Here is a 54,951-nt window from a genome sequence, read left to right as displayed (position 1 = left end):
ACCTGCTCGCCTGTTTTGGTCGAAAGTACAGCCTCCCATTGGGCTGTCGTCGCATCCATGCTCTCCCCGCGCAAGTCGATCAGATTGGTGCCATGAGCCGTGGCTACACCCGTTTTCAATGTAATCGCAAGCAACAACAGACTGATATCGGAATAGCCAAGCACCCATTTGGCGGGAAAGGCTTCAAAATCGAGCTGATCGAGAATTTCAATCAACAGTTCGCCACCCCATGGAGGGATGATCAGATCGATGTTTTCGTCGCTAAGCATGGCATTAAATTCTGCTGCGCGGATGGCTGCATCAGCCGATCTTGCTTTTTGCTGCGTCCATGCTGTGTCTTTGCAAACGGTTGAATAGCCCCGTTCCTCCGCTCGTTTGCAGGCAAGTGTAAGCAGTTCATGCAATTCAGCCGGCACCCCGGACGATGGAGCCGTTACGCCGATTGTGCTGCCTTTTTTCAAGACCGGATATGTAATCACAATGTTCCCCCCTCGCCTTTTTTCCATTTTATCGTAAAATCAGACAAAAAGCAGATGGATATGGATGACGCGCTTTGCTCCCTGACCATTTGAAAAGCCGACTGCTATCCATGTTGGAACAACACCCAGTGAAAGAAAAACGATCTCGAAAAACGGATTTTCTCCAATACATATGCGTGTATCGAAACCAGCTAGGCTGTGCAGAAAAAAGGGTTACTCCACTTTTGATGGAGTAGCCCTTTACACGTGCGCTATAGTGACCCATGCTGGACGATCTTTCTCCGCCGGATGATTCCCGTTCAGCCAGATCAGATGCCACAGCAAAAAAATAGCTGCCGAGACTTTCTCGACAGCCGGGACAGCACGAAGCCGTCAACCATTTATATAAAACGGGAGGGAAGTAGAGGAGTTTCAACAAACATTACAAACGTGATTCCAGTTGGCGAATCGAATCGTTACTGCTTGCTCGTATCAGTTGATGTAGACTGATCGGCTGATCCGCTGTTTTCCGTTCCTGTCGTTCCAGCAGCGCCTGCGTCAGACTTGCTGTCTGAGCTGTTGCTGTCAGCCGCTGGTGCGTCAGATGACGTGCTTGTGCTATCCGAGCCGCCTGTTGTCGCATCAGAACTGTTGCTCGATGCATCAGACGTCGATTTGTCCTCCGAAACCGAGTTGTCACTCGATTGTCCATCACCTGTAGCTGGTGTCGTTTGACTGGTGCCTTCTTGTTGTGTCGCTGGTTCAGGCGTCCCTGTTGTGCTGGAGCAGGCAACCAGGCTTCCAGACAGGAGTAATGCGACAGCTGCAATGGAAATCCATTTTTTATTCATGCTCATTCTCCTTTCATCCTTGGCTTCGTGACCTTCTCGCCGTCACAAGAACATCGTAACGGGCAAAGATAACCATTCTGTAAGGAGAATAGGAAAAAACCATGATCTAATTATGAAAAAAGTATGACCATGACCGCAAGCAGCGTCATGGTCCCTGTTTGACGAGCGATACGGGCGATACCGGCATGATCGGCAACAAAATAGTAAAGGTGCTGCCTTCCCCCGGCACACTTTCCACGCGACACACGCCATCGTGCAGCTCTACCAGCTCTTTGACGATGGCAAGTCCAAGCCCTGTACCTTTATTGTTTTTGGAGCGACCGCGATCCACCTTGAAAAATCGCTCCCAAATCCGGTCGAGATCGTCCGCAGCAATCCCCATCCCCGTATCCTGCACCTGGATGCGCATCCATTGCTCCTGCAGCCCGGCGGTCATCCGGATTTCGCCAGCCGTAGTGAATTTCAGCGCATTTTTCACGAGGTTCTTCAAAATTTGCGCGACCCGATCCTTGTCCGCGTAGATGCGCGGCAGCTCCGCTTCGGCCTCGACTACCAGTTGAAGCCCTTTTTCTTCCGCCTCTTGCCGGAATGAAAAAGCTACGCGGTTCATGACCTCTGCCACATCGACCGGGAACTTGGCGAGATTGACCTCGTTGTTCTCCAGCTTCATCAAATCCATCAAGTCGTCGACCAGACGATTCACCTGCATCGTCTCCGAGTACATGACGGCGTAATACTTTTGCCGCGCTTCCTCATCTTCTACCAGTCCGTCCTGCAATGCCTCCAAAAATCCTTGCATCGCCGTCAGCGGCGTGCGCAGCTCATGCGACACATTGGCGAGAAAGTCGTTGCGCACCTGTTCCAGATGGTGCCGCTCCTGTTCGACCTTTTCCAGCTTTTCCGCCATCGTGTTGATCGTGTGAGCCAAATCGCCGATTTCATCGTGCGTATCGACCTGGACGCGCTCTGCGTAATTGCCCCTGCCGATCTCCGCAGCCGTCCGCTCAATCGTGCGCAACGGGCGGGAAATCGACCAGGACAAGTAGGAAACCATCGCCGTAGACAGCACAACGCCGAACAGCGTAGCCCATAAAATCGACTCGCGCATTTGCCCGAACGTTTTCTCGATCCCTTCGATTGGAGCATGCAGGATGATTCCCCCGTACACCTGCTCCCCCTCGCCCCACGGCACAGAGACTGAGAGCATCGGGTCCTCCAGTCCTTCGATTTTCAATTCCGTGACCGCATTTTTGCCTTTCAGCACGTTGTCTGCGATGGAGACAGCGACCGACTTTCCGGTGAAAACTTCGTCCTTCATCGAAGTCGCGACAATTTTCCCCTCTTTGTTGAACAGCCATATCCGGGTGTCAAACGATTCGTCGAGCATCGCCAGCTTGTCCAGCAACTCCTTGTTCACCCGATTGCTGTCGTGAATCGCGACGTTGACCTTTTTCGCCATCCGCAGCAATTCTTCTTCCTTGGAATTGTAAATGTACTCCCTCGCAAAAAAGGAGAGCAGGATGCCGGAAATGCCCAGTCCGACAAGCACAGTAGCCAAAAAGCTGAACAGCAGACGGCGGAAAATGCTTTTGGAAGTGCCCAGCATCAGCTCTCCACCCCAAACTTGTAGCCGATCCCCCAGACTGTGTGGATGCACTCATACGGGAGATTTTCCAGCCGTTGTCTGATCTTTTTGATATGAACGTCGATGGTGCGGACGTCTCCGAAATAATCGAAGCCCCACACTTGTTCGAGAAGTTGCTCGCGCGACCATACGCTGCCTGGCGATTTGACCAGCTGCACGAGCAAATCAAATTCCTTCGGGCGAAAGCTGACCTTTTCTCCCGCGACGATGACCTCCCGCTTGTCCAGGTCAATCGTCAACTGCTCAAAGCTGAAAATGCGCGGCGCATCCTCCTCGACCTTCGGCTTTGGCTGCAGGCGGCGCATGATCGCCCTGATTCGCGCCACCAGTTCGCGCGGACTGAACGGCTTGGTCACATAGTCGTCCGCTCCCAGCTCCAGACCGAGCACACGGTCAAATTCCTCATCTTTTGCCGTCAGCATAATAATCGGCGTATCCCATTTTTTGCGAATTTCCCGACACGCCTCAAAACCGTCCATTTGCGGCATCATGACATCCAGAATCAAAACATCGGGTTGTTCCGTCTCTACAAGGGCAAGAGCTTCCCGTCCATCCTTGGCGACGACAAGCTCGAACTGTTGTTTTTCAAAATAAAGGCGAATGATTTCGCGTACATTTGGATCGTCATCAGCTACGAGGACCTTCATTTGGGCCATGGCTAACAACCTCCTTTCCTTTGAACGGCATAGGAAAAAAGTGCCGTTGCAGACGCTACAGCTTTTTCCCATGGTAACACAGATCATCCTCGTTGTGGACGGATAGAAGTCCTAACTGTCCGGGAATAGCAGGAAGTGAACAAGCGACAAAAAACGCGCCAGACCCTTTTGCAAGGCGGCGCGTCGTCTTTTCTTCATCTGATCGATCGGCAAAGCAAAGCCTACACCTTGCCCAGTTTTTGCTCCAACACTTTTTGTCCGTCTTTGCGACCGGGACGCAAGCTGCCCCATAGATAGCCGATCAGCCCTCCGGCGATGGCAGGAAGCAGCCAGCCGATCCCTTCCTTGTGCAGCGGCAAATGCTCCAAAATCGGCGCGAGCGCCGCGATCTTGATGCCAGCCTGCGCAAATCCATCCAACAAACTGACCACCGTTGTGGCAATAATCGCCCCCTGGTAAACAGCGGCGTAGCCTTTGAATGATTTGTGGAAAAACGATACGAGCATCAAGACAATCGCCAGCGGATAAATCGCCATGAGTACCGGAACGGATATCGCGATCAGCTGCGTCAGCCCTACATTAGCAACAGCCGCGCTGAACACACTCAAAATGATTGCCATTGTCTTGTAGGAAACACCCGGGATATGCTGGGAGAAAAAGCGGCTGCATGCCGTCACCAGCCCGACAGAAGTCGTCAGGCAAGCGAGTGATACCGCGCCGCCGAGCAACAGATTGCCGAGCGGACCAAACAGATGCTGGACAGCGCCCGTCAAAATTTGTCCGCCATTATCGGACTGTCCCAATGAATAGCTGGTCGCCCCCATGTATCCCAGCGCTAGGTAGACAAGCCCCAAGCCGATCGCTGCAATGACAGCCGCCTTGATCGTCGACCATGTCAGCTTTTTCGGGTCAGTGATGCCCTTTTCCCTTACCGCAGCAGTGACGACGATACCGAATACCATCGCGGCCAACGCATCCAGCGTAAGATAACCTTCGACAAACCCTTTGAAAAAGGCGGTATGCTGGTAATCTCCCGTCGCCACTCCTACCTCGCCCATCGGTTGAAGGAGCGATTTGAAAAACATGATGCCAATAATGATCAGCAAAGCAGGAGTCAGAACTTTCCCAATTCGGTCTACAAGCTTGCTCGGATTCAATGCCAGCCAAAACGTGATCGCAAAATAAACAATCGTGGTCACAAGCAGCGGAAGCGGGCTTCCTTTTGCCGATTCAGACAAAAACGGCAGAACGCCCATTTCGTAAGTAACCGTACCTGTTCGCGGGATGGCCATGAATGGCCCGATCGACAAATACACAATAAACGTAAAGACGGTTGCAAACAGAGGATGAACTCTCCCTGCCAACGCTTGCAGATTGCCGCCGCCCAATCCTACGGCGATCACCCCGAGGAGCGGCAAGCCCACCCCGGTCACAATAAAGCCGAGCATGGCAATCCATACATTTTCACCCGCTGCCTGTCCAAGCGCTGGCGGGAAAATCATGTTTCCGGCTCCAAAAAACAAAGCAAACAGCATAAGTCCTACAGTAATGGTTTCTCTCTTTGTTAAATCTCTCATGTTACTCCCCACCATATTGTTGGTTTTTATAAAATTTTTATTAGTATAACTTAATTTTTCTTCATTTATCAACTGTAATTTGTTGAAAAGTAAAGAATTTTTCGTCAAAGGTGACAATTATTCCTCCCAGACCTCTTTGCGCTTGACGGCGCCTACCGCTTCCCAAATGTATAGAGAATATATGCTTCGCCACGGTTCCCAGCGTTCTCCCATGCGGCGAATTTCTTTCTCATCCGGCTTTGTATCTAGTTTATATACAAGCGAAATCCCGTTGCGCAGTCCGATATCGGCGGCGGGCAGCAAATTGGGACGGCCCATTCCGAACATCAAGAGACACTCCACTGTCCAGCGGCCAATTCCGCGCAAGGCAGTCAGATGAGCCACAACTTCCTCGTCTTCCATCGCCCACAGCCGCTCCAGCTCCACGGTTCCATCGACAATCGCACGCGCGTAGTCGATGATATACTCCGCTTTGCGCTGGCTGAACTGCAAGGGACGCAAATCTTCCACAGCGAGCCTGGCGACTGCTTCCGCGGTAGGAAAAGCGAGAAACTTCACCCCGCGCTCGTCCACGACCTCATCGCCTGCCAATGCCAGCAACCGTTGCGTCAAATTCGCCGCGAAGGTCAGATTGATTTGTTGACCGATAATCGTTTTGACCATCGACTGGAACAGATCGGAGTCGTGCATCAAGCGCAGGCCGCGAAACCGTTTGACAAGAACAGCCAGTTCAGCTTCTTCCTGCATTTGTTCATAAATCGGCAAAAGGTCGAGGTCAGCGCAAAAAACGTGACGGATCGTGCGCACCAGCTCGTCTCGTTCCTCTGCTGACAAAGCCGAAGTCGTCCCGACCTGCAAGACTGGCTGATCGATACTTCCCACAAATTGCAAGCTGGTCAAAACCGGGCGTGACCCGACCCGAAAAACGCGCCTGAGCAGATTGTTTTCTGCTTGTACTTCCAGTTGGGGATCAGGATGAGTTTGCAGCCGTTGAAAAAGTCGTTCGAAGGAGTACGGAGGCATAAGCGGGATCTGGAATGCGTGCACGAAAATAACCCCTTTCACTCAAAGGCAGATTCTTGGCTTCATCCTAACACAAAACACCCCTGAAAAGCTCCAGGGGTGTGGTTCACGCGTTGTATGCGGTTTACTTCGAGAACATTCCTTTGAGCACGAACTTCACGTTTGCCGGGCTTTCTGCCAGACGACGCATGAAGTAGCCGTACCAGTCATTTCCGTATGGCACGTATACGCGCATTTTGTAGCCTTCGCGAGCCAGGTCGATCTGGGATTGCGTGCGGATACCGTACAGCATTTGGAACTCAAACTGTGTACGCGGAATGTTGTATTCTTTTTCCAGTTGTTTGACATAAGCGATAATGTTGTCGTCGTGTGTGGCTACGGCAGCATATCCGCCATTCAGCAGGTGTTGCTTGATGATTTTTTTGTAGTTCTCATCTACATCCGGCTTGTTCGGGTAAGCGACTTCCGCGGACTCTTTGTAAGCGCCTTTTACCAGACGGAAGTTCACCTTTTTGTCTTTCAGGCTGTCGATATCATCGGAAGCCTTGTACAGGTAAGCTTGAATAACCGTTCCGACATTGTCGTATTCTTCCAGCAGCTCATTCAGGATTTCCATCGTCACATGGTTGTGTGCGTAATCTTCCATGTCGATCCGCACGAACAAGTTGCCGTTTTTCTTCGCTGCATCGAGGATGCGTCTCATGTTTGTCATGCACAGCTCGCGGCTGATATCCAGACCGAGCGAAGTCATTTTCAGCGACAGGTTGCAATCGACACCGGATTGGTGAATCGCTTCCAATGTTTTGATGCAGTAGTCAGCTGACTCGTTTGCTTCTTCCAGGCTGAAAACAAATTCACCCAAGTGGTCGAGTGTGCAAACAAGACCTTGCTGGTTCAACTTGCGTACAGCAGCGATTGCTTCTGCAATCGTGACACCGGATACAAAACGGCTGGCCCCGAAGCGCAGACCCCATTTTTTCGCAGCCGCATTCATCGCTTTATTTTTGGATAAGAATAAGAAAAAATCCTTCATAGCTTGTTCCATCGTTGACTGTCTCCTCCTCAACGTACTCTGCATCATTTGTACTAGCATAAACCGTGCCAACACAGCCTGGTTCCGTGATATCTTGACTTTGCCAATCATGATGGAGCACGACTGCTGTACATACACTTCAACACATATGTACATTTCGTGTCTATTCTTGTACACTTCTGATTAGTTACAATTACTGACGGGTAAGGGCTAAGCAGATGACCAGTCCCTTTTACCTGTTAGTGTGGATAGGAAGTGACGATTTGAAACCTCTATTCTCACTGGATAGTGTTGTCTCGGACTTGGCAATTCCAGTCAATCCTCTTGATATTAAAATACGCGAAGGCGAAAAGGAGGGTGTATGGCGCGACGGCGAGCGTGATGTAGCGGTGATTTGTGTTCCCGCGACCGCGACGCTTGCCCAGTGTCTGGAACATATCCGCCTGGCACTCGCCACTACTCCCACGCCCACATTGGTCACGGTCGATAGGGAACGACGGGCAACAGGCATTGTTTTGCCGAATCAATTGCTGGCCGCCTTTGTCAATTTGACGCAAAACCAGTCTGTCCTGCTCAGCACCTTGATGGACACGATGAGCGAAGCCATTACGATCGTCGACTCCAACAATATCGTCCAGTATTGGAACCGGGCCGCTGAAACCATTTACGAGATCGACCGGGATCAAGTGCTTGGCACCTCGCTTGACGAGCACTTTGCCAGCGAGTCCATCCGCCTTTTGGACGCCTTGCGCCAGGGCACGTCTGTTCAACGGGTGTACCATATTCCTCGCCCGGACAGCCACGTCCTGATCAATGCCGCACCGATTCGCCAGGATGGGCAGATCATCGGGGCGATCTCAATTGAACAGGATATTACCGAGCTTGTCCGGCTGAATGAGGAGCTGGCGCACACGACCGCCCACCTGCACAACTTGCAGCAGGAAATGAGCCGATTTCAGGCGGCGGATGATCCTTTTTACGTGATTAAAGGGCATTCCGCTTCCATTCAGGCCGCCATCAGCTCTGCGAAAAAGGTCGCCCAAACCGACGCCACCGTGCTGATTTACGGCGAAAGCGGCGTGGGCAAAGAGCTGTTTGCCAAAGCGATTCACCAAGCCAGCAGACGGCGGGAGAAGCCTTTTGTCGCCATCAACTGCGGAGCGATTCCGGCAGCGCTGTTTGAAAGCGAGCTGTTCGGCTACCAGGGGGGCGCTTTTACCGGAGCGGAGAAAAAAGGCAAGCCAGGCAAGCTGGAGCTGGCCCATGGCGGCACGCTTTTCCTCGACGAAATCGGGGAGCTTCCGCTGGAGCTGCAAGTCAAGCTGCTCCGCGCCCTGCAAGAGCGGCAATTTTACCGCGTAGGGGGAACCGAGCCGATCACCGTCAACACCCGCATCGTAGCAGCAACCAACCGCCAACTGGAACAGATGGTGTCAGACGGCCGTTTTCGCGAAGACTTGTATTATCGGCTCAACGTCTTTTCGCTGGAAATTCCCCCGCTGCGCGCCAGACGCGAAGATTTGCCGGAGCTTGTCCAAATCTTCATCCACGAGTATTCTGTCGTGCATGAGCAAGCCGTGCCGCGCATCGCGTCAGAGGTGATGCAGGCTTTGTTCGACTATAGCTGGCCAGGCAATATTCGGCAGTTGCGGAATGTCATTGAACGTCTGTCGATCCTGCAAGAAAACGGCGTCATCTCCCCGGAGCATTTGCCAAGCGCGATTCGCTCCCAGCATGAAGAGATTCCTCCCGCTGCTTTTGCGTCCATAAACAGTACGTACAGCGCCCCGGCAGCAACGCGTCCTGTGCACGTCCCGGCAAATCCGTTGGCGATGCATCATCCCCCCGGACAGACGGAAAAAGAGCGCGTGATCGCGGCTCTGGAACGCACGTACGGAAACAAAAAGGCGGCAGCCGAGCTGCTCGGCATCTCACGGGGCACCCTTTACAATAAGATGAAGAAATACGGTCTTGATGAGGAGTCGTTCAGATGGAATTGATCTCATGGCAGGATGACCAGCTTGCAGTTCGTTACGGCGGGGAAAGCGTTGTTCTTTTGCCAAAAGAATACACCTTGCTGAAATACATGTACAGCTGGAAAAACCGGACCTTCAGCCGGGAAAATTTGCTCGACGCCGTATGGCCGCTGGAAAATCCGACAGACCGGACGATTGACGACCACATTTATCGGCTGCGCAAAAAGCTGCAAAAATGGTCCCATCTATTCACCATCGACACAGTGCGAGGGGTAGGCTACCGCCTGACATGGAAGCAGCATCAGCCGCCGCCCCAGCTCCATGCTTTGAACGAAAATTTTTCCGATCACATCCGGCAAATGCTGTCCACCTACCATGGAATGGGGATGGGCGCAGCCCTACAGACTCTCGCAGCCAATCAAGAAATTCTCGGATTTCAGCTGGACCCTTTTTACGCCATGTACATCCGCTTTGTCGTCGGGGATTTTGCCTGGTTTATCGAGGATACGGATTCACCGATGAGCGAAAAGCTGTTTTATTTGTTTCACCTCTACCACATGACGGAAATGGATCGGCGCAAAACGATCCATGTGTTTCAGGAGGTAGTGAAAAGACAAGCGGAGATGCCGGAAATATTTCGCGACGAAATACAAATCAACGCCGTCGCCCTCTACATCCAGGCGGGTGAAGAACAGCTTGCCAGAGAGCAGGCGGTCCGCGCGCGAAAAATCGTGGAACAAATGGATTCGGAAAGCTTCACGCTTTTTTTGTTGGCTGAGGAAGCGTGGCTGGAGCTTTTGTCCGATTCAGTTGAGATAGCCGAGAGCAAGCTGGCGAGAGCTTCTGTCATTTTGCAAAAGGTTCCGATGCAACGGGAGCTGGGCAGCTTCAAAGTGCTGCAAGGCTTCTGCCAATATCACCGTCAAGAGACAGCTCAAGCGAGGCGGCTGGTCGATGAAGGTATCGAAGTCATCCGGTCCACCCAATTTGTCCCGCACCTGATTTACGCCGTACACAACATTCTGCTGTTTTTCCGCCGCTTCCCCTGCGATGCCAAATGGGAGAGCCGCTATCAGAAAATGTGGGACGATTTATCCTCGCAATACCAATTCGAGCAGTTGAAAAAGTCGATCATCCACAAACTGTCCGTCCGCTTTTGATAATCCTCTGACAAATCCCTTTTATCATCAAATCAGCACGATGCGATGGAGGGATTTTTTTGTTACAGAAAAACAAGGCGTTTCGGACACTGCTTACTGCGTACGGTCTTTCCACGCTGGGAGACTGGTTCGATTTTATTGCTGTCGCCATTTTTTTGGGCTACGTCTGGGAGGCCGATCCGATGACGATGGCTCTCTTGCCGATTGCGTATGCTGCTCCCGGTATTGTGCTCGGACAATTTGCTGGAGTGCTGGCTGATCGGGTGCACAAAGTCCGGATGATCATGACGGCCAACATGGTTCAGGCCAGCCTCACCTTGCTTTTGCTCGCCATGCCTGACCCGCTGTCGTTTCTGCTCGTCATCGCCCTGCGCTCCTGCGCTTCCGTCTTCAACGATCCTGCCCACCAGACATTGACGCGGCAAATTGTTTCTCCTGAACATCTGCTGCGGGCAGCTTCCTTGAACGGAGGCATTTATCAAACCGCCAAGCTGATCGGGCCGTTGATCGGCGGGACGATCGCCGCAATCCTGACACCCGCGATTTGTCTCATGATCAACGCCGCCAGCTATGTCGTCTCTACCTTGCTCATGCTGACGATTCGCAATGTGGAGAGACGCCTTCCCAAATCCGCCTCGGACTCGGGAGAAAAAGCCGTTTCGCTTCGCGTCGCCTGGCAGGAAGGCTGGGCTGTCTTTTTGCAAAATCGGGTCTTGCTCGTAAGCGCGCTTTTTTCGCTGCTCGCCATGATGGCGATTCAATTGGCAGACGCGCAGCTTCCTGTCATCTTCCGCGAAAAGGTGCCGAATCGTCCGGAGATCGTCGGCTACTCGGTCAGTGTCATCGGACTCGGTGCGCTTTTGACGATCACATGGCTGCATCGGCGGGGCCAGATTCGCTCGTACGGCTGGGTGCTTGGCGGCGGCGTTCTGCTGATTGGCATCTGCTTTTCCTGGATCGGCCTCTTCCAGCCAGGGTCGGCCATCTACTGGCTGCTGCTGGCTTCGTTGCTCGCCGGCATCGGGACAGGGTTGACTTCCGTAGGGCTGAACTACCTCATTCAAAAAGAAACGCCCATACACGCGCTCGGACGCGTACGGGGCATTATTGATTCGCTTTCCAGCGTGACATTTATCGTCGCACCGCTCATGGGCGGCGGTTTGATGACCTGGCTCGGTCCGGCGAAAAGCTTTTTATGGATAGGCTTGCTCGTCGCAGCTGTCGGGGGAATTGCCATTGTGCTGCAACGCTGGATTTGGGGAAATCGGGCAGCAAATTCTTCTCCTGCCTCTTCTCGACAAGCGGGATAACTTCGTTTAGGCCCTGACCGTCTAGCTTTCGCTGGCAGCCCGGGCCGTTCTTTTTTACCGGAAACAGCCATGTCCCGGCGTAAACGGACTAATGACCGTCGTCAGCAAAATAATCATCGCAAACCCGTTCGTATCTTGCCGTTGATCCTTTGCCAGCAACAACAGGTTCAAAGAGGTCGGCATCCCGAATATCAGGATCATCACCGCTCTCTCTACTGGATTCTCGCTCATCCACATGGCGAGCGGCCAGGCGATCAGGACAGACAAGACCAGCCAAACCGAAGTAACCGACATTCGCCAAAGTAGCAGCGAGCACATTCCATTTTAGCATGTCATCCCGCCAGCCCAGTCGTCCGGCCACCAGCCTCAACAGCCCGTATACGAGCAGCGTCGTCATGAAAAAATGCAGAACAATGACAGCCAGCGATTGCACTGACACTTCCGAGTGAACAAATGACTGAAAGATCAGGGATCGGAATGAGGTAGTAACGAATGGAAAGCCGTTGTCAATTGCAAAAAAAAATTGGTCCCGCTGACCAATTCACGAAATGAGTTATTCGATTTTCACTTTTCGGCGCTCCTCAATCTGCCTGTGCAAAATGTATTTGCGCAAATTGTGGAAATGTCGCGCGTTGATCCCTTTGATCGTGCAGCCGTAAAAATAATGCGGCGCTTCAATCCGCTCATGAATAATTTGCAACTCGGAGATTACGACCCCATCCGGTCTGTTGCGCCCGTACAACTCAAAGGAAAAGACAAGCGCCTGCTCGACGGGAACAGGTTTGTCCGCCCGAAATGCCAGTCCGCCCAGGCTCAGGTTCACCAAATACACCATTTGGCTGTATACGGAAAAAAACGAATCCGGCTCTTGGGTCGGATATTGAATCCAGCCCTTCACTTCCATATCGAAGCGGGGATAGCGCCTGCGTTGCTCGCGAAACTCGCTGGCCGTTGGCGAATGGAACAAAAACAGCCGATTTTTGTCCCGCGCCACGACGACTGCTTCAAAGTTGCTGATGGTTTCATAATCAGCGGTCAACAGACATGGAATCTGATCACCGACCGTCACATCCAAGTGTTGGGGGAAGACCGCTTCGATTAAATCTCCTTCTTCGTATGTCACGTGGCCTTCCACCAATTGATTCCCTTTTCTAATTTGTATAATGCTTTCCATCTACGTTCTCCACCACTTCGTACAAAAATTTACTAGGTTTTCCGGAATCTTTCCCTGGATGCTTTTCGCGGAAAATAAGGTATAATGGGAACATTGACAGATAGGAGGTTACAAACCGATGAATCGTTATCAAATGGTAACACTGGCTTTGGCATTTTGCGTAACCGCCTGTCTCATCGGAGTTGGCATTTCCATCGGGGAAAAAAGCCCCCTCGGTATCCTTGGTTGTATCGTTGTTGCCTTCTCATTGATGGGATTTGGCTTTTCGTACAAGCGCAAGCATATGCGCTAACCTCTTCTCCGTTATCGCCGTACAAGCAGGCTGTTCACGTAAAACAGGACAGAAGGCAGTCCTTTTGCCTGTTTCAGCAGCTGTCTAGCGATGGTATATATGTGTGGCTGGCTGCGGTTTACTTTGCGATCTGCCAGATAAAATGCGACCAACCCGTCCACGATCATACGGTGAAATGCAGGATTTGGCAAGCGTTTAACGCTTGCCTTTGCTTGTTTTATGAAAAACTGCAAGCGCTCCGTCGCTACCCGCTCGGATTCGTAATAGCTGACAAAATTCAAATCTCCGCCCAGTCTGTCTTCTTCCAGATCGATCAAGTAATCAAGCAAAATATGTAATCCGCAGAGCCAAGGAAAATACGCTTCGCTGACCGCCTCGATTGTTTCCTCGTTTACCTTTTCATCTGTCGCCAGGCAAAACAAAGCGAAAATCCCGATCGTCGAGCCAGTGACCGCCGCAAATTCTTGCCATTGCAAATAGCTGAAGCGTTCCTTGTGATCGTCCCACCAATCGAGCAACGCCTTCTCACGCAAATGCTGCGCGATATGTTTGTGCACCTGCAAATCGCTGTACAGACAGGAGAAGGTCAGTACCTTGGATTGAATTTTGCTGTAAGCAGGCAGTTTGGCCGCATATCGTTGACAGGTTTGCACCAAGTCCGCCAAAAAGCCGCCATCATTCTTGTCTTCCCGATATAAATAGTAGTCCCGCAGAGGCGCGCCAGGCGTCAATGCATCCTGCATGGAATAATGCAGCTGACGAAAGTCCTCGGGGTCTAGTGACGTGCTTCGATCACACAAATTGTCCAAGTAGTCGCTGATCGTCTGATAAGCTACGATCAACGGCACAATCGTCTCCACGTAAGGAATGACCTGTGCGGCGTACACACATCCACCCTGACAGTGAAACTTTTTGGAGTTCATGCTGTCTTGCGCCTGTTTTCCCAGCTCAGGATTCGGAATGGCCTGCGCTTTTCGGTACCAAGCCGCAAACTCCCGCTCCAGAACAGGTTGAACGTGACGATAGACCCGGTATAGTAACTGCCATGGATTGCGTAGTTCGCTCACATGCTTCCCTCCCCAAACAACAATAGAAATATCTTACCACATTTGCATCCTCACTCCAAAAGTCACCCTTGCCATATCCTCGTCTTCTTTTTGCTTTTCTATGAAGGGAATGGATGAACTTTTTTTGTCTGAAAGCAAACGGAGGAAGCATGACAGCGCGAACTGACAATGCAGCAGCTTAACGCACAAAAGCACAGCGCTTTGAGCGACCCTCTTTTTCTAAATAGATAGACAATTGCGTCAGGCAATCCGCCTGCCTACTCTTCCACTCACCTACGTTGCCTTTCCTATTTTACTATATTTTTCAATGGGAATTTGCAGTTTTTTTAGTCAAGTGTTACAATTCTTTCCATTCTCTCGCCACAATAACAAAAAACCCTCTCTGGCGCTTGGCTTCGGCTTGAAGCAGTGTGCGCACCTGAGAGGGTTTGCTTTATTAATCTTCCTCGTGACGAACGATTTTCGTCCACCCGTCTACTTGTTCCACCCGGCGCTCTTTCATGAGCTTGCCAAGCGCACGTTTGAAGCTGGATTTGCTCATCTGGAACTTTTCGCGGATGATGTCCGGTTCGGTACTGTCTGTATAAGGCATGGCTCCGTCCCGATTGATCAAATAGCGCAGCAGCTTGTCGGCATCTTCGCCGTACTGCACTTCTTTGCGTTCCTTCATGGAACCGTTCAGCCTGCCGTCTTCGCGCACATAACTGATGCGGCTGGTCACAGTCTGGCCCAAACGGAGTCGGCCAACCATCTCATCGCGGTGAATGAACAAAATATGCTCGTCCTCCGTCAGCAAAAACGCGCCTGCCGCTATGACTTTGTAGACCGTACCTTCCACCTGCTTGTTCAGCATCTCTGCTCCTGCCATGGCGGCAATTTTGGTTACTTCATTTTCTGTCACAGGCTTGGCAAGCAGACGTCCGAGCTTGTCCTGTTTCAACGTAACGAGAATCTGATCCCGCGGGCGCGGCCACTCATCGCTCAGCTTGGGCAGGTCGTCGACGAACAGAAGCAAATCTTTTTTGATCCCGTTATCGAGGAAAACTCCCATGCGCGGGGAAATGTCCACAACTTCCAGCCAGCCATACTCGCCCATGCCGACATACGGCATATCCATCGTCGCGGCCAATCGATTCTCGTGGTCGTGGTACAAAAACACTTCCACCTCATCGTCCAAATGCAACCGTTCGTGCGCTTCCTTTTCGTGCAGGAAAACTTCGTCGTCGCCCGCGCGAAGGAAATAGCCGATCTCGGTCTTTCGCGCCACCTTCATTTCCAGTGTCATGCCCGCCTGCAAATTGCCAGTAGCAGCAGTAGCAACCTTCTGCGGCTCGCGTTTTGTCTTTTTGTACATGCTTCTTTCTTCCTCACTCTCTTCCTATATGCACACTAACTATACCCATCCCGGCCAGGAAAATACCACTACTTTTTTCTCGCGAGAACAAAGCTTCCGCCTAAAAAAAGGCAAGTCTCGTCTTCGCGAACATACATATGACAGTAAGACCCGGCTTGTACCCCGGTTTCATTTTGCCAACAGACAGGAGTGACCGCTATCCATGCTCGTACTTCTTGAACATATTTTTCTCGGGATTGTTCAAGGCTTGACTGAATTTTTGCCGATCTCCAGCACAGGCCACCTCGTCTTGTTCCGAAAGCTGTTTGGCATGCAGGAGGTCGGGCTGCTTTTTGACACGATGCTCCATTTCGGCACGCTGATCGCTGTCGTCATCGTGTTTTGGCCGCAAATCCGCTATATCGTCTTGAACCCGTTGTCCAAGCTGACCAAGCTGCTCGTGGTCGGAACGATCCCGACTGCGGCGATTGGCCTGTTGTTCGAGGACTATTTTGAAGAAATTTCCCGCAGCGGAATCACCATCGGCTGGGAGTTTCTCGCGACAGGGGCGATTCTTTGGGCTGTAGAGTCCATGCGGCGCGGTCAGCGAAAGTTTGACGACATCAGCTATGCGGATGCCTTGATCATCGGCACTCTGCAAGGAGCGGCGATTCTTCCCGCCATCTCCCGTTCCGGACTGACGATAGCCGGAGCGCTCATGCGCGGGATTGATCGGGCTGACGCTGCCCGCTTTTCCTTTTTGATTTCCTTGCCAGCCATCCTCGGGGCATGTGTGCTGCAAACAGCCAAGCTGGCGGCGGCGCCACTCCATACCGCCCTCCTGATCCCGATGCTCGTCGGAACAATCTGCGCCGGACTAGCCGGGTACGTCGCCATTCGCTGGATGCTGAAAATCATCAGCACAGGCTCGATGAAAGGCTTTGCCGTTTACGTCTGGGTACTGGGGGCACTGATTTTGGCGATGCAATATCTCGGCTGGTGAAGCCAAAAGGAAAAAAGCCGGCTGCGCCATAGCCGGCTTTTTATCTGCTCTCTTCCTTGTCAGGATAACGACTGGCGATCAGTTTGCCTACCAAAAGAATAATCCCGTAAAAAGCGGTCGCCAAAAGGGAAGTTGCCAGCCACGTAGCTGTTCCCAAGGCGAGATAAAGCAGCGCATGAGCGATAAAAATACCCACAAGCCATACCAGGATGTTCATCCTGTTCAAAAACGTCATCAAGCCGCGCAAGTGTCTTTGCACCTCCACCAATCCATTTACTACTGTTATAGCCGATGGAGGGAGGTTTTATCCCCTGATCTCTGTACCAGATCAAGGAGCCGGCACGATCACGGCAAATCCGGCCCGTTCCAATATTTCCGCCAGAACAGGAAGTGGCGTGTCTGCCACTTCCCGGTACATTTTCGGAGTGTGCAGATGTCCGGCGTGCGGGAAGTCTTCGGATAAGCTCGCCCGCAATTTTTTTCCGCTGTCATCTTCATCTGTAAACAAATACACTTCTTCCGCCGATTCTGCCTGGGCCAGAAGCTGTTCGCCTTTCTCCTGACTGTAGGAGCCAAACGTGCAAAAGATGGTCACAGGCTCGGCCAGTACGCGAAGCAATCGCTCCTTGTCTGTCTTCCCCTCCACGATGATGACACACTTCCCCATGCCATCCCCTCCTTTATCACTCAAGCATTTTCTTTCTATAGTATACCTTGCGCCTTTAGGAAAGACAGTCGCCCTGCGGGAAAATGTGGGGCGAGTAGTTATGCCGCAAGCTAGACATCGTAAATAAAGAAGCCACGCCATGAAGGGGGAACACGCGATGTCCAAATTCAAAAGCGCGAAAAACTTGAACCAAAAAGGATTGGCTGTCAGCGGACTGACCAGCAGCACGGTGGCGGATGATACGCATACCGAAAGCAACCAAGGCTCTTCCCAGCAACACAATCAGCACAATCGCGAAGACAACACCACACAAGGGTAACGGTGTAACGGCTTCTTCCACAGAAGCCGTTTTTCCATGCGTCCACGTTTGCCAAAAAAAGCACACCCGCTGGCTCCTTTACTTTCCTGCTCCGCCTTGCTACGCTAAGATCAAAACTTTCTGATTACGGAGCGATTACTTGTGGACCCATCGGCATCATTATGGAAGAATCCGTCTTTTTTGAAGCTGTGGCTGGCGCAATTGACTGCGAACATCGGCGACCAATGCTACAGTTTTGCTTTGCTCTGGTACTTGCTGCAAGCGACCAAGTCAGGGACGGCGCTCAGCTTGCTGGCCATACCGGAAATGGTGGCCGGACTGCTTTTTTACCTGATCGGCGGCGTGCTGGCTGATCGGTACAATCCGCGCCTGCTGATGGTCGGGGCCGACGTCGCCCGTATTTTTGTGGCGATCGGAGTTGGCATCATGGCCGCCATGGGCATCGAGCAGTTTTCCTTTTTTCTGGTCGCGCAATTTTTACTCGGCTTGTTCTCCAGCCTGTTTCAACCAGCCCGCACTGTCGCGCTGAAAACCGTCGTGTCACTCGAACAGCTTGGACGCGCGAATGCCATCCTGGACACGACTTTTCGCACCGTTCGGATCGCAGCGCCGATGACAATCGGACTTATCGCTTCCATCGTTCCGCTTTCCGCTCTGTTTTTTGTCAACGCTACGAGCTACTTGCTGTCTGTCGTTTTCTTGTATGCGATTCGCGTCTCTTTGACCGATACGCGGAACGGTCCGGCTGCCAAAATGACTCCCGGACAGTATGTGCGCGATATTGCCACAGGCGTGCGAGAGTTGAAAAAAAGCCGGATGTTGTTCCTGATTTTGCTGTTTAGCAACATGGGCTTTCTCGTCTGGCAAGTTTGCTACAGCGTCGGCTTTCCTTTTCTGGCCGAGCGCATGCAACAAGGCAACGGCAGTACGCTCGCGATGCTGATGGGCTTTTACGGGGTGGGCAATCTGCTCGGCAGCCTCTACATGTCCCGTGCGTACTACACGAAGTACCTGCTTGTCATCATGATCGGCTGGACGTTGCAAGCTGGCGGGTTCATGCTGCTCGCCGCTGGCGGGGCGATGCACTGGGTCGCTTTTCTCGGAGCCGCAGTAGCCGGGGTCGGCGGACCGTTTATCGGCATCCCGACCGTCACGGCCATTCAGGTCAAGGCCGGAGCGAGTACAGGGAAAATTTTCTCGATCAACATGCTTTTCTTTACCTTTTTCTCCATGCTGTCCAGCAGTCTTGGGGCCATATGGCTTGGCAGCTGGCCCGTTGAGCAACTGTTTTTCGCGAGCAGCCTGTTCCTCGTCGTCATGTCTGCTGCAGGCTTTGCCATCATCAAACGAACATCCCGTGAGCAACACCAATCCGCTTCGCTATGAATGCGCGATTGGTGTTTTTCTTTGTGAAAAAACAATTGCATTTCCAATTTTCACGTCATATAATCTGACATAAATAAAAATCATGTTAGATTATCTAACACAAAAAAGGAGTGGAATGAATGGAACCGACTCTCACTGAACTCTCGTCCGCCATTGATGCCACATGGGTCATGATCTCAGCCATCCTCGTCATTCTCATGCAGGTAGGTTTCGCCCTGCTTGAGGCTGGCTCGACCCGGATGAAAAACGCAGGCCATGTGGCAGGCAAAACCGTCCTCACCTTCGGCATTTGCTCCCTTGCTTTTTGGGCATTCGGCTTTGGCCTGACTTTTGGAGACGGCAATTCTTTTATCGGTCTAACGGGCTTCTTCTTCGACGGCTTGCAAAAAGACGCCTTCTCCGCTTTTTCCGCCGCTTCGGTTCCCATTTCCATTCTCTTTCTGTTTCAACTAGCCTTCGCCGCGGTTTCGCTGGCAATCGCCTGGGGCGGTTTCGCCGAACGAGCCAAGCTGTCCGTTTACTTTATTTTCAGCGTCTTGTTTACCGTCCTCATCTATCCGGTCGTCGGTCACTGGGTATGGGGCGGAGGCTGGCTCGCACAGCTCGGGATGCAAGACTTCGCTGGCTCGACGGTTGTCCATCTGCAAGGAGCCATCGTCGCGCTCGTCGCTACCGTGCTGTTGAAGCCGCGCATCGGCAAGTACAATCGCGACGGCAGCTCCAATCTGATCCCCGGCCATAACCAGGTTTACTCCGTGCTCGGCGTCCTGTTTCTGTGGATCGGCTGGTTCGGCTTCAATGCCGGCTCCACGCTGGGCAGCACTTCCGGATTTTTCGGTTACATCGCCGTCACTACCAATCTCGCTACCGCCGCAGGTGCAGTAGCCGCGCTCGCCATCTCGTGGATCGTCATGGGCAAAGCCGACATCCCGAGCATGCTGAACGGCGTGCTGGCTGCTCTCGTCGCCATTACAGCTTCTTGCGCCTTCGTCGATCCTTGGGCTGCTGTTGTCATCGGAGCTGTGTCAGGTATTCTTACATTTTATACATCCATCTGGTTTGATCGCCTGGGCGTTGACGATCCGGTCTTTGCCTTCTCCGTTCACGGTGTGGCAGGAATTTGGGGAACTTTGTCCACTGGTTTGTTTGCGACGCCGGAGCTTGCTGAAAAAGTCGGCGTCGGCGGTGCCGGACTGTTTTACGGCGGAGGCTTGCACCAATTGGGCGTACAGGCGCTCGGCCTCGCCGGTTCCATGGCTTACGTCTTTGTGGTAGCTTATGTGATTTTGTCTGTTTTGAAAGCGACAATCGGGCTTCGAGTCACAGAAGAAGAAGAGGTGGTTGGTCTTGACCTTAGCGAACACGGGGGATATGGTTATCCCGAACTACTGCAACCTGAGCGCATGCGCCCGGCAGCATCCCACCAAAGCAGCACCTCTCACACTCTCACCTGAGCAAATCGAGCGGATTAGACAGGTTAATTCATTTGCTGAGCTTGCGCTGATTCGGCATGAATTGTTGGACCCGTCTCCTATGCGCGACTTGAACCGGGCTGGCGAGATGGCTCCCTTTTCCATTGTCGTCAATTTGATTCACGACAACCTGATTCGCCAAGGCGTTCTGCTCGCTGTCGATTCCTTGGCGAAAAGGGGGCTTGGCACCCCGCCTGTGCCGTTTGCCTTTTTGCAATTCGGCAGCGGCGGGCGGTTCGAGCAAGCCATCATCAGCGATCAGGACAACGGGCTTGTCTACGATCTTCCTGATCACCTCAACGAACAAGAGATTGAGGCCGTTCACGGCTATTTTCAACTGCTGGCAGCCGCTGTCGTCTCCGGTTTGGAGGAAGCGGGCTATCCGCCTTGCCAGGGCAACGTAACATGCCTTTCCCCCAGATGGCGCGGCAGTGTCGCTCAATGGGTCGACCAGTTGGACCGCTGGATCTCGCATCCCGTCTGGGAAAATGCTCGCTATCTGCTTCTGGCAAGCGACGTGCGCGTGCTGTACGGGGAATCCGCTATTTTCACCCCGGTATTGGATCGATTCAGGCAGCTTTTGGCTGGCAATACGTTTTTGTTGGATCGGCTGGTCAGCAACACGTTGCACTACCGGGTGCCGCTTGGTCTGTTCGGGCGCGTCCTGCCTGAAGTCACTGGCCGTTTTCGCGGAGCCGTCAACATCAAATACGGCATCTATTTGCCGATCGTCAACTGCGTGCGGCATTTCGCCCTGGCGCACGGCATCTTCGCCAGCTCGACGCTGGAGAGGCTGGGCCAACTGGCGGAAAAAGGCGTGTGGAGCAAAAGTTTTTGCGACGAAGTAGCGGCACATTTTCGGCTGATCCAGGGACTGCGCCTGATCGCCTTTCTCCATTGGGAGGACGGTCTGTATACGAGCAACAGCTACATCAAGCTGAACAAACTTTCCCCCGATTCAGCCGTATCGATGCGCGAGGCGATGAAGCTGGCTATCCGCCTGCAAAAAATGACGGCCAAACTCCCGTCCAGCTTCAAAGGATAGGGGGGAGACGCGCTTGGCAAAATGGGATTTCATCGGCCGCCTGTGGAACATGAATCGCGGCATGACAGGCGTACCGGGCGACTGGAAGTGGGGGCTTGGCGAGGACGACAAGCAGCATCAAGCGTACTTGCGCTCCATCTCCAAGGAAGCCAGGCGTGTCGATTCCAGCGAAAACATACCGCTTGCCGATTTGGAGGTAGTGGTGGTCGATCTGGAAACGACGGGCTTTTACCCGGACCACGGAGACGCGATCATCTCGATTGGCGCGGTCGCCATGCGCGGCGAGAAGCTGCTGCTTGGAGATTCGTTTTACACGCTCGTCAATCCCGGGCGGACGATCCCGCCGCACGTCAGCTCGCTGACCGGAATCTCCGACGAAATGACCGCAGACGCCCCCGAGCTTCTGGAGGCGTTGTCGCGGTTTTTCCGCTTCGTCGGAGATCGTCCGCTCGTCGCCCATCACTCTCGCCACGAACGCGAATTTTTCCGGTCGGCCCTGTGGAAAACGAGTCGGCGTCCGTTGACACACCGGATGCTGGACACGATGCTGCTCATTCGCCTGTTGAGCAACCCGATCGGCAACGGATCGCTGGATGCCCTCTGCGCCCTGCACGACATCCCGATCTCCCGCAGGCACCATGCCTATTGTGACGCCGTAGCTTGCGGGACGCTCTGGGCGACGTATTTGACAAAAGCACAAAAAGCCGGATACACGAGTCTCCGGGAGGTATATGAAGCTTTGCGCTAGAATGTGACTTTTATCGTTTGGATCTCAAAGGAGACGGTTCCCATGTTGCACATCAGAGACGCTGTTTTGGGCGATTTGCCTTCCATGCTACGCATCTACAATCATGCGATCACTCACCTGGTCGCGACATTCGACTTGGAGCCACAGACCATTGCCCAGCGCGAAGTCTGGTTTCACAAGCACAACAAAAACCATCCTTTGATCGTCGCCGAATGGGAGCAAGAAGTCGTCGGCTACTGCTGCCTTTCCACTTTTCGCGAAAAACCCGCTTACAACAAAACGGTCGAGCTGTCCGTCTACATCGATGCAGAACAGCGAGGACGCGGCATCGGAACGGCCCTGCTGAGTGAAATCTTGCAGCGGGCAGAACAACTGGGCTACCATACCGTCATTAGCGGAATTGTCGGCGGCAATGAATCGAGCGTCAAACTGCATGAAAAATTCGGCTTCACGCTTGCCGGAAGGTTTCAAGAAGTAGGCTTCAAATTCGGCGAGTGGCACGATGTTTATTTTTACCAGCTGCTGCTTGGGCAAGAACATTCCTCGCTCAGTCGTTAACAGGCTCGAAACAAGAAAAAGGAAGCTTGCGAGAGCTTCCTTTTTTCACGCTTATCTACGCTACGGCTACGGAGCTTGCGGGGCCTGCGCCACATCTGCTTCGACGGCATTGGTCATCGCCAGCAACGCCTCATACGTGACTGGCAAAAGCGACTCGGCGATGCCAGCGGCGGTATAGACGACAGGGAAGCGCCGCAGCGAAGTGTCCACGATTACAGGCACTTCTTGCTCCAACGCAAAGGGACAGACAGCCCCGACACGATAGCCCGTCACCTTTTCGACTTCCTCCATGGAAGCCATTTTCGCTTTTCCCGAACCGAGCGCAGCTTTCACCTGCTTCGGGTGTATCTTGACATCGCCTGCCGCAACAAAAAGCGCAAACTGGTCGCCGGAGCGAAACAGGATCGACTTGGCGATTTGTCCTACCTCGCTGCCCAACGCTGCTGCGGCCGCTTCCGATGTAGGAAGAGGCTGTTCATACACAATCGGCTCCAGTTGCGGATCGTACCGTTTGACAAATGCGCGAACTCTCTCCAAGGGGCTTGTCTCTTGCATGCCTGCTCTCCTCCTTGCACACTACTCTTCCAGCACGTACACATCGTCACCGCAGGATACCGTGCCTGTCTCCACCACGGAAGCGTATACTCCGAAGTGATTGTCGTGGCGCTTCACGCATGCCTTCAATACTTCCGGGGTCCTCTGCAGCGTATCCGGGTCAATGTTTACGTACACACAACGCACGCAATGCATCGTTACTTGCAGCGTAACATCGTTGATTTTCAATTTTTTTCCTATCCATTTATCTTCTGCAAACGGCTCGTCGTCATCCAGCACAACGATCAGATTGCCGCGAAAGCGTCTCGGGTCAACCCATTCGCTGCCGATCTGGCGGGCAATCTCGCGCAAGGAAGCGTCTGTCACCAGCAAAATATGTTCTTCCCAGTCCTGCTTGCCCTCCGAAGGAATGCTGCGCAAAGGCGTAACGGGCCGTTTGGCGGTGTCCGCTACATGGGAAAAAAGCGATTCCCCCCACTCGTGAACGCTGCCGTCGCTCGCTACGACTCGCACCTGCGGATACTCTTCCTCGCTCTGTTTTGCCTCCATGGTTGCAGAATAGCCAATAAGAGCTGGAACTTTGTCTGCGCCCAAAAATTTTCCGGGCCGTGTATCATCCCAAAAGCGATACACGCGATCCCCGTACAGCCCAAAAGCATCGATCTCGGTTGATGTAAGTAGTTCCCCGCGCATTGCCTTCACAGGATGGCGATAGATGCTTTGCAATGCTCCTACCTTTTTCATGCAACCCTCTCCCTCTCTATCTAGCCTTTGATAAACGAGTTGCGTACCCTGCCCCAAAAGGTCAGGCGCTTGTAGCGCGCGAATTTCACTTTGCCCTGGCCCACGCGGCAAGTAATGGAACGAACGCCTGTCCACACGCCTTGTTCGCGATCCAGCCCGATCATGATCTCCGGGTTCATGACAATCAGCTCTACTTCATGATGCTTGGGCAAAACAAGCGAGCTGTTGATCGTCCGGTATGCCTGGTTGTTGATCGAGGCGATCTCCGAAAGCTGAATGGCCTCAATCGACGGATGCACAATCGCCCCGTCTACAGCCTTGTTGTATGCCGTGCTGCCTGACGGCGAAGAGACGATCAAGCCGTCTCCGCGAAACGTCTCCAGCTCATCGCCGTTAATGTAGACGCAAGCAACCAGCGTCGACAAAGACGCATTGCGCAAGACAACCTCATTCAGCGCCCATTTGTCGTATTGCTTGCCATCAGCGGTTTCAATCCGGCATTGGACGGTCGGATACTCCGAAATCGCCGGCTGGGCGTGCAGCAACCTGTCGACAAATTCGTCCAGCTCCTCCGGCCGCCAGTCTGCATAAAATCCGAGGTGGCCTGTATGAATCCCGACGTAAGCCGGCTCCATCCCGTATTGGTGAACGGCTTCCAGCAGTGTTCCATCTCCGCCGATCGAGAGCACCATATCCGGCTCCTCATCGGTTCCATTCACAAAAGTATACGAGCTGCCAGCCTCCTTCAGCTTTTCCTTCAGCAAATGCTCTACTTCCCGTGTATAATCGTCATTTCGCAGTACAGTCGCAATCTTCATGCTGGTCTGCCCTCACTTTTATCCTTCGAAGCGGTCAAGTACGCTTGTTTGTTGATCTCACTATACCACATGAAAAAAGGAGATGCATGGAAACCGAAATGGATTTTACCAGCGCTCTTCCTGGAACGATCCCGCGCGAAATTCCCCCGGAAAAGAAAAAGCGGGCCTCATGTAAGGCCCACCCGTCATCCAAGGCGATTTTCCAGTTCTTTCACGATTGCCTCCGCCTTGCGAATCCATCTCGGGTCAATGTCGGCATCCTTGTCGATCGGCTGCTGAAACTGGTTCATCACTGCCGAAGCGACAGGCGCGTAGTAGCCGATATCTTCTTCCACTCCTGTGTTGTACACATGACGCAAAACAAACGGCTCGCCAAGCTCCAGCCACGCATCCGGGCTGTCCAGCTCCCCTTGCAAAACTTTTACAGGCAAGCGAAGGTAGACCATGTTTTGATCATCCAGCGTCCGGTCAAAAAAGCCTTGCTCATAGTCCCAGTTAGCCAGCGTAAAATGCGGCTCAAGCGACTCGCGAAAGTAGCCGAACGTCGCCTTCGTTCCGGGGAGACTGCTCTGTATTTTTTTCATCTGGTAATCCTCCTGCCTTCGTCACATTTTATGGATAGTGTGCGACAAAAGGGCAGGTTGTACTCGCACAGCCGTGCTCTTCAAACGCACAACAAGCCCCGCTGCCAATCATCCGCTGGCAAAGAGGCTTGCATGCTCCCGATTTTAGAGCAGGGCGATCGTAAGCAATGTAAACAAAGCGAGTGGAATGATTCTTTTGCCTCTGCGGCAAGGACGACGGCGCCTTCTTTTCGGCACGACAACCGCAGCCGGAGGAACTGGCGGTGGCGGTGGTGGCGGCGGAAACGGATACCATGGCTGCGGCGGGAAAGGCGGATAAGGGCTCATGTACGGGTTGAATCCGCCGTACGGACTAAAGAATGGATTGCCGTCCGGGAACGGCTGCATCTGGCCATACGGAAAGCTCGGGCTGCCGAACGGGCTGACTTGACCAAACGGCTGACTCGGACTGCCAAACGGACTCACTTGGCCGTACGGTTGGCTCGGACTGCCAAATGGTCTCATCTGGCCGTACGGTTGACTCGGGCTGCCGAACGGACTCACTTGGCCAAACGGTTGACCCGGACTGCCAAACGGAGCCATTTGACCATACGGTTGACCCGGGCTGCCAAACGGACTCACCTGACCATACGGTTGACCTGGACTGCCAAACGGAGTCATCGGAGCGTAAGGATAGCAGTCATCGGCGTACGGACTGACTTGCCCCCCTGGAGGTCGCCGATTTGGCTGGCTGCTGCTGCTAAACGGACTGACATCGCCGTACGGCTGATAGCCGCCGTAGGGAAGATACCCTCCGTAAGGATTCCAATCTTGATGCATTCCCCAGTCGCCGGGCGATTTCCGGCTGGCTACCTCTTCGATTTCATATTCATAGTCGTTTTCTTCCGCATCCGGGTCGTCCACTTCAACGTATACATTCTGATCGTCAAAATCCACGATCACGCCTTCAAAAATCTGGCCGTCTATCGCTTCAATGCGCACTTTTTTCTCGACGTGTTCTTTGCATATGTTGTGCACATTTTCGCGCATATCCTTGATCAGACTGACCGTCTGGACGTCAGCCTGGTACAGGTTTTTTTCATCCTGCATGGAAACTCCTCCCCTTCTGGTGCTCTTTATTACCATATACATGTGCCCATGGGGAGGTGTTCCGGTTTGCAGGCAAGACTAGCCCATTTTATGTGCGCTGACGTTTTCTTCTGTTACGAAGCGCGCAGGCAAAAACGGGACGAGCTGCTCCCGCTCTCCTTTTTCCAGATAGTCCGCCATCCACTTCGCTGTGGCGGGCGAGAGCAAAATGCCGTTGCGGAAGTGCCCTCCGGCAATCGCCAGCCCTTCCCATCCTGGCACTGGTCCAAGCAATGGCTTGCCATCCGCCGTAGCTGGCCGCAATCCGCCCCACGCCTCCAGAAAAGCGGCTGAATGCAAGGCCGGAACGTACGGCATGACCCCGTTCAGGATGCTGGCTAACCCCGCCATCGTCACTTCGCGCTGAAAGCCGCTCTCGTCTTCTGTTGCGCCAAGCACGATTTTGCCGTCTTTTTTCGGCGTCACATATCCCGTCGTGCCAAAAATGACGGTGCGCAGCGGAATGCCGACAGAGGAAACAGCGGCAATCTGACCGCGAACCGGACGCACCGGAACCGACACACCCAGCAAGTCCAGCATGACACCTGCCCACGCTCCCGAAGTGATCACCGTATGCGCGGCGCGCAACGGCCCGAGCGAGCTGTCCACGCCAACTACTTTCCCGCCTTTTACCGCGATGCCGCTCACGACACAGCCGGAATGCAGCACAACTCCTTGCAGCTTGCACGCCGTCACCAAAGCGCGAAGCAACATGCGATTGTTGATGTGCCCCTCGTACGGGGAGTAAATCGCTGCCTGCGCTTTGTCTGTCAACAGCGGCTCCACTTCCGCCAATTGCTGCCTTTCCGTCAAAAAGTGCACGCTATGCCCCGCGTCCTTTTGCCAGCGAAATTTCTCTGCCAACTGTGCTTGCTCGCCATCATCGAGCGCGACTGTGAGCAGCCCCTCCAGGCTGAGCTGTACATCGCCCCCGGTAAACTCCTCCAGCTCTTGCGCCCACTGCGGATAATAAGCCAGCGACGCCATGCCGAAATCGAGCATGGGACCGGGCGCTGTAAACTCCTTCAACGGCGCGAGCATGCCCGCTGCTGCCGAGGACGCCTGTCCGCCCCATTCTCCTTGCTCAACCAACGTGACGCCCATCCCTCTGCGCGACAATTCATACGCCAGACTTAAACCGATAACTCCTCCACCCACTATGAGACAATCGCCCACGTTTTTCTCTCCTCGCTGTTGTGATCTCTCTCCTGATCCAAGTTGAACAGGGCAACATACAAAAAGCCCACCCGTTCCCAAGCAGGAAAAGGTGGGCTTCATACGCCGTATAGCCAAAGAAAAAAGCGCTGTTCGCCGGCAACCGTATCCCTGCGCCGGCATGATCCGGATCAGGTGCAATGGGTCGACGGTCGTATGCTTCCATCCTCTCAGCCCCGCGTGAAGGACTCCCCAAGTTGCTTCTTTACATATTCATTTCACCAACCAAGTATAGTCCTCCTGGCCGCCAGTGACAAGATGCTATACGCTCAATCCTCGTCTTTTACATCGTAGCTCTCCGGAACCGTCTCATGCCGCGCTGCCTCCTCGAACTCGCGGAGCTTGCGCATTTCTTCCATATGATGGTTGAACTGTTCCTTGTTGATGACGTACTCGTAGCCGTCGTGCAGAGCGCGAATCTTGCCCTGGTGAATCTTTTCCAAAATAAACGTTTCCGGAAGCTCCAAGTACGCTGCTGTCTCTTCCACGGTCAAATATGTCTTGTTATCGCGCAATCTTGCCTCCAATTCCGCTTTCTGCTGCTCGAATCCAGGTTTGCCCAAAAGGGCGAACATGTTGGCCTTGTACGCCTCCACCCCGGGCTGGTCAAACGGATTGACGCCCAATAAATAGCCGCTGATTCCGCACGCCTTTTCAAAAAAGTAGATCAAGGCCCCGAGGTGATACGCTGTCGCCTCTGGCATCTCGACAAGCAGGTTCGGCACGCCGCCATCCACGTGGGCGAGCACCGTCCCTTCGAAAGCCTTTTTATTGACAAATCCCATCCGCTTGCCGGACAAAAAGTTCAGTCCGTCCACATCAAGCGGGTCTTCTTCTACCGTGACATCGATGGCTGGCTTGTTTACGGTTACCACTGTCTCGAACAAGTGTCGCATGCCGTCCTGTATGTACTGCCCCAAGGAATGCAAGTCTGTGGAAAATTCGGCAGCGGCGGGAAAAATTCCTTTTCCATCCTTGCCTTCCGACTCCCCGAAAAGCTGTTTCCACCATTCGGCGAAAAACCGGAACTGCGGCTCGTAGCTGACCAGAAGCTCCACCGTTTTGCCTTTGCGGTACAGGGCGTTGCGAATCGCCGCATACTGGTAGCACGGATTTTCGGCCAAATCCATGACCATGTACCGCTCGCTCGCATCTTGCGCTCCTTTCATCAGGGCATCCATGTCGGCGCCGCTCACGGCGATCGGCAATAGTCCGACTGCTGTCAGGACAGAAAAACGCCCGCCGATGTCATCGGGAATGACAAAGCTCTCGTAGCCCTCATCTTCCGCAAGCTTTTTCAAGGCCCCCCGCGCTTTGTCCGTCGTAATGTAAATTCGCTTCTTCGCCTGCTCGCGGCCGTACTTGTTTTCCAGCCAATTGCGCAACAGCCGAAAAGCTATAGCAGGCTCTGTCGTCGTGCCCGATTTGGAGATGACGTTGATGGAGACGTCTTTTCCTTCCAACACGTCCATCAGATGAGAGATATACACCGGACTGATATTGTTGCCGACAAAATAAATTTCCGGCGATCGCCGCTTCGACTTCGGCAGCAAGTTGTAAAAGCTGTGGCCCAATACGTCCAGTACAGCTTTCGCTCCTAAATATGAACCTCCGATTCCAATTACCAAAAGCACATCTGAGTCAGCCTGGATACGTGCCGCCGCCTGGCGAATCCGCTCATACTCGACGCGGTCGTATTTGTTCGGCCAATCTACCCAGCCAAGATAGTCTCTGCCTGGACCCGTTCTTTTGTGCAACATTTCATGCGCCTGCCCGATTGCTGGCGCAAGCTGCTCCCATTCATGCTGTCTCACAAAGCCGCGTGCATTGGAATAATCAAATCGAATCGCTTGGTTCATGGCTCCCCTCCCAAGGAACGTCATCTATTTTCTTATCTTATCACGCAAAAAAGCGAGAAAGTTACTTTCCGTCAAAACATCGCAAAATGTGAGCAAATCGTGAACGATTCGGCAAAAGTGTTACCTTTTTCCATGCCTTCCGTAAAACTACTTCGAGCAATGAAATAATGGTTTCTTTTTAGAACAACAAGGGGAAATGAAAATGAAAAAACGGTGGTGGATCATCGGTTCCGTTGTCATCCTGCTAGGAGCAGGGTTCGTTGGACTCAACATGATGGGTTCTCAGCAAGCCATGGGCATGCCCGTCAACATCGGAACACCGACCAAATCAGCTCTGGAAAGCAAAATCTTGACCTCCGGAATCGTCATCGTGGAGGACAAGCAGAAGCAGTATGCGAATGTGAACGGCACGTTGCGCGAGTTCGTCGTCAAAGAAGGCGACAAGGTCAAAAAAGGCCAAGTCATCGCCAAAATTGACACGACCGATGTGGACAGCAGACTGCTTGATCTCGAAGCGCAGATGGAAGTCGCAAAAGCCAATCTTGCCAAAGCCCAGATCGGCGTAGAGCCGGAAGAAGTAGCACAGGAGCGCGAGCGGGTCACGCAGGCACAGCGCGAGTACGATGCGGCCAAGCGAGAATACGACCGGATGAATCAATTGTTCTCCTCAGGCGCTTCGACGCAGCAGGAAGTCGACAAGGCGAAGTCTATCTTGGACAACGCGCTGTCCGCCCTCAATGTGGCGAAACAACAGTCCGCCCTGAAACAAAAAGGGCCGCGCAAAGAAGACATCGCCGCTCAGCAGGCACAAATCAACAAACTGGCCGTCGAACGGACTCAACTGGAAAAAGAACGCGTCCAGAGCGTTGTCGTCGCACCTGCGAATGGAACCGTTATTGGCGTCGCGGCGGACAACGGCCAATACGTCAACAAAGGCACGGAAATTTTGACACTGGCTAATCTCGACAACCTGCTCATTCAGGCTGACATCAACGAATCGGATGTCGGCAAGCTGAAACTCGGACAGACGGCGACCATCGAAGGCATTACGCTGGGCAAACAAATGCTGAATGCCCAGATCACCCGAATCGCCCCGATCGCAACCACCAGCCAAAGCAGTTCGGGCCAAAGTGAGAAGACCCGCGTCAAAGTCATCCTCAAGCCGCAAGGAGATTTGAGCGCGCTCAAGCCAGGCTTCCACGTGGACATCAACATCTTGGCGGAAAAAATCGATAACGCTCTGCAAGTTCCGATCGAAGCTATCCAGCAGGAAGCGGACGGCAGCACTTTCGTCTGGATATCCGAGAACGGAATCGCCAAGAAACAGAAAGTCGCCACAGGCACTGAAAATGAACTGTTCTCCCACATCAAGCAAGGTCTGAACGGAGACGAGCAAATCATTTTGGGACCTGTTGAAGCGCTGAGTGAAGGAGCGCCTGTCATGCCGATGAGCGGCGGTCCCGCACCAATGGGCATGTAACGACTGGATGTGTTCCACGTAAAAAGGAGGTCAGCCGACAATGCTTCAGGTAGAAGGCTTGACGAAATCATACAAGACTGGCGATAGCACCCTCCCTATTTTGAAAGGTGTATCCTTGCTGGTGGAACAAGGCGAGTTCGTCGCCATCATGGGACCATCAGGATCAGGGAAATCGACGTTCATGAACATGCTGGGCTGTCTGGATCGCCCGGACACGGGAAGCTACATTCTCGACGGGATTGAGGTAAGCAGCCTCAATGACAAGCAGCTCGCCTACGTACGCAATCAAAAAATCGGCTTTGTGTTTCAGTCGTTCAATCTGCTCGCCCGCTCCACTTCCCTGCACAACGTAGAGTTGCCGATGATGTACGCCAACGTCAGCCGTTCGGAAAGACGCAACAGGGCTACAGAAGCGCTGAAACGAGTAGGGCTGGGCGAACGCATGCACCACAAGCCTACTCAACTGTCCGGGGGTCAAAAGCAGCGCGTCGCCATCGCCAGAGCGCTGGTCAACCGTCCCGCCATCCTTTTGGCAGACGAACCGACAGGAAACCTCGATAGTCGCTCCGGTGTCGAGATCATGTCGATTTTTCAGGAACTGCACGCTCAAGGCGTCACGATTATTCTCGTCACGCACGAGATGGACATCGCCCAGCACGCCGAGCGAATCGTCACGTTCAAAGACGGCATCATCATCCGCGATGAGCGGGTAGAGGAACGCGTTTTCTCTACCCCGAATGACGAGGTGATTGTCACGTGAATTTTATGGAAAGCTTTTACACCGCACTGGAGGGCATCTGGGCCAACAAAATGCGCTCGGCCCTGACCATGCTCGGCATCATCATCGGGATTACTTCCGTCATCGCCGTTACCGCGCTTGGGGAAGGCGGACAAAAAGCAATCAACGACGAGATGGAAAAATTCGGGCAAAACACCTTCAACGTCTTCATTAACTGGGAGACAAAAGAAAAAATCGAATCCGACGACCTGACTATCGATGACGCTGCTGTCCTGGGCAGAATCAGTCCGGCAATCGAGTACATCGTCCCTTACAGCGGAACGACAATCGAGTTGAAGGGGCCGAAAAAAGAAGAGCGGGCCAACCTGACCGCCACCACGGCGGACTATTTCAACATCCAGAAAAGAATGAAAGTAACAAAAGGCCGCCTGTTCAGCGATACCGATGACAAAGAACAGCGCGCTGTCGTCGTGTTGGAAGACAAGCTTGGCGAGAAGCTGTTCGGACAAATGAATCCGATCGGTCAGCGCGTTCGCTGGGGAAACAATTCCCTCGTCGTCATCGGCACGTACTCAGAGGAAAAATTCAAGTTTGACATGGGCCAGGAAACATTCGGCGCCGTAGTCCCCATCCAGTATTACAACTCCCTGCTGGAAGAACCGTCGATCCATTCGTTTATGGGTACGGCTGTCGACAAAGCTTCCGTCAACTCGGCCATGCAGCAGGCCAAGCAATATTTGACGCGCAAACACCAAAAGAACGACCATTACATGGTTCGCAGCATGCAAGAATCGGTTGACCAGTTCAATCAGCTGACTGGCACGCTCACCTTGATTTTCAGCATCATCGCCGGGATCTCGCTCGTAGTCGGCGGGGTCGGCGTCATGAACATCATGCTCGTCTCCGTCACCGAGCGCACGCGGGAAATCGGGATTCGCAAAGCGCTGGGGGCGAGGCGAAGCGATATTTTGATTCAGTTTCTCATTGAATCCATCATCGTCTGCCTGATCGGCGGATTGGTCGGCGTCCTGTGCGGACTTGGCATCGCCGCCTTGATCTCGCATTTTGCCAACCTTCCACCGCTGCTATCGTGGAACAGCGTATTTATCGCGTTTGGCTTCTCCAGCGCTATCGGCATCTTTTTCGGGCTTTATCCAGCCAACAAAGCTGCCAAGCTCGACCCGATCGAAGCGCTGCGTTACGAATAGACCGATACAAAAAACATGCACCTGTGCAACTTTCGCCACAGGTGCATGTTTATGTTGGAAACGTATCTGTCATCAGCTTCAAAAGAAAAAAAAGCGCAATCCCGACGCTCGCGACTGTCCACCAGAGCGTTTTGCTGTCAGTCTTGTCTGCCTTGTAGATACCGCTCAGCTTCCAGGTGCCTACAGCTACACAGAGGAGACTGATCAGGAGCAGGATTGTCCCCATGATCTCCCTCCTTTCCCCTCTCCTAGCTATATGGGGATGGAGGGAAAAAAATCACTCCTTGGGCTGCTTTTTCCCCAACCGGCCGAGCACCTGGCGACCGCGCTGCTTGAGCGCCTCGTCTTTAAGCGCAAGCTGTCGCTTTTTCATCAGGCCGTTTTTCGAAGTATCCGGACGATCCGGTTGTTTGTCGTCGCGCATCAGCTGAACTTGCCTCCGCCTTTTTTCTCATAGTCATCCAGCAGCTCGGCAAAGCTTTTGTTGCGCTCGCGTTCTTCCTGTTCGCGGCGTCTTTGTTCTTCAGCTTCCTTTGCCTTCCGCTCGTTTTCTGACTTCATGTCTTTTTCCAGCTGCTTCAGCTTCGATACCGCATCTGCGTTCAGCATGTCCTTCAAGCTGCCAAGCGAAGCCTTCGCTTCTGTTGCTGCTTCCTGCGTGTGACGCTGGTTTGGTTGCTGTTTTTGTTTTTTCTTTGCCATTTGAACTGCCATCCTTTCCCTATCGAACTAACGCCCTCATTCTCCGTCCCGTTTTGGGTCATACTACTTGTAAGCTTCGCATTGAGAGGAGGACGAAACATGGTGCGCAACAAAGCAAAAGACTTTGGAAAAACCGCAGAAATCCGCGGCCCGAAAGCTCAATCCGAGGCCATCCGTTCCAACGGTTCCATTAATAGTGAACCACAAGAAAGGTTAAAAGAAAACCGTTAGGCCAAAAGTTTAACCGCCGGGCTTGGTATCACGCCCGGCGGTTTTTATTGGGAGACATGCTCTTCGGACTGGCTCTTTTTTGCACCGACTCTTGCCTCAGGACGGTCAGCTTGTCATCCAGTTGAAAGCGGCAACCGTTTTTGACCAGCCTTTTGGCCAAATCCCGCTCCATGGCGATGCGCGGCAGCTCCTTGAACAACCCGGCCCGAAGCAAGTGTTCCTTGCGCAGCGAGACGTGGTGGGTATCAAACAGCGCCCATGGCGAGCGATAACGGGTAAGGTGCGGCCCGTATTTTTCCCGGATTGCCAGCCGCTTCTGCGCCATCGGACAAGGCAAGCCGATATGAAAAGGCAGTTCGTTTACGATCTGGCTTTCTTCCAGCAGCGGGATCGGTTTGACAAGCGTATGCGGCCGTTTGATGTGCGGGTATTGCTCCAGCCAAAGCTGGCACTCCGCGTGCTGGATCTCTGTAAACCCTGGCTCATACACGGAATATATCCGCTTACGATCCTGTCCGAGCAAGACAAGCTGACTGGCTTTCTCATGCGCCTGCTGATGGACGCCGATGAATGAACGCGGAACAAGCATGTGGCTGGCCAGAAACACAATCAGTTCGCCTCGCGCAAGCTTGATCCCCGAATTGAGCAAATAGGCGAGCGGCTTTTGTTTGCGAAGCCGCACATAGTTCAACGAAAAATGGGCGGTAAATCGGGACAGTTTTTCCGCCGTCTCGTCCGTTGAAGCGTTGTCAAGGACGATCACCTCAAACTGTTCAAACGCGCAAAATTGCAGGTTGAAGCCGAACAGGGTATACAAGAGCTGATCGTCTGCATCTTTGGCAGGAATGACGACACTTGTCAGCATCGAATCTCCCCCCTTTTTCTGTGAAAAACGTCAAGCCGCTTTTCATGAAAGTGGATGTTACCGTTTTGTTTTGTAGCATATGCGGCAGACCATCATTTGGGCTGGGCTTGGCTCACGACCCGACCGCCACCGTATAAGCAACGAAAGTGTGATGCATGCTAAAAATGATGGCTGCCTCTCTTGGCGAACCTTTCGGCTGTATGGATAAGTGGATAAAGGAGGTTCAACGAATGGACAACGACCAGAAGCATCGTGAAAAAACAAAGGATATTTCCCTCGACGGAACCTTGCCGCATCAGATCAGCGCCCCTGATTTCAAAAAATCGTCCCGCTCCATCCAGCGACCTTTTGTCAACGAATTTGGCGTCGTGATCGGAGACAGCTTGTACGAGTCCAAAGAATCCCCGTTGAACAACTGGAGCACGGACACGGACCCTTCCATCATGGCTGGCGACCAATGGGTGCATCCCACCAACGATATCGGCTGGAACTCCTACGAAAACAAGGAGCTGCTGGAAGACAAGCCCATAGGCAATGCCCGCTTTATGCATCCGACGAAAGATGTCAGCAAAGGCAAGGATTGATTGAGCTGTCTTGAAAAAAATCGCCCATTCGGAAAAGACACACTGACCGAATGGGTGTTTTTGGTTTGTATGTTACAATGGGCTTGAAGAGACAGAAAGGAGCTGGCCCATGAGCATCACACTTGCGATAGCGCCTGCATTTTCGCTCGCCTATCAACGATATTCCGAATTTCGTCCAGGTGACACGCTTCGCCTGTACGTGCGGACAAGCGGTCCTGGAACGGGCGGGCTTTTCTACGCGATTGAAAAAGATGAAGCCATGCCTGACGACGCCATTTTCGAAGTGGAGGGCTTGCGCTTTGTCATCCGCCCTGCCGATTTCTGGTACTTCGATGGCGGTCAGCTTGACTTTGACCCTACATACGGCGAATACGGCTTTCGCTTCTTCAACCCGCGTCTGGCGGACTAGCAGAAACTTTTCTGGGCGTCATCCGTATGAAAGAGAGACTGCCATGACGTATGGGAGGAGCGTTTCATGAAAAAGAGCGGTTCGATTCTTTTGGCCGTCGGCGCTTTTTTGCTGGCCAATTTCAAATGGTTAATCGGTATTTTGAAGTTCTCCAAATTCGGCGCAACCCTTTTGTCGATGATCGTCAGCCTCGGGGCGTACGCCATGATTTACGGCTGGAAGTTTGCCGTGGCGATCGTCTACCTGATTTTCGTCCATGAGATGGGGCATGTCATCGCTGCCAAGCGCAAGGGCATTGCGACTTCGCCAGCCGTCTTCATCCCGTTTGCGGGTGCTTTTATATCGATGAAAGACATGCCGCGCGATGCGAAAACAGAAGCGTATCTCGCTTATGGCGGACCGCTTGCCGGGATGATTGCCTTTTTGCCTGCCCTGCCGCTTTACTGGTGGACGCAGGACCCGTTCTGGGCATTGGTCATCTACCTCGGTGCCGTACTCAACCTGTTCAATCTGTTGCCCGTCTCCCCGCTGGATGGCGGACGGATTGTCTCTGTGCTTTCCACAAAAATCTGGTTCGTTGGACTGATCGGTCTGGGGATCATGCTGTTTACCAATCCAGGCCCGATTATGGGACTCATCTTCATCCTCGGTCTGATTACTTGGTGGAACCGCCTGCGTGAAAACTACCAGCATCAGGTGCTGCAATACGAACGGGAACAAATCGAAAAGTTCATGCACGATATCGCCAAATGGCCTGAACTGGAAACGACATGGGACATGCGCGTCAGCATGAACGAAGAAGTAAGCGCACTGAATCAGGCTGAGCCGGACAAACGCTTCCTCGTCCCGTTCCTGCATGACGAAAAGCGGCTGGCACGCGACCAGAAGCGGCTGGATAAAGTGTATATGAACAGAAAATGGGAACTGTTCAAGCAATGGGAGCGCGAGCCGATCATGTTCATCGAGTCGGACCCGCTGCGTCCCGCTCCGTCCCAGGCACTGCAAGAAGCCGAGCAGGCAGCTCGCCAGCGGCTGGCGGAAGTCGATGAGCAAATGCATCGGCTGACAACGTATTATGTCGCTCCGGCCTCGACCAAGTGGAAAGTGCTGGCTGCTTACCTCGGGCTGGCCGCTGTTTTGTCGGCGTTCTTCGTCTACGGACAGCAGCTTTTGCACCGCTAATCCAGGCTTTGCTCCGACCGTCCGGTTCGTTTGGACCGGACGTTTGACCTTCTGTGACCTTCTGTGGGCGCAAAAACGTGCGCTACGCATACCTGAGAGTCGCTCTTCCCCAGCAAGAGGTCAGAAACGCCCGCCATGGTGATTTATCGCTTTTGAGAGTTGGCGCCAAACAGAGTAAAATAGGAGTGTACTTTCATAAAATTCCAGAGAGGATGACTTTTTACTTGGACAACGTCCCGATAGTGCTCAACCTGCTGCTTGTGATATTTCTTGTTTTTCTGAACGGCTTCTTCGTCGCCGCAGAGTTCGCTCTCGTCAAAGTGCGGCAAACGCGCTTGACACAATTAGTGAATGAAGGAAACAAACGCGCTGTATACGCTCAAAAAGTAACGCAAAAACTGGATGGCTATCTGTCTGCCTGCCAGGTCGGGATTACTCTCGCCTCGCTCGGACTGGGTTGGGTCGGGGAACCGGCTATCGCCCATATGATCGTCGAACCGCTGCTTGGTTCAACAGGATTGCCTGCCTATGCGATTTCTGCGATATCTTTTGGTATAGCGTTCGCGATTATTACCTTCCTGCACATCGTCTTGGGTGAACTGGCTCCGAAATCATTGGCCATTCAAAAAGCAGAAGAAACTTCGCTGTGGGTTGCCGCGCCATTGATGTTTTTCTATAAAATGCTTTACCCGGCGATCTGGTTTTTGAACGGAACCGCCAACGCCCTGATGAAACGACTTGGATTCGAAGCGATCTCGGAACATGAAGCAGCTCATACCGAAGAAGAAATCCGCATCCTCGTCAACCAAAGCCACCAAAGCGGTCATATTGACCAGACTGAATTGTCGCTGGTGGAACACGTTTTCGACTTTTCCGAAACCTTGGCCCGGGAAACGATGATCCCGCGAATTGACATGGTTTGCTTATATAGCACGAATACATTTGAAGAAAACTTGGAGATCATCCGCACGCAGCGACACACCCGTTTCCCTGTAGCGGCTGAGGACAAAGACAACATCATCGGTTTTGTCCACGCCACCGATTTTTACCTGGCGGCCCTGCAAGACGGACGTGTCAAGCTGGATTCGTTGCTCCGCCCTGTTCTGACGGTTCCGGAAACCATGGAGATCAGCACAGTCCTGCGCCTGATGCAGAAAAAGCGCTCGCAGCTCGCGATCGTCATCGACGAGTACGGCGGTACAGCTGGTCTGGTAACGATGGAGGACATTCTGGAAGAAATCGTCGGAGATATCCAGGACGAGTTCGACGAGGAAAGACCGGAGATCGAAAAGCTGGATAACGGCCTCTCCGTTTCCGGCATGCTGACGCTCGCCGACTTGAACGATCATATCCCGTTCGAGCTGGAATCCGAGGATGTAGACACGATTGGCGGCTGGCTGTACAGTCAACTGGAAGAAGATATCGCGGTAGGCGCTACAGTCGAGTGGGAAAACTACTTGTTCACCGTCAAGCAAATGGATAATCACCGTGTCACCCGCGTGTTGATTACGCCGATTAAAAACGACGAATCGCCGCAGCAAGAAGAGCTTTTGACCGTTTCCTGATCAACGAAAAGCCACTCCCCTTAGCAACTAGGGTGAGTGGCTTTTTTTGTGTGAAAAACGCCTCGATGTTTTTCTAGATATTGGATGATTCTGTTTGCGGTCAACAAAACGGTCACAGCTGTATTGTTATGTGCATCTCCGTTTTGGTTTCGGCTGAGTCAAGTCGTTTCCAAGCCATCCGACTGCTTCCAGTCTTGCACGCCGTTGTCCTCCAGTATGCCCATCGTTACGTCACTAATATCAGGATCGGTCAGCAGACTGTCGCGAATGCGGTATTTAATGTCGTCCGCTACCGCAAGAGTCAGACCCGCTCGCAGCTCGACATAGCATTCTACGTGGTAAAAGCGGCCTTCCTGGACAATTCGCAGGCGATTGATATCCGTCACATCCGGATCAGCAAAAATAATCGCTGCCACCCGGTCTTCGACTTCTTTTGGAGCGGCGACCCCAATCAAGCCGACCATGTTGTCGTATCCTACCTTGAACGCCACCCCGACCATCAAAATGCCGATCATGATCGTAGCGATACCGTCGAGCAAGGCAAACGTCGTAAACTGTGTCACCACTACCGCGATCAGAGCCAGGAGCGCTCCCGTCGTCGCTACGATATCTTCGTAAAAGACAAGCCGTGTCGGCGGCGCCGCGCGTCCCACATGGCGAAACGCAGCAGGCACAATCCCCCAGCCTTTTGCCTCGACGCGAGTCTCGTGCACGATTTCTTTCATCGCCTTGACCAACACCAAGCCATCTACGACAATCGCCAGAAACAAGATGATAAAATTAAGCCAGAAGTGGCTGGCGTGCGCAGGCTCTTTGAGCAGATGAATGCCTTCCATGACCGTCTCGTACGCCATGATCGTTACGACAATGACTGCGATCATGCAAAACAGGTTGATGACCCGACCAAATCCGGTCGGAAAGCGCGGCGTCGGCTTCTTTTCCGCCAGTACGCTGCCGAAAAACACAAAGCCCTGGTTGACCGCGTCCGCAATCGAGTGCATAGCCGAAGCGAACATCGCCCCGCTGCCGCTGTAGGCTGCGGCAAAGCCCTTGACAATCGCCAGGCCGAGATTGCCCAAAGCTGCTGTCGCTGAAGATGTGTTTCCCTTTTTTAACGTTGTCCAAAAAGAACTCATCCTGCCCGTATCCTCCTCGGGAAAAATCCTGTTTCTTCGTTTATTATTCCCCGTGAAAGCACGTCGTTCCTTTTTCAATAAAAGGAAAAAGGCAGCGCCGACCGCTTTGGCAGCCTTTACGCCAACAATTTCAGCCCCGCCACGGACACGATGACCAGCCCAATGAAAACAAGCCGCAGCGCATCTTTTGGCTCCCCGTAAAACAGCATTCCGACCAAGGCGCTTCCTACCGTGCCGATTCCCGTCCATACGGCGTAGGCGGTACCCATCGGAATCCCGTTCATCGCGATCGACAACAAAATGAAGCTGAGCGAAAATCCGCCGAGCAGAACAGCCCATGAACGCAGCGACGGCCGCTGGTTCACCTGCGAAATCCCCATGACGCCTACCACTTCAAACAACCCGGCAAAAATCAACGATACCCATGTCATGCAACTTCCCCCTCCTTGTGCGAATCTCCTCCATGTTCATGCGTGACCACCTTCAAGCCGATGATGCCCGCCAGCAACAGAGCAATCAGCCCAACTTTCATCCAACTGAACGGCTCCCCGAAAAAAGCCATCTCAACAATCACTGTGCCCGCCGTGCCCAACCCGACAAAGACAGCGTACACCGTGCTCGTCGGCAGCCGTTTGCCTGAGTAGATCAACACAGCGAAGCTGATCATAATAGCAATCGCCGTCAGTGCCCACTCCCACAATTGGTCCGCGTATTTCAGCCCTGCTACCCACATCACCTCAAACACGGCGGCAAGCACGACCAGCAGCCAGTTTTTTTGCATCGTAACCCCTCCTTTTTATATCGTTCCCCAAGTGCAACTCGCAGGCTCACCCGGGCTTTTTCCCACATGCAAAAAAAGCCACGGGCGAATACCGTTACAGATATTCTCCCGGGCTTTTATCCCTCCGTGTACACGGCAAACGCCGTGGGTTTTCTCTCGGTCCAGTCCGGCCACTGTCTGGCTCGCGGAACCCTAGAAAACTCAACATATGCAATTTGACTCATGGGCAACTGGCTCCTATTGTAGCAAAAGCCAAACGATTTTTGCAAGATTTTCGCAAGGGCAGCTACTTGTGCTATTCTAACTTACGTAAAGCAAAAGCTCGTCCCAAACGAAAACAAGCAAGGAGAATAAGCCGATGACGAATGTATTGTTTGTGTGCCTGGGAAATATTTGCCGCTCCCCGATGGCAGAAGCTGTTTTTCGCCATCTTGTCGAACAGGAAGGGCTGAGCAAAGAAATCAGCATCGACTCTGCCGGGATCGGCGGCTGGCATGCCGGAGAGCGTCCGCACAAAGGCACCCAACAGGTTCTCGACGAAAAAGGGATCGCTCACGACACGTTGCGCGCCCGGCAAATCAAGCACCACGATTTTTCCGAGTACGACTATGTCGTCTGCATGGACGAAGAAAATTTGGCGGCGCTCACCCAAATGGCTCCGTCAGGCAAAAATGTGCACCGCCTGCTGGACTTCGCCAGCTCCGTACAGGAGCAAAACGTGGAAGACCCTTACTACACCGGGCGTTTCTCCTACGTATACGATCTGGTGGAAGCTGGCTGCCGCGGCCTTTTGGCAGAGATCAAAAGCAAAAAGGGATAGCCCTCCGTCTGGGGGCATCCCTTCTTTTTTTACACAGCTACGGTCTTTTCCTCCCACAGCCTGCCCAGCCAGCTTACCGTGCTGCCGATCAACTTGCTGTAGCTGTCTGCGGAAGAAAATGTATGATCGCCGCCGACAATCACTTCTTTTTCGCATGTTCCCCTTCTGCGCAAGTGCAGCTCCCGCTCGTAATGGAACATCGCATCGACTGCAATGACGTCATCGCGATTGCCGTGCAGGATCAGCACATCTCCTTCAAACTGCTTGACGTGGCGCAATGGCTGAGCACCGTTCAACGACTGGAAGTAGCGTCCGGAAAGCAAGTAGCCATTATGGTCGGTGCTCCCCAAAGAGAGTGCTTCCTGATACTCTTTTTCCCCGACGATCCGCACGATGTCTTCAAACGGCTGGGCTACCGCAGCCCACAGCACCATGGAATGAATCCGTCTGTCCTGACTTGCCGTCAAGGCCGAGACAGCCCCGCCAAGGCTGTGCCCGAGCAAAATAATCCGTTCCTGGTCTACCCGTTCCAGCGCAGCAGCGTAATCGAGCACATCGCGTGTCTGCTTGAGCAAAACGTCCAGCCCGCCTGCTCCGTAATCCCCGTCGCTTTCTCCGCATCCGCCATAATCAAAGCGCAAAACGCCAAACCCGTGAGCGGCAAGCTCTCTGGCGGCTTTTACAAACAAGCGGTTGACGCCGACTCGACTGCCGATAAAGCCATGGCAGATGACAACCAATGGGTATTTCGCAACCGTCCTGCCGTTTTGCTGCTCTGGCTCATGCAACGTTCCCGTCAACATAACTGTCTCGCTTGGAATATGTAATGTCCGTTCCAAAGAACTCACCTCTTTTATTTATAGTATTCCGAGTAGTTTACTTTGTTATTGACTATATTATCTCCTGTCCTGGCGAAAATGTCAAGAGTCGCCTGCGTTTTGGCACAGGCGACTCTTTTTATGGCTGAAGCGATTTGCCGATTCTTGCTTGCAGCACTTCAAGCAGCTGCATCCATTCCCGTCCTTGCTCGGATTCTTCGTTGCCAGCATACTGGTGCTCGCTTGGATAGAGCGAGTAGAAAACGCCCTCTTTGCTCTCCCCGATTTTCGTCAGGAAAGGATGCTCTTGATAATAAGGCAGCTTCGCCTGCTCCTTCGTCAAGCGGACAACCGTCGCCAGCGGAACGTCTTTTTTGGCTACTGTGTCCTTGTAGTAAAACTGCACGCTAGACGGGTTGCCTTCTTCGTTCGGCAATGTCGCTTCCGCGATTTTCAGCTTGCTCATCACTTTTTCCGGCAACAAAATCCGGTAGCCGAGCTTGCTGTCGTAAGCCTTCATCGCTTCGAAAGTCTTCTCGATGTTTTGATCGTTCAACGACTCAGGCGTATTCCAGATGCCTACCGATTTGTCCGATGCAGGTGCAACACTCTCGACAAACCATTGGTCACCCTGCTGGCTCACGACGAGAATCGCCCGATCCGTGCCGAATTTACCTGTGGAAGTCACCAAGTCAAAATCGATCTGGTATTTCAGCTTTTGATTTTGCCCGCTGCCAACGGAATCATCCGTTATGCTTGCGACCGTAAAGCCTTCCACCCACGGACTGGATGCGCCTGTCACCCAATGGGCGTTCTCCAGAGGAGCTTTCAGCCCAGAACGCGCCTGCTCTGTCAAGAGCGCGTATTGCAGCGCACCGTTTCTCAGTTTGACAGCCTTTGCCCAAGTCTGGGCCGTATCGTATGCAGAAGTAGGAATAATCCCGCTCTCCAGCATTTTCAATTGCTCGCTCACTGAACTTTGAACAACTGCCGGTTTTTCCACTGCTGCGGCGCTGGATGGCTGCTGCACAATCGTCACGACGGAATAAGCCGTAACCCCGATTGCCAGTGCCGAACCTAACACGATGATTTTTTTCAACATTTCTGAACGCCTCCCAGTTGATCCCATGCCTGTATCGTACAGGCGAAAAATTGACTTGCACCTATTAGGACGCAACAACTGCCGTTTTGTAACGCAATTGCCTGGAAAATATTTGTGTTCACTAAAAATGAAAAAGCCAAGACCCGTCAGCTAACGGGAATCGGCTTTTCTCTTCGCTGTATGGTTACGCGTTGACCTGTTTGATAAACTCTTTCATCAAAGCAGGCAGATCGTTCCAGGCGTGCCCGGAAATCAAGTTGCGATCTACGTGGAAGCGCGTCTCGATGTACTTCGCTCCAGCCGCTTCGACCTCTGGACGGCAGGCAAAATATGCGGTCATCTCGCGTCCTTTGATTTCGTCTGCAATTACCGTAAGTGCCACACTCGCATGACACAAAATCATAATTGGTTTATCATGTTGGAAGAAATGACGGGCGATCCGGGCAAAATCTTTGTGCAGCCGGATATGCTCAGGGGCGCGTCCGCCGGGAATAATCAGGGCAGCGTACTCCTGCGGATCAATCTCTTCGAACGACGCATGTGCTTCGATCTGGTAGCCGCGTTTTTCCGTGAAAGTTTGCCAGTCTTCAAAATCGTGCACAACGGTATGAAGCACCTTCTTATCAGTCGGCGAGGCAATCGTCACTTCCAAGCCTTCCTCCAGGCAGCGATAATACGGATAGTAGGCTTCCAGCGCTTCCACTGCGTCGCCTGTCAGAATCAATACTTTTTTAGCCATGGCGGCTTCCACTCCTTTATTTATAAGCAATGAGGTTGTTGCGTATCAACAAGGCTTATTATATAGGCGTGCGCCAGCCAACATAAGAATGCACTTTTTTGTGCGGTAGTTACCAAAAGGATACTTATGGACAATGCTGTAGCAAAGGGAGAAAAACCATGCTTGATCTGAGAAAAGAAACGATGGAAAAAATCCGCAACGGCGATTTCACTTGCTCCAAGGAACTGACCCTGTCCATGTTCAGCGGGAAGTGGAAAGTCGTCATTTTATGGCACTTGGGCGTAGAAGGCCCGCATCGCTTCAGCGAGCTGCAACGCCTGTTTCCGAAAATTACGCATAAAATGCTGACGAGCCAGCTCAAGGAGCTGATCGAGGACGGGATCGTCCATCGCGAGGTTTATCCGGAAGTTCCGCCACGGGTGGAGTATTCCATGACCGAGCTGGGAATGACGCTGTTGCCGATCATCGAGCTAATGTACGAGTGGGGCGAAAAACGGATGGAGCAGCTGAAACTGGAATTGGGCGAGCAAACCACTCCTGCCTGCGAATGCCCGGTATCGCCCCAAAATAAAGAAGGATAGCACCCGACTGAGGCGCTATCCTTTTTGTTTACGGATTGACACTGTTTTTTGGCGGGGAAGCCAAATCTCGCAAAATGGCGACCTCTACCCGTCTGTTTTTTGCCCGGCCTTCCGCCGTCGTGTTCGGAGCTACCGGATGGTATTCGCCCATGCCAGTCGCGCTGAATTTCGTCGGGTTCAGGTTTTGGTTTTCCAGAAGCACCTTCAAAAAGTTGACGGAACGCTTGGCAGAAAGATCCCAGTTGGACGGGAACTCCGCACGATGAATCGGCACGTTGTCCGTATGTCCGGTCACGGTTACTTTTTTCGGGTGAGGAACGAGCATCGCTGCCATTTCGGTAGCAAGCGTTCTCGCTTCCGGCTTCAGGACAGCGCTTCCCGAATCAAACAAGGCGTTGTCCAGGATCGTGATGAGAAGTCCTTCCTCGGTCAGCTTCGTCTGGAGCTTGTCCTGGAGTTTGTTTTGCTGAATGTAGCCTTCCAGCTGCGTTTGCAGCTTTTTCAAGTCCTCTGTTTCTTTGCGGACTGCTTCTTCCAGCTTTTTCTCTTCTTCCGTCTTCTGCTTTTCCGCTTCCTGTGCGCCTTTATGTACGGTTTGCTGCATCATGTTCGGATCGAGTGGAATCGGGCTAGGCTGATCCAAAACGCCCACGCCGCCGTTCAACGCAACGTTAAAGGAGCGAACCATCTGGTCGAACTTCTTGGCATCCATTTCGCTGGAGGCAAACAATACGATAAACAAAGCGAGCAGGAGGGTGAGCAAGTCCGCGTACGGAATCAGCCAAGACTCGTCCATATGCTCTTCGTGCTGAGCATGTCTCTTTGGTCGCTTAGCCATTTACCGCAGCTCCTTCCTCCCTCTTCTCTTCCTTCATTTCTTCTTTCATCTCGCTGCGCTCGTTGTACGGGATGTACACCAGAAGCTTCTGCTCGATGGCAGCCGGAGAAACACCTGCCTGAATGGACAGAAGTCCTTCCACCATGATTTTCTTGATTTCGATTTCTTGCTTGGATTTTCTTTTCAGCTTGGTGGCGAATGGGTGCCACAGCACGTAACCGGTAAAAATACCGAGCAGAGTCGCTACGAACGCAGCCGCGATCGATATACCGAGGGCGTCGATATCGCTCAGGTTACCCAGTGCCGCAATCAGACCAACTACCGCTCCCAATACCCCGAGGGTCGGAGCGTAGCTGCCCGCCTGGCTGAAGACGAGGGCGCCAGCCTGGTGGCGTTCTTCAATCGCGTGAATTTCCTCGTTGAGAACATCGCGGACGAAATCCGGCTCGCCACCGTCGATGATCATCTTCATGCCATTGCGCAGGAACGGGTCTTCGATCTCATCAGACGTGTTTTCCAGAGCAAGCAAGCCTTCACGACGGGCGATAGATGCCCAGTTCATGAATTGACCGATCAGTTCCCTTTTGGCAGGGAGTTTTTGCTCGCTAAAAATCACCTTGAAAAGGGCAGGAATCCTTTTGATTTCCGACATGGGAAATGCATTGAAAAGGGCGGCAATCGTACCTACGATGATAATCATGAACGCTGCTGGATTCAGCAGGGCCGAGGGACTCGCGTGCTTCAAGATCATCCCGACCACTACTGCGACAATACCTAGGACTATACCTATCAAGGTAGACTTTTCCATCGTGACACTCCCTATTACCATAATCGAAATTTATCTATATTATGGTTTCGGTATTTTTCGCCACTTTTGTGAGGGGTAGTTACATAAAATCCGCATCTTTTCGCAAGAAACTAATAGAGAGGACAAAATGATCGTAGATGTGGGCTTTGACCCGTTTAACCGAAGTGCTGCACCAGGCCGATCATGACCAGCAATCCTACGATAAACGAAAAAGTCGCGGAACGGGCATGGCCGTCTCCGTGGCTTTCCGGAATCAGCTCCTTGTACACGATAAACAGCATGGCGCCAGCGGCAAAAGCCAGCCCGTACGGCACCAGCCCTTTGACCACCGCCGTGAGATAATGGCCGCAAATCGCGGAAACGATTTCGACGGCTCCGGTCATCGTCGCAAGCAAAAAAGCTTTGAACCGGCTCACTTTTTGATTGATGAGAAACAGCGCCACCAAAAAGCCTTCGGGCGCATTTTGCAGGCCAATCGCAAACGCGATCAAGCCGCCAAGCTCCGACTGCTCGCTGGAATAACTAACCCCGACGGACAGTCCCTCGGGTATATTGTGCAAAGTAATCGCCATCAAAATCAGCAGCGCCTGGGAGTCCATCGAAATGTTGACCCTCGTATGCTCCAGATCAATATGCGGAATTACGCTTTCCAGGACAGTCAGAAAAAGCGTCCCGGTAAGCACGCCCAGACAGACGATAATGAACGGGGCGTTGGACATCGCCTGGGGAATCAGGCTGAACGTCGCTGCCGCCACCATGATGCCAGCGGTAAAGGCCAGGAGAATATCCCGCCAACGGTGTGTGACCGTACGGAAAAAGAGAATCGGCAAAGCCCCGACTCCCGTTGCCATCGCGGACAGAAAGCTCCCCATTAAAAGCTGCTCCATGCAAGGTTCCTCCACGAGTCGTTTGTTTGTCATCTGTTCTTGTCCACGTTTCGAAGGGGCGTGAGTATCCCTTTTGTTAGCTTATAATAAAATCAGGGGAAACATGTTAAAAATTTCACTTTGTCGCTGCAAAAAAACGCCAGGAGCACTGGCGTTTTTCTCAAAAAAGAATCTTATGTTTCCGAGCGGTACGTTTTGCCCAGCTCGTCTCCCAGCCCGAAGTAATGACGAAAATTGTAGATCAACGGATTCCACGCCGCAGGATCGATATGATTCGTACCGAGCACAATTCGTCTGTCCGCATGCACGCGCTTGACCTCTGTTTCCACGATGGCAAAAAAGTCGGCGTAGTCGGGAATGCGGATGTTTTTCACGACCGCCTCCAGCTGGAGCGGGCAATTGCCGACCCGCTTTGGCCGCACAAGCTCCGATTCCAGAGCGAACAGGTCGGCAGCATGGAACTTGTCCGCTTCGTGGCGAAAGCCCAGCTCCTGTTTGTACGCTGGCACCGGATTGCGGCCCGTCAGCGGGGCTAACGCTTCTACTTGCCGCCACATGGACGCTTCCGGCAAATTGATCACGCACTCTTTCGTGCGGCGCAAATTTTCCAGTCCTTGCGACCCGTATCCAAGCCCGAGAATCACATGATAGCCGAGCGCCCACGAGGAGGAGATGGGACTGATATTCGTCGTCCCGTCCTCGTTTTCGGTAGTTAACAAAACAACAGGTGTACCGTAGTACAAAATTTTTGGCTGGATCGCAACATGGCTCGTCATCGACGAAACCTCCTTCATACGAAAATAAACGCTTTATGCATTCATTTTAGTAGAAGAACATTTCGACGGTTCTCGAAGTATGCTTGCCAGTCTCTTATACTTTGAATCGGCTGATCATATGTTGCAACTCTTCTGCCATGTTCGAGAGCGCAGTCGCGGAAGACGTAATTTCCTCCATCGCGGCGAGCTGCTCTTCTGTAGCCGCCGAGACGTTTTGCGTACCGTCTGCCGCAATCTCGGACACTTCGCTGACCAGCTCGATTGCCTTGATGACTTGTTCGGAGTGCGCGGATACTTCCTGCGCTGCTGCGGACACATCCTGCATCTGATCCGCTACAGACGTGATCGACATCTGGATTTGCCCGAAAGTCTCGCCTGCGTGGTGCACGACGAGAATCCCTTGCTGCACTTCCTTCGTTCCTGATTCCATCGATTCTACTGCCAGCTTTGTATCTGTCTGGATCGTTTTGATCAGTTGCGCGATCTGCTGCGCCGATTGGGACGACTGCTCTGCCAGCTTCCGCACTTCATCGGCAACGACCGCAAAGCCGCGCCCATGCTCTCCTGCCCTGGCAGCCTCGATAGCGGCATTGAGCGCAAGCAAGTTGGTTTGCTCCGCGATGCCTGTAATCACTTCGATAATTTGACCGATGGCTTGCGAATGGCTGCCCAGTCCATCGACTACACCTGCCAATTCGCGAATCGAATCGTGAATGGCGTTCATTTGCAAGACGGCGGCCTGAATGGACTGATTTCCTTCTCCCGCCATTGTCGCAACCTGAATAACCATGTTGGATGCCTGTTGGGCGTTCCCCGCGATATGACGAATGCCCCGGGACATATCGTCGATCGCCCGCGCTCCCTGCTCCACGCTTTTCACCTGGCGATCCGTACCGGCAGCGACTTCCTGCACCGTCACTGCAATCTGCTCTGTCGCCCGGCTTGTTTGCTCAGAGCTTGCCGTCAGCTCCTCCGCCGATGCGGCTACCTGCTCCGATGTGACGCTAACCTGACGGATTACGCCTTTGAGGCTGTCGGTCATCTCGTTGAAGGAATTGGCCAGATCGAGGATTTCGTCGCGGCTTTTGACAACCATTGGCTTCACCAGCAGATTTCCTCCTGCTACTTCCTTCATTTCCGCAACCAGACGCAAAATCGGGCCACGAATGCTTCGCGTCAGCCAGAGGGCGAGAAGCAGACACCCTGCGACCGAGATGGCAAGCGTAATGAGATTATCCCGTTTGAGCGCCTCGTACAGTTCGACGCTTTCTCTTCCCGCGCGCTCCGTCCCCATTCTGTTGAACTCGATCATCGCATCGATGTACTTCTTGCGCTCGCCGAACAGCTCGCTCGCCTTTTTGCGCACATTGCCCAGCTCGGCCAGCTCCTCCGGCGTCGCCCCGCGCTTGACGTCCATCTTCTTTCCGATCTCCACGTATTCCTTGTTGAAAATCTCGTACTTCTTCATGGTTTCTTTCAAACCATCGAAATTTTTCCGGTCTTCCTCGTTGTAAATCGTTTTTTCGTAACTGGTCAAAAGCCCGTCGATGTATACAAAGTGTTCATCAATTTGCCCAGCGTATTTGTTTTTTTCTGCAATCGTCTCCGCGTTGAGAATCGTCTGATCCAAGCCGTAGATCGTTTCCAGCGTGGAATTGATTTTCAAAATCTCTTCCATGCCCGGCTGCCAGACCGCTTTCATCTCTTCCACTTTGCTGTTCATTTGGCTCGTCTTGTATGTACTCATCGCTCCCATGTATGCGATTACAATGAGAATTAGTGCAAACGCGCTGCCGAGCTTTTTTCCGATCGTCCATCTCATAAAAACACCACTTTTCTTGACGTTGTATGATCTCGTTATGACCCTATTCCCGTTTGAATTTCGGGGTAAACATGTCCGTTCAAATTGTACCCGCTCTGACACAAAAACGGAACGCGAAATTTGGAAAAGAATATTGTCTGAATCGTCTTTTTATTGCCACTATGAAAACACAAGCTCTATATTATAATGGATGAAAAGCAAAAGCTCGTCGGTCAGATTCACAGAGGAGGAGAACTTTATGCAAACATACGAGGTGATTATCGTCGGAGCTGGCTCAATGGGAATGGCGGCCGGGTACTATTTGGCCAAACGCGGGGTCAGCACGCTGATGATTGACGCTTTTGACCCGCCGCACACGATGGGCAGCCACCATGGAGATACCCGCATCATTCGCCACGCTTATGGAGAAGGCAAGCAGTATGTCCCTTTCGCCTTGCGGGCACAGGAGCTTTGGAGAGAGCTTGAGGAAGCTTCCGGGATGAAGCTGTTTTCCCAGACAGGTGTGCTTAGTGCTGGCGCGAAAGACTGCGCTTTTTTACAGGAAGTGCGGGAAAGTGCGGAGCGCTACTCCTTGCCGCTCGAAGTGCTCTCTGCCCGGGAAGTCCGGGAACGGTGGGCCGGGATCAACCTGCCTGACGATTTTTACGCCTGTTTGGAACCTGCTTCCGGATATTTGTACTCGGAAAATTGCATTCGCGCCTACCGCGATCTCGCCGTAGCTTCCGGCGCCGAGCTGCTTGTCCACACCAAAGTGACCAGCTTGCAGACGGATCAAGAAGACGTGATCGTGCATACAGACTCGCAGAGCTACCGCGGGAAAAAGTTGCTCGTTTCCGCCGGAGCCTGGAACTCACCCTTGCTGCACTCGCTCGGCTTGTCTGTTCCGCTTGTGCCCACGCGCAAAACCGTGGCCTGGTTCGGAGCGGAAGAAAGCTTGTACAGCTCCGATCGCTTTCCTGCCTTTATTTTTCAGCTCAGTGATTCTATCTACTACGGCTTCCCCAGCATCGATGGCAGCGGCGTCAAAATTGGCCGCCATGACGGCGGACAAGCTATCGACCCTGACACACTGGAACGGACGTTCGGCAGCTTTTTGTCTGATGAAGGGGATGTCCGGGGGTTTCTGGAGACGTACATGCCGCAAGCGGCGGGGGCGCTGCGCCAAGGCAGGGTCTGCATCTACACGATGACGCCGGACGAGCATTTTGTCATCGATCGTCATCCAGAGCATCCAGGCATCGTCTTTGCCGCAGGCTTTTCCGGTCACGGATTCAAATTCGCCAGCGCTGTAGGGGAGGCGACGAGCCAGCTGCTCCTCGACGGAACTTCCACGCTCGATCTGTCCATCTTTTCGCTCAGCCGCTTTTCTTCCTGACGATCAACAAAAAGCCTCTCGCCATGTTAGCGGCCGGAGGCTTTTTCGTTCACCATTCCCAAAAGAGCGAACCGATGCGAGCTGTGATCCGACTGCTCATCTCCATGGCTTGCTGTTCGAAGCGAACCTGCGGGCGCTTGTTGTCATACGGGAACAAATAGGCAAAGCCCGGGCGCGTCGCTTGCGGCACCAAATAAGCCGACCTGGTAGCGCCATACCTGCGCTGTTCATTCAAAAACTCGATCATCGATTCCGCGTCGCGGATTCCCGCACCGTGTCCATAGTACATCCCTCGGCCGAGATCAACGGCATTTTCTCCCTGCCACTGCGGCTTATCCGGATTGTGATCGGGATTGGCAAAATACAAAATATCGCCGGGCAAAAAGGTGGTCGTCCTCGTCGTTCGCAAGTCCAAATCCTGGTCATAGCGCCAGTCATAGAGCAGGATGTCTGCAAACATTCGCTCGAAGTCTTCCCGCCGGATCGACTGGAGCACGGCGTGATACAAAATGATGACCATCGCCGTCGCGCACTCTGTCGCGTATTTTCGCCCTTCCTGAAAAATGTTGATAATCCCTTGCGATGGCGGGACGCCCGTCCGCAGCCGGAATCCGCCAAGCTCGGTTCGATCCCAGTAGACGGGATTCGCCCGTGAATTTTCAAACGTGGAAAAGGCAATTCCGCTCTCGTACAGCGCGATGGCTGACCGCACCAAATGATCTCTCATCTTCAGCTCGAACTGAAGCAATTCCGGCGACGGGTAGACAAATTCCTCCCCGCTCGCAGCCATCCGCTGCACGACTTCTCTCTGTACCCGGTTCAATCCCCATTCGTCTGCCAAAACGGCAGGGTTGGCCTGTCTGCCGCTGATGATTAACATGGGCAACCTCCTCTACACACACTGTCCTTCGTATGTGTATGCAGTCGCCCATGTCCATGTGTCAGCCTCTTGCCTGCTCCAGCACTCCTGCCGCTTTGGCCGGGACATGCTTGAGCTTGGAAAACAGGTAGCACCCGACGATGACAATGACGCTGCCCAGAAGCTGGAGCAAGCTCATCGTCTCGCCCAGCAACAGAAAAGCGAGGATCGCGGTGAACACCGGATTAAAGTTGAGGAACATGCCTGCCGAGGTCGCCCCGACTTTTTGCACCCCGACATTCCACATGACCATGCTGACGACTGTCGCCAGTACCCCGACGTAAAACAGCGACAGCCAAAATGTCCAGTCCGTACGCTCGACAGTGAATGTCGTTGCGTTAAAGGGCAGCATCAGCATAACGCCAAATAGCCCCGAATACAGGGTAGACATCATCGGCGAAACGGTTTTCATCGCCCAGCGTCCGCAGACGGAGTAAATCCCCCACATCGCAACGGCAGCGAGCATCCACAAATCGCCTGTGTTGAAATGCAGTTGCGACAAATGGGCAAAATCGCCTTTGCACAGGACGACGAGCACCCCCGCGAAAGAAATCAGCATGGCGACGATTTGCAACGGACGAATTTTTTCTTTCACCAGCAAAAAGGAAAAAATGGCGATCGAAACCGGATTGAGCGTGGACAAAAGCCCGACGTTGGTCGCATCCGTCCGCTCCAGTGCCCAGAACATGAACAAGTTGAACAGAGCTACACCCGTAACGCCCATCAAAATCAATGGGATAAGCGACTGACGCGAGGGCAGAATCCGCTTTTCGCGAATCCAGACCACTGGCAGCAAACAGGCTACGGCGATCAGCCAGCGCAAGTTGGTCAAGGTCAAGGATGACGCATGTCCCACCAAAAATTTACCGACAACAAAATTGCCTCCCCAAAGGAAGCTGGTACAAAGTAACAATCCGACATATAAAGGTCTCATGATTCATGCTGCCTCCTGCCTAGCTGTCTAAACCCGCCCTCTATCATACACCTTTCTCGTCAGATTTGGGGGCATCGATCCATTTTTCCATGAAAATCAGCTCGTCAGCGGTAAAGCCCAGCTGTCTGTAAAAAGCTTGCACACCGCTGTTTTCCGGCTCGATCAACAGGTTGATTTTCTCACAGCCTACGTTCGCCAGCCGCCGTTCCAGCTCTTGCATGAGACGGCTGCCCAGTGCCTGTCCCTGATAAGCCGGATCGACTGCCAGGTGATTGACCCAGCCGCGCCGCCCGTCGTAGCTGCCCATTACCGCCCCCGCGAGCTGCCCTGCCTCGTTGATGGCTACCAGAAACAGCTCCGGGTCGCGCTCCAGCTTGTGCCGCAATCCCTCCAGCGAATCCGAGCGGGACAGCGCCAGCCCTGCCCGCTGCCAAAGCTCGACGACCTCTTCATACTGCTCCAATGAAAATGACTGTAGTTTCATAGCGCGTCACCTTTTTGTATTTTTATAAATTTATATTAATATTCATACAATTATACGTGTGAAAAAGGAGCTTGCCAAGAAGCTCCTCACTCTCCATGCCGTTATACCGCAAACCACGACATGATCAAAGGCATCAATGTAAATGCCCACACGACGGTAATCATCGCCCCGGCTATGACGGCCAAAGTAGCGCTGCTGCCTTCCGTGTCGCCGCGTTCGAACGCTTTGACCATCCCCAGCATGTGTGCTCCCATGCCGTACATCAAGCCAATCGAGACGGGATGGCGCAGCTTCATTCTTTTAATGACCCACGGTGCCAGAAACACTCCGGCAAAGCTCGTCAGCATCCCGAACACGGCTGTCATCGCCGGCATGCCGCCAATCGCTTCCGATACACTGAGCGCAATCGGCAACGTAATCGAGCGGGGAATGACGCTGATCGCTGCCGATTGGCCCAATCCGACCAGCATGGCGGTAGACACGCCCGCGAGAATCGCGATCAGCGAGCCAGTCGCCAAGCTCAGCAAGATCATTCTTCTGTGAGCCATCAAAATCGCCCAGTTCCGGTAGAGCGGCACTGCGAAAGCGACTGTCACCACGCCCATCATCTCGCTAATCCAGGAAGTCGCCTGGCTGTACTCGACGTAAGGCACGCCTGCCACGAGCAGAAACACAATCATCGCCGCCGGAGCGAGCACGGCTGGTGAAAACAGCAAGCTCGGCCGCTTTTTGTTCAGCCGCTTCGCTGCGTAAAAAAACAGGATGGTCAGCAGGACGCTACACGTTTTCAACAGGATCAAGCTGCTTCACCTCACCACGTTTGAACAACCGCTCAGCAACAACGCCTGTCGAAACCATCACCAGCGCGCATCCGCTGACGACGACGATCAACACGAGCAATCCTTTTCCTCCGAGCAGCCAAGGATACTGCATCATGCCGACGAGCGAAGGAACGAAAAACAAGATCATTTGCGAAAACAAAAGGGTGGCTCCCGCCTCGACCCACTTCAGACGCACCCAGCCATTATGCAGACAAATGAACAAAAGCAAAAGCCCGATCAAGCTGCCGGGCACAGAAATAGGCAAAAACGAAGCGATTCCTTTTCCCACCCAGGTAAATCCAAACAACAGCAAAACTTGCCCAAAGAGCAAGAACCATTTTTTCATCGAGACCACTCCGGTTCCTTCATGTTGGTACCTTCATTCTAAAGCGTCCCGATTCCATTCGTACAATACATATATATCATGATTTCTATTCCATTTGGTTATGGTGATAAATGCTGCTTCACGAAGTCGATAAAAGCCCGTGTCGCATGGGACAAATAGCTGTCTTTCCGATAGATCAAGGCGTATTGCCAATCAATCACGGGCGAAGCGATGTTCACTGTATGCAGCTGGCTATTGTTCAGGCGTCTCACAATCGAACGGGGCAGCAAGGAAATCCCCAGCTGTGTCGCTACCATTTCCCCGACAAAATCCCACAGGGAACTCATATACGCCACTTTCGGTT

At 52.9% G+C, this 54,951-nt stretch carries 63 protein-coding genes, 1 pseudogene and 2 riboswitches (2 of these 66 running past the window's edge); of the genes and pseudogenes, 22 read left to right on the top strand and 42 right to left on the bottom strand.

Going from position 1 to position 54,951, the window contains the following annotated elements:
• The 7 genes from HP435_RS04810 to HP435_RS04780 form a co-directional block, all read right to left on the bottom strand.
• Window positions 1-479, bottom strand: partial view of a S66 family peptidase gene (locus HP435_RS04810; RefSeq protein WP_173598657.1) — the 5' portion only. 538 nt of this gene lie to the left of the window's left edge; only the first 479 of its 1,017 coding nucleotides appear in the window; the start codon lies at window positions 477-479; the stop codon falls past the left edge of the window.
• Between the two features lie 455 nt (window positions 480-934).
• A complete protein-coding gene (locus HP435_RS04805) occupies window positions 935-1,309 on the bottom strand; it encodes a hypothetical protein (protein ID WP_122966218.1) in 375 nt (124 codons plus the stop codon).
• Window positions 1,310-1,454: 145 nt separating this feature from the next.
• Window positions 1,455-2,915 (bottom strand): sensor histidine kinase, encoded by a 1,461-nt coding sequence (locus tag HP435_RS04800; RefSeq protein ID WP_173597112.1) that lies wholly within the window; start codon window positions 2,913-2,915, stop codon window positions 1,455-1,457.
• Window positions 2,915-3,610 carry a response regulator transcription factor gene (locus tag HP435_RS04795; protein WP_063230467.1) on the bottom strand — a complete coding sequence of 232 codons (696 nt, stop codon included), beginning with the start codon at window positions 3,608-3,610 and terminating at the stop codon, window positions 2,915-2,917. The genes HP435_RS04800 and HP435_RS04795 overlap by 1 nt, the downstream gene beginning before the upstream one ends.
• A gap of 221 nt (window positions 3,611-3,831) precedes the next feature.
• The gene (brnQ, locus tag HP435_RS04790; protein WP_173597113.1) at window positions 3,832-5,187 is read right to left on the bottom strand and encodes a branched-chain amino acid transport system II carrier protein; all 1,356 of its coding nucleotides are present in this window, start codon (window positions 5,185-5,187) and stop codon (window positions 3,832-3,834) included.
• Between the two features lie 117 nt (window positions 5,188-5,304).
• On the bottom strand, window positions 5,305-6,234 hold the full coding sequence (locus HP435_RS04785) for a DNA-3-methyladenine glycosylase family protein (protein ID WP_122966221.1): 930 nt from the start codon (window positions 6,232-6,234) through the stop codon (window positions 5,305-5,307).
• A 100-nt stretch (window positions 6,235-6,334) separates the two neighbouring features.
• Window positions 6,335-7,255, bottom strand: coding sequence for a proline dehydrogenase family protein (locus HP435_RS04780; protein WP_063230470.1), 921 nt, complete (start codon window positions 7,253-7,255; stop codon window positions 6,335-6,337).
• A 251-nt stretch (window positions 7,256-7,506) separates the two neighbouring features.
• Between HP435_RS04780 and HP435_RS04775 the strand changes: the two genes are divergently transcribed.
• From HP435_RS04775 to HP435_RS04765, 3 genes are read left to right on the top strand one after another with little or no spacing between them, the layout of a single operon-like run.
• Window positions 7,507-9,243, top strand: a complete 1,737-nt coding sequence (locus tag HP435_RS04775; RefSeq protein ID WP_173598658.1) for a sigma-54 interaction domain-containing protein — start codon at window positions 7,507-7,509, stop codon at window positions 9,241-9,243.
• The gene (locus HP435_RS04770) at window positions 9,234-10,379 is read left to right on the top strand and encodes a winged helix-turn-helix domain-containing protein (RefSeq protein WP_173598659.1); all 1,146 of its coding nucleotides are present in this window, start codon (window positions 9,234-9,236) and stop codon (window positions 10,377-10,379) included. The genes HP435_RS04775 and HP435_RS04770 overlap by 10 nt, the downstream gene beginning before the upstream one ends.
• A gap of 59 nt (window positions 10,380-10,438) precedes the next feature.
• The gene (locus tag HP435_RS04765; RefSeq protein ID WP_122966224.1) at window positions 10,439-11,689 is read left to right on the top strand and encodes an MFS transporter; all 1,251 of its coding nucleotides are present in this window, start codon (window positions 10,439-10,441) and stop codon (window positions 11,687-11,689) included.
• A gap of 54 nt (window positions 11,690-11,743) precedes the next feature.
• Here the strand turns inward: HP435_RS04765 and HP435_RS04760 are convergent, their stop codons facing one another.
• Window positions 11,744-11,983, bottom strand: coding sequence for an AEC family transporter (locus tag HP435_RS04760; protein WP_173598660.1), 240 nt, complete (start codon window positions 11,981-11,983; stop codon window positions 11,744-11,746).
• Window positions 11,984-12,242: 259 nt separating this feature from the next.
• A complete protein-coding gene (locus HP435_RS04755) occupies window positions 12,243-12,863 on the bottom strand; it encodes a PilZ domain-containing protein (protein ID WP_063230480.1) in 621 nt (206 codons plus the stop codon).
• Window positions 12,864-12,981: 118 nt separating this feature from the next.
• Between HP435_RS04755 and HP435_RS04750 the strand changes: the two genes are divergently transcribed.
• On the top strand, window positions 12,982-13,155 hold the full coding sequence (locus tag HP435_RS04750; RefSeq protein WP_005830013.1) for a DUF5325 family protein: 174 nt from the start codon (window positions 12,982-12,984) through the stop codon (window positions 13,153-13,155).
• An 11-nt stretch (window positions 13,156-13,166) separates the two neighbouring features.
• Here the strand turns inward: HP435_RS04750 and HP435_RS04745 are convergent, their stop codons facing one another.
• Both HP435_RS04745 and HP435_RS04740 read right to left on the bottom strand, forming a co-directional pair.
• On the bottom strand, window positions 13,167-14,222 hold the full coding sequence (locus HP435_RS04745; protein WP_173598661.1) for a tetraprenyl-beta-curcumene synthase family protein: 1,056 nt from the start codon (window positions 14,220-14,222) through the stop codon (window positions 13,167-13,169).
• Between the two features lie 436 nt (window positions 14,223-14,658).
• Entirely contained in the window at window positions 14,659-15,576 is a 918-nt protein-coding gene (locus HP435_RS04740; RefSeq protein ID WP_122966227.1) for a CvfB family protein, read from the bottom strand.
• Between the two features lie 202 nt (window positions 15,577-15,778).
• On the opposite strand from HP435_RS04740, the gene HP435_RS04735 reads away from it, so the two are divergent.
• The gene (locus HP435_RS04735; RefSeq protein ID WP_063230485.1) at window positions 15,779-16,558 is read left to right on the top strand and encodes an undecaprenyl-diphosphate phosphatase; all 780 of its coding nucleotides are present in this window, start codon (window positions 15,779-15,781) and stop codon (window positions 16,556-16,558) included.
• 40 nt (window positions 16,559-16,598) lie between these two features.
• Here HP435_RS04735 and HP435_RS04730 read toward each other — a convergent pair whose 3' ends face one another.
• The gene (locus HP435_RS04730) at window positions 16,599-16,817 is read right to left on the bottom strand and encodes a hypothetical protein (RefSeq protein WP_229049826.1); all 219 of its coding nucleotides are present in this window, start codon (window positions 16,815-16,817) and stop codon (window positions 16,599-16,601) included.
• A gap of 69 nt (window positions 16,818-16,886) precedes the next feature.
• Window positions 16,887-17,225 (bottom strand): toprim domain-containing protein, encoded by a 339-nt coding sequence (locus HP435_RS04725; protein ID WP_122966229.1) that lies wholly within the window; start codon window positions 17,223-17,225, stop codon window positions 16,887-16,889.
• A gap of 157 nt (window positions 17,226-17,382) precedes the next feature.
• Between HP435_RS04725 and HP435_RS04720 the strand changes: the two genes are divergently transcribed.
• The 6 genes from HP435_RS04720 (at window position 17,383) to HP435_RS04695 (ending at window position 22,753) form a co-directional block, all read left to right on the top strand.
• Window positions 17,383-17,544: a hypothetical protein gene (locus HP435_RS04720; protein ID WP_167470374.1), complete on the top strand. Its 162-nt coding sequence runs from the start codon at window positions 17,383-17,385 to the stop codon at window positions 17,542-17,544.
• Between the two features lie 141 nt (window positions 17,545-17,685).
• The gene (locus HP435_RS04715; RefSeq protein ID WP_122966230.1) at window positions 17,686-18,930 is read left to right on the top strand and encodes an MFS transporter; all 1,245 of its coding nucleotides are present in this window, start codon (window positions 17,686-17,688) and stop codon (window positions 18,928-18,930) included.
• A gap of 119 nt (window positions 18,931-19,049) precedes the next feature.
• Complete coding sequence (locus tag HP435_RS04710) at window positions 19,050-20,384, top strand: ammonium transporter (RefSeq protein ID WP_122966231.1); 1,335 nt, start codon at window positions 19,050-19,052, stop codon at window positions 20,382-20,384.
• A gap of 79 nt (window positions 20,385-20,463) precedes the next feature.
• A complete protein-coding gene (locus HP435_RS04705) occupies window positions 20,464-21,447 on the top strand; it encodes a DUF294 nucleotidyltransferase-like domain-containing protein (protein WP_217022511.1) in 984 nt (327 codons plus the stop codon).
• Window positions 21,448-21,460: 13 nt separating this feature from the next.
• On the top strand, window positions 21,461-22,195 hold the full coding sequence (locus HP435_RS04700; protein WP_122966233.1) for an exonuclease domain-containing protein: 735 nt from the start codon (window positions 21,461-21,463) through the stop codon (window positions 22,193-22,195).
• Between the two features lie 42 nt (window positions 22,196-22,237).
• Complete coding sequence (locus HP435_RS04695) at window positions 22,238-22,753, top strand: GNAT family N-acetyltransferase (RefSeq protein ID WP_173598662.1); 516 nt, start codon at window positions 22,238-22,240, stop codon at window positions 22,751-22,753.
• Window positions 22,754-22,819: 66 nt separating this feature from the next.
• Here the strand turns inward: HP435_RS04695 and HP435_RS04690 are convergent, their stop codons facing one another.
• From HP435_RS04690 to HP435_RS04660, 8 genes and pseudogenes are all read right to left on the bottom strand, one after another.
• Window positions 22,820-23,308: a YbaK/EbsC family protein gene (locus HP435_RS04690; protein WP_173597118.1), complete on the bottom strand. Its 489-nt coding sequence runs from the start codon at window positions 23,306-23,308 to the stop codon at window positions 22,820-22,822.
• A 21-nt stretch (window positions 23,309-23,329) separates the two neighbouring features.
• Entirely contained in the window at window positions 23,330-24,052 is a 723-nt protein-coding gene (locus HP435_RS04685) for an MOSC domain-containing protein (protein WP_122966236.1), read from the bottom strand.
• Window positions 24,053-24,072: 20 nt separating this feature from the next.
• Window positions 24,073-24,870: an NAD kinase gene (locus HP435_RS04680; protein WP_173598663.1), complete on the bottom strand. Its 798-nt coding sequence runs from the start codon at window positions 24,868-24,870 to the stop codon at window positions 24,073-24,075.
• A gap of 185 nt (window positions 24,871-25,055) precedes the next feature.
• Window positions 25,056-25,454, bottom strand: coding sequence for a YugN family protein (locus HP435_RS04675; RefSeq protein ID WP_173597119.1), 399 nt, complete (start codon window positions 25,452-25,454; stop codon window positions 25,056-25,058).
• Between the two features lie 144 nt (window positions 25,455-25,598).
• On the bottom strand, window positions 25,599-26,543 hold the full coding sequence (locus tag HP435_RS04670; protein WP_173598664.1) for an LSm family protein: 945 nt from the start codon (window positions 26,541-26,543) through the stop codon (window positions 25,599-25,601).
• Window positions 26,544-26,621: 78 nt separating this feature from the next.
• Window positions 26,622-27,758 (bottom strand): glycine oxidase ThiO, encoded by a 1,137-nt coding sequence (gene thiO, locus HP435_RS04665; protein ID WP_173598665.1) that lies wholly within the window; start codon window positions 27,756-27,758, stop codon window positions 26,622-26,624.
• Window positions 27,759-27,885: 127 nt separating this feature from the next.
• Window positions 27,886-28,002, bottom strand: a riboswitch (TPP riboswitch).
• Between the two features lie 64 nt (window positions 28,003-28,066).
• A complete protein-coding gene (locus tag HP435_RS29230; RefSeq protein ID WP_307723370.1) occupies window positions 28,067-28,285 on the bottom strand; it encodes an excisionase family DNA-binding protein in 219 nt (72 codons plus the stop codon).
• Window positions 28,286-28,306: 21 nt separating this feature from the next.
• Window positions 28,307-29,656: pseudogene (locus HP435_RS04660) on the bottom strand (glucose-6-phosphate isomerase); the annotation flags it as partial.
• Window positions 29,657-29,858: 202 nt separating this feature from the next.
• Here HP435_RS04660 and HP435_RS04655 point away from each other — a divergent pair.
• Genes HP435_RS04655 through HP435_RS04645 form a run of 3 tightly spaced genes read left to right on the top strand, consistent with a single transcriptional unit; the run spans window position 29,859 to window position 33,083 of the window.
• Window positions 29,859-31,136: an efflux RND transporter periplasmic adaptor subunit gene (locus HP435_RS04655; RefSeq protein WP_173597122.1), complete on the top strand. Its 1,278-nt coding sequence runs from the start codon at window positions 29,859-29,861 to the stop codon at window positions 31,134-31,136.
• Window positions 31,137-31,176: 40 nt separating this feature from the next.
• A complete protein-coding gene (locus HP435_RS04650; protein WP_122966242.1) occupies window positions 31,177-31,896 on the top strand; it encodes an ABC transporter ATP-binding protein in 720 nt (239 codons plus the stop codon).
• On the top strand, window positions 31,893-33,083 hold the full coding sequence (locus tag HP435_RS04645; protein WP_122966243.1) for an ABC transporter permease: 1,191 nt from the start codon (window positions 31,893-31,895) through the stop codon (window positions 33,081-33,083). Before HP435_RS04650 ends, HP435_RS04645 begins: the two co-directional genes overlap by 4 nt.
• A gap of 49 nt (window positions 33,084-33,132) precedes the next feature.
• Here the strand turns inward: HP435_RS04645 and HP435_RS04640 are convergent, their stop codons facing one another.
• Genes HP435_RS04640 through HP435_RS04630 form a run of 3 tightly spaced genes read right to left on the bottom strand, consistent with a single transcriptional unit; the run spans window position 33,133 to window position 33,785 of the window.
• Window positions 33,133-33,309, bottom strand: coding sequence for a hypothetical protein (locus HP435_RS04640; protein ID WP_167470375.1), 177 nt, complete (start codon window positions 33,307-33,309; stop codon window positions 33,133-33,135).
• Window positions 33,310-33,360: 51 nt separating this feature from the next.
• Window positions 33,361-33,507, bottom strand: coding sequence for a hypothetical protein (locus tag HP435_RS04635; RefSeq protein ID WP_167470376.1), 147 nt, complete (start codon window positions 33,505-33,507; stop codon window positions 33,361-33,363).
• The gene (locus tag HP435_RS04630; RefSeq protein ID WP_173597123.1) at window positions 33,507-33,785 is read right to left on the bottom strand and encodes a DUF3886 domain-containing protein; all 279 of its coding nucleotides are present in this window, start codon (window positions 33,783-33,785) and stop codon (window positions 33,507-33,509) included. The genes HP435_RS04635 and HP435_RS04630 overlap by 1 nt, the downstream gene beginning before the upstream one ends.
• A 99-nt stretch (window positions 33,786-33,884) precedes the next feature.
• Between HP435_RS04630 and sspK the strand changes: the two genes are divergently transcribed.
• Window positions 33,885-34,016 carry a small acid-soluble spore protein K gene (sspK, locus tag HP435_RS04625; RefSeq protein ID WP_063230518.1) on the top strand — a complete coding sequence of 44 codons (132 nt, stop codon included), beginning with the start codon at window positions 33,885-33,887 and terminating at the stop codon, window positions 34,014-34,016.
• Window positions 34,017-34,044: 28 nt separating this feature from the next.
• On the opposite strand, the gene HP435_RS04620 is transcribed toward sspK, so the two are convergent.
• Entirely contained in the window at window positions 34,045-34,881 is an 837-nt protein-coding gene (locus HP435_RS04620; RefSeq protein ID WP_122966245.1) for a glycosyltransferase family A protein, read from the bottom strand.
• Window positions 34,882-35,111: 230 nt separating this feature from the next.
• Here HP435_RS04620 and HP435_RS04615 point away from each other — a divergent pair, with 230 nt between their 5' ends.
• From HP435_RS04615 to HP435_RS04600, 4 genes are all read left to right on the top strand, one after another.
• Entirely contained in the window at window positions 35,112-35,465 is a 354-nt protein-coding gene (locus HP435_RS04615; RefSeq protein ID WP_122966246.1) for a DUF3905 domain-containing protein, read from the top strand.
• A gap of 109 nt (window positions 35,466-35,574) precedes the next feature.
• Window positions 35,575-35,874, top strand: a complete 300-nt coding sequence (locus HP435_RS04610) for an iron-sulfur cluster biosynthesis family protein (protein ID WP_063230523.1) — start codon at window positions 35,575-35,577, stop codon at window positions 35,872-35,874.
• A gap of 66 nt (window positions 35,875-35,940) precedes the next feature.
• Window positions 35,941-37,056 (top strand): site-2 protease family protein, encoded by a 1,116-nt coding sequence (locus HP435_RS04605; RefSeq protein WP_122966247.1) that lies wholly within the window; start codon window positions 35,941-35,943, stop codon window positions 37,054-37,056.
• 224 nt (window positions 37,057-37,280) lie between these two features.
• The gene (locus HP435_RS04600) at window positions 37,281-38,621 is read left to right on the top strand and encodes a hemolysin family protein (RefSeq protein ID WP_122966365.1); all 1,341 of its coding nucleotides are present in this window, start codon (window positions 37,281-37,283) and stop codon (window positions 38,619-38,621) included.
• A gap of 158 nt (window positions 38,622-38,779) precedes the next feature.
• Here the strand turns inward: HP435_RS04600 and HP435_RS04595 are convergent, their stop codons facing one another.
• The 3 genes from HP435_RS04595 to HP435_RS04585 form a co-directional block, all read right to left on the bottom strand.
• On the bottom strand, window positions 38,780-39,757 hold the full coding sequence (locus HP435_RS04595) for a cation diffusion facilitator family transporter (RefSeq protein ID WP_122966248.1): 978 nt from the start codon (window positions 39,755-39,757) through the stop codon (window positions 38,780-38,782).
• A gap of 116 nt (window positions 39,758-39,873) precedes the next feature.
• Entirely contained in the window at window positions 39,874-40,188 is a 315-nt protein-coding gene (locus HP435_RS04590) for a DMT family transporter (RefSeq protein ID WP_122966249.1), read from the bottom strand.
• Complete coding sequence (locus HP435_RS04585) at window positions 40,185-40,538, bottom strand: DMT family transporter (RefSeq protein WP_122966250.1); 354 nt, start codon at window positions 40,536-40,538, stop codon at window positions 40,185-40,187. Before HP435_RS04585 ends, HP435_RS04590 begins: the two co-directional genes overlap by 4 nt.
• Before the next feature lie 103 nt (window positions 40,539-40,641).
• Window positions 40,642-40,745, bottom strand: a riboswitch (guanidine-I (ykkC/yxkD leader).
• Window positions 40,746-40,896: 151 nt separating this feature from the next.
• Between HP435_RS04585 and HP435_RS04580 the strand changes: the two genes are divergently transcribed.
• Window positions 40,897-41,358: a low molecular weight protein-tyrosine-phosphatase gene (locus HP435_RS04580; RefSeq protein ID WP_173597124.1), complete on the top strand. Its 462-nt coding sequence runs from the start codon at window positions 40,897-40,899 to the stop codon at window positions 41,356-41,358.
• A 29-nt stretch (window positions 41,359-41,387) separates the two neighbouring features.
• Here HP435_RS04580 and HP435_RS04575 read toward each other — a convergent pair whose 3' ends face one another.
• From HP435_RS04575 to HP435_RS04565, 3 genes are all read right to left on the bottom strand, one after another.
• Window positions 41,388-42,197: an alpha/beta hydrolase family protein gene (locus HP435_RS04575; protein WP_173597125.1), complete on the bottom strand. Its 810-nt coding sequence runs from the start codon at window positions 42,195-42,197 to the stop codon at window positions 41,388-41,390.
• Between the two features lie 118 nt (window positions 42,198-42,315).
• Window positions 42,316-43,278: a hypothetical protein gene (locus HP435_RS04570; protein WP_173598666.1), complete on the bottom strand. Its 963-nt coding sequence runs from the start codon at window positions 43,276-43,278 to the stop codon at window positions 42,316-42,318.
• Window positions 43,279-43,462: 184 nt separating this feature from the next.
• Window positions 43,463-44,017, bottom strand: a complete 555-nt coding sequence (locus HP435_RS04565; protein ID WP_173598667.1) for a DJ-1/PfpI family protein — start codon at window positions 44,015-44,017, stop codon at window positions 43,463-43,465.
• A 158-nt stretch (window positions 44,018-44,175) separates the two neighbouring features.
• Here HP435_RS04565 and HP435_RS04560 point away from each other — a divergent pair, with 158 nt between their 5' ends.
• Window positions 44,176-44,598: a winged helix-turn-helix transcriptional regulator gene (locus HP435_RS04560; protein WP_122966255.1), complete on the top strand. Its 423-nt coding sequence runs from the start codon at window positions 44,176-44,178 to the stop codon at window positions 44,596-44,598.
• A 28-nt stretch (window positions 44,599-44,626) separates the two neighbouring features.
• On the opposite strand, the gene motB is transcribed toward HP435_RS04560, so the two are convergent.
• The 5 genes from motB to HP435_RS04535 form a co-directional block, all read right to left on the bottom strand.
• On the bottom strand, window positions 44,627-45,436 hold the full coding sequence (gene motB / locus HP435_RS04555) for a flagellar motor protein MotB (protein WP_063230540.1): 810 nt from the start codon (window positions 45,434-45,436) through the stop codon (window positions 44,627-44,629).
• On the bottom strand, window positions 45,429-46,244 hold the full coding sequence (gene motA / locus HP435_RS04550; RefSeq protein ID WP_122966256.1) for a flagellar motor stator protein MotA: 816 nt from the start codon (window positions 46,242-46,244) through the stop codon (window positions 45,429-45,431). The genes motB and motA overlap by 8 nt, the downstream gene beginning before the upstream one ends.
• Window positions 46,245-46,399: 155 nt before the next feature.
• The gene (locus HP435_RS04545; protein ID WP_063230543.1) at window positions 46,400-47,131 is read right to left on the bottom strand and encodes a ZIP family metal transporter; all 732 of its coding nucleotides are present in this window, start codon (window positions 47,129-47,131) and stop codon (window positions 46,400-46,402) included.
• Between the two features lie 173 nt (window positions 47,132-47,304).
• Entirely contained in the window at window positions 47,305-47,907 is a 603-nt protein-coding gene (locus tag HP435_RS04540) for a flavin reductase family protein (protein ID WP_173598668.1), read from the bottom strand.
• Window positions 47,908-48,001: 94 nt separating this feature from the next.
• The gene (locus HP435_RS04535; RefSeq protein WP_173598669.1) at window positions 48,002-49,729 is read right to left on the bottom strand and encodes a methyl-accepting chemotaxis protein; all 1,728 of its coding nucleotides are present in this window, start codon (window positions 49,727-49,729) and stop codon (window positions 48,002-48,004) included.
• Window positions 49,730-49,967: 238 nt separating this feature from the next.
• Between HP435_RS04535 and solA the strand changes: the two genes are divergently transcribed.
• Window positions 49,968-51,104: an N-methyl-L-tryptophan oxidase gene (gene solA, locus HP435_RS04530; RefSeq protein WP_173598670.1), complete on the top strand. Its 1,137-nt coding sequence runs from the start codon at window positions 49,968-49,970 to the stop codon at window positions 51,102-51,104.
• A 49-nt stretch (window positions 51,105-51,153) separates the two neighbouring features.
• On the opposite strand, the gene HP435_RS04525 is transcribed toward solA, so the two are convergent.
• From HP435_RS04525 to HP435_RS04500, 6 genes are all read right to left on the bottom strand, one after another.
• The gene (locus tag HP435_RS04525) at window positions 51,154-51,984 is read right to left on the bottom strand and encodes a protein-glutamine gamma-glutamyltransferase (RefSeq protein WP_122966260.1); all 831 of its coding nucleotides are present in this window, start codon (window positions 51,982-51,984) and stop codon (window positions 51,154-51,156) included.
• Window positions 51,985-52,045: 61 nt separating this feature from the next.
• Window positions 52,046-52,957 (bottom strand): DMT family transporter, encoded by a 912-nt coding sequence (locus tag HP435_RS04520; RefSeq protein WP_173597127.1) that lies wholly within the window; start codon window positions 52,955-52,957, stop codon window positions 52,046-52,048.
• 43 nt (window positions 52,958-53,000) lie between these two features.
• Window positions 53,001-53,441 carry a GNAT family acetyltransferase gene (locus tag HP435_RS04515; protein WP_122966262.1) on the bottom strand — a complete coding sequence of 147 codons (441 nt, stop codon included), beginning with the start codon at window positions 53,439-53,441 and terminating at the stop codon, window positions 53,001-53,003.
• A 101-nt stretch (window positions 53,442-53,542) separates the two neighbouring features.
• Window positions 53,543-54,241: an LrgB family protein gene (locus HP435_RS04510; protein ID WP_173597129.1), complete on the bottom strand. Its 699-nt coding sequence runs from the start codon at window positions 54,239-54,241 to the stop codon at window positions 53,543-53,545.
• Entirely contained in the window at window positions 54,219-54,608 is a 390-nt protein-coding gene (locus HP435_RS04505; protein WP_173598671.1) for a CidA/LrgA family protein, read from the bottom strand. Before HP435_RS04505 ends, HP435_RS04510 begins: the two co-directional genes overlap by 23 nt.
• 98 nt (window positions 54,609-54,706) lie before the next feature.
• A protein-coding gene (locus tag HP435_RS04500; RefSeq protein WP_122966265.1) for a LysR family transcriptional regulator crosses the window boundary here: on the bottom strand, window positions 54,707-54,951 show its final stretch. 640 nt of this gene lie beyond the right edge of the window; 245 of the gene's 885 nt are visible here — the last part of the coding sequence; the start codon falls outside the window, past its right edge; its stop codon occupies window positions 54,707-54,709.

Origin of the sequence: Brevibacillus sp. HD3.3A, assembly GCF_013284375.2 — a bacterium.
Classification (GTDB): Bacteria; Bacillota; Bacilli; order Brevibacillales; family Brevibacillaceae; genus Brevibacillus; species Brevibacillus parabrevis.
This window is presented reverse-complemented; position numbering and strand designations above follow the sequence as displayed.

Excerpts from the sequence above, each read along its gene's own strand:
- HP435_RS04805 (WP_122966218.1), bottom strand. The coding sequence starts at position 1,309 with ATGAATAAAAAATGGATTTCCATTGCAGCTGTCGCATTACTCCTGTCT.
- HP435_RS04800 (WP_173597112.1), bottom strand. The coding sequence starts at position 2,915 with ATGCTGGGCACTTCCAAAAGCATTTTCCGCCGTCTGCTGTTCAGCTTT.
- HP435_RS04795 (WP_063230467.1), bottom strand. The coding sequence starts at position 3,610 with ATGGCCCAAATGAAGGTCCTCGTAGCTGATGACGATCCAAATGTACGC.
- brnQ (WP_173597113.1), bottom strand. The coding sequence starts at position 5,187 with ATGAGAGATTTAACAAAGAGAGAAACCATTACTGTAGGACTTATGCTG.
- HP435_RS04780 (WP_063230470.1), bottom strand. The coding sequence starts at position 7,255 with ATGGAACAAGCTATGAAGGATTTTTTCTTATTCTTATCCAAAAATAAA.
- HP435_RS04770 (WP_173598659.1), top strand. The coding sequence starts at position 9,234 with ATGGAATTGATCTCATGGCAGGATGACCAGCTTGCAGTTCGTTACGGC.
- HP435_RS04760 (WP_173598660.1), bottom strand. The coding sequence starts at position 11,983 with ATGTCGGTTACTTCGGTTTGGCTGGTCTTGTCTGTCCTGATCGCCTGG.
- HP435_RS04755 (WP_063230480.1), bottom strand. The coding sequence starts at position 12,863 with ATGGAAAGCATTATACAAATTAGAAAAGGGAATCAATTGGTGGAAGGC.
- HP435_RS04750 (WP_005830013.1), top strand. The coding sequence starts at position 12,982 with ATGAATCGTTATCAAATGGTAACACTGGCTTTGGCATTTTGCGTAACC.
- HP435_RS04740 (WP_122966227.1), bottom strand. The coding sequence starts at position 15,576 with ATGTACAAAAAGACAAAACGCGAGCCGCAGAAGGTTGCTACTGCTGCT.
- HP435_RS04735 (WP_063230485.1), top strand. The coding sequence starts at position 15,779 with ATGCTCGTACTTCTTGAACATATTTTTCTCGGGATTGTTCAAGGCTTG.
- HP435_RS04725 (WP_122966229.1), bottom strand. The coding sequence starts at position 17,225 with ATGGGGAAGTGTGTCATCATCGTGGAGGGGAAGACAGACAAGGAGCGA.
- HP435_RS04720 (WP_167470374.1), top strand. The coding sequence starts at position 17,383 with ATGTCCAAATTCAAAAGCGCGAAAAACTTGAACCAAAAAGGATTGGCT.
- HP435_RS04710 (WP_122966231.1), top strand. The coding sequence starts at position 19,050 with ATGGAACCGACTCTCACTGAACTCTCGTCCGCCATTGATGCCACATGG.
- HP435_RS04705 (WP_217022511.1), top strand. The coding sequence starts at position 20,464 with ATGCGCGACTTGAACCGGGCTGGCGAGATGGCTCCCTTTTCCATTGTC.
- HP435_RS04695 (WP_173598662.1), top strand. The coding sequence starts at position 22,238 with ATGTTGCACATCAGAGACGCTGTTTTGGGCGATTTGCCTTCCATGCTA.
- HP435_RS04690 (WP_173597118.1), bottom strand. The coding sequence starts at position 23,308 with ATGCAAGAGACAAGCCCCTTGGAGAGAGTTCGCGCATTTGTCAAACGG.
- HP435_RS04685 (WP_122966236.1), bottom strand. The coding sequence starts at position 24,052 with ATGAAAAAGGTAGGAGCATTGCAAAGCATCTATCGCCATCCTGTGAAG.
- HP435_RS04680 (WP_173598663.1), bottom strand. The coding sequence starts at position 24,870 with ATGAAGATTGCGACTGTACTGCGAAATGACGATTATACACGGGAAGTA.
- HP435_RS04675 (WP_173597119.1), bottom strand. The coding sequence starts at position 25,454 with ATGAAAAAAATACAGAGCAGTCTCCCCGGAACGAAGGCGACGTTCGGC.
- HP435_RS04670 (WP_173598664.1), bottom strand. The coding sequence starts at position 26,543 with ATGCAGGATGAAAAAAACCTGTACCAGGCTGACGTCCAGACGGTCAGT.
- HP435_RS04655 (WP_173597122.1), top strand. The coding sequence starts at position 29,859 with ATGAAAAAACGGTGGTGGATCATCGGTTCCGTTGTCATCCTGCTAGGA.
- HP435_RS04650 (WP_122966242.1), top strand. The coding sequence starts at position 31,177 with ATGCTTCAGGTAGAAGGCTTGACGAAATCATACAAGACTGGCGATAGC.
- HP435_RS04640 (WP_167470375.1), bottom strand. The coding sequence starts at position 33,309 with ATGGGGACAATCCTGCTCCTGATCAGTCTCCTCTGTGTAGCTGTAGGC.
- HP435_RS04635 (WP_167470376.1), bottom strand. The coding sequence starts at position 33,507 with ATGCGCGACGACAAACAACCGGATCGTCCGGATACTTCGAAAAACGGC.
- HP435_RS04630 (WP_173597123.1), bottom strand. The coding sequence starts at position 33,785 with ATGGCAAAGAAAAAACAAAAACAGCAACCAAACCAGCGTCACACGCAG.
- sspK (WP_063230518.1), top strand. The coding sequence starts at position 33,885 with ATGGTGCGCAACAAAGCAAAAGACTTTGGAAAAACCGCAGAAATCCGC.
- HP435_RS04620 (WP_122966245.1), bottom strand. The coding sequence starts at position 34,881 with ATGCTGACAAGTGTCGTCATTCCTGCCAAAGATGCAGACGATCAGCTC.
- HP435_RS04615 (WP_122966246.1), top strand. The coding sequence starts at position 35,112 with ATGGACAACGACCAGAAGCATCGTGAAAAAACAAAGGATATTTCCCTC.
- HP435_RS04610 (WP_063230523.1), top strand. The coding sequence starts at position 35,575 with ATGAGCATCACACTTGCGATAGCGCCTGCATTTTCGCTCGCCTATCAA.
- HP435_RS04605 (WP_122966247.1), top strand. The coding sequence starts at position 35,941 with ATGAAAAAGAGCGGTTCGATTCTTTTGGCCGTCGGCGCTTTTTTGCTG.
- HP435_RS04595 (WP_122966248.1), bottom strand. The coding sequence starts at position 39,757 with ATGAGTTCTTTTTGGACAACGTTAAAAAAGGGAAACACATCTTCAGCG.
- HP435_RS04590 (WP_122966249.1), bottom strand. The coding sequence starts at position 40,188 with ATGACATGGGTATCGTTGATTTTTGCCGGGTTGTTTGAAGTGGTAGGC.
- HP435_RS04585 (WP_122966250.1), bottom strand. The coding sequence starts at position 40,538 with ATGCAAAAAAACTGGCTGCTGGTCGTGCTTGCCGCCGTGTTTGAGGTG.
- HP435_RS04580 (WP_173597124.1), top strand. The coding sequence starts at position 40,897 with ATGACGAATGTATTGTTTGTGTGCCTGGGAAATATTTGCCGCTCCCCG.
- HP435_RS04570 (WP_173598666.1), bottom strand. The coding sequence starts at position 43,278 with ATGTTGAAAAAAATCATCGTGTTAGGTTCGGCACTGGCAATCGGGGTT.
- HP435_RS04565 (WP_173598667.1), bottom strand. The coding sequence starts at position 44,017 with ATGGCTAAAAAAGTATTGATTCTGACAGGCGACGCAGTGGAAGCGCTG.
- HP435_RS04560 (WP_122966255.1), top strand. The coding sequence starts at position 44,176 with ATGCTTGATCTGAGAAAAGAAACGATGGAAAAAATCCGCAACGGCGAT.
- motB (WP_063230540.1), bottom strand. The coding sequence starts at position 45,436 with ATGGCTAAGCGACCAAAGAGACATGCTCAGCACGAAGAGCATATGGAC.
- motA (WP_122966256.1), bottom strand. The coding sequence starts at position 46,244 with ATGGAAAAGTCTACCTTGATAGGTATAGTCCTAGGTATTGTCGCAGTA.
- HP435_RS04545 (WP_063230543.1), bottom strand. The coding sequence starts at position 47,131 with ATGGAGCAGCTTTTAATGGGGAGCTTTCTGTCCGCGATGGCAACGGGA.
- HP435_RS04540 (WP_173598668.1), bottom strand. The coding sequence starts at position 47,907 with ATGACGAGCCATGTTGCGATCCAGCCAAAAATTTTGTACTACGGTACA.
- HP435_RS04535 (WP_173598669.1), bottom strand. The coding sequence starts at position 49,729 with ATGAGATGGACGATCGGAAAAAAGCTCGGCAGCGCGTTTGCACTAATT.
- solA (WP_173598670.1), top strand. The coding sequence starts at position 49,968 with ATGCAAACATACGAGGTGATTATCGTCGGAGCTGGCTCAATGGGAATG.
- HP435_RS04525 (WP_122966260.1), bottom strand. The coding sequence starts at position 51,984 with ATGTTAATCATCAGCGGCAGACAGGCCAACCCTGCCGTTTTGGCAGAC.
- HP435_RS04520 (WP_173597127.1), bottom strand. The coding sequence starts at position 52,957 with ATGAGACCTTTATATGTCGGATTGTTACTTTGTACCAGCTTCCTTTGG.
- HP435_RS04515 (WP_122966262.1), bottom strand. The coding sequence starts at position 53,441 with ATGAAACTACAGTCATTTTCATTGGAGCAGTATGAAGAGGTCGTCGAG.
- HP435_RS04505 (WP_173598671.1), bottom strand. The coding sequence starts at position 54,608 with ATGAAAAAATGGTTCTTGCTCTTTGGGCAAGTTTTGCTGTTGTTTGGA.